At 50.3% G+C, this 57,671-nt stretch carries 41 protein-coding genes and 2 tRNA genes (1 of these 43 running past the window's edge); 17 read left to right on the forward strand and 26 right to left on the reverse strand.

Going from position 1 to position 57,671, the window contains the following annotated elements:
• Positions 1-453 precede the first annotated feature (453 nt).
• The 7 genes from rfbB (at position 454) to SE18_RS18920 (ending at position 7,017) form a co-directional block, all read left to right on the forward strand.
• The gene (gene rfbB / locus SE18_RS18890; protein WP_054536028.1) at positions 454-1,545 is read left to right on the forward strand and encodes a dTDP-glucose 4,6-dehydratase; all 1,092 of its coding nucleotides are present in this window, start codon (positions 454-456) and stop codon (positions 1,543-1,545) included.
• A 173-nt stretch (positions 1,546-1,718) separates the two neighbouring features.
• Positions 1,719-2,348 (forward strand): CDP-alcohol phosphatidyltransferase family protein, encoded by a 630-nt coding sequence (locus tag SE18_RS18895; RefSeq protein WP_054536029.1) that lies wholly within the window; start codon positions 1,719-1,721, stop codon positions 2,346-2,348.
• Positions 2,338-3,042, forward strand: coding sequence for a TVP38/TMEM64 family protein (locus SE18_RS18900; RefSeq protein WP_054536030.1), 705 nt, complete (start codon positions 2,338-2,340; stop codon positions 3,040-3,042). Before SE18_RS18895 ends, SE18_RS18900 begins: the two co-directional genes overlap by 11 nt.
• 18 nt (positions 3,043-3,060) lie before the next feature.
• On the forward strand, positions 3,061-4,344 hold the full coding sequence (locus tag SE18_RS18905; protein ID WP_054536031.1) for an ABC transporter substrate-binding protein: 1,284 nt from the start codon (positions 3,061-3,063) through the stop codon (positions 4,342-4,344).
• A 5-nt stretch (positions 4,345-4,349) separates the two neighbouring features.
• A complete protein-coding gene (locus SE18_RS18910; RefSeq protein ID WP_054536032.1) occupies positions 4,350-5,216 on the forward strand; it encodes an ABC transporter permease in 867 nt (288 codons plus the stop codon).
• Entirely contained in the window at positions 5,213-5,998 is a 786-nt protein-coding gene (locus SE18_RS18915; RefSeq protein WP_054536033.1) for an ABC transporter permease, read from the forward strand. Before SE18_RS18910 ends, SE18_RS18915 begins: the two co-directional genes overlap by 4 nt.
• Entirely contained in the window at positions 5,995-7,017 is a 1,023-nt protein-coding gene (locus SE18_RS18920) for an ABC transporter ATP-binding protein (RefSeq protein ID WP_054536034.1), read from the forward strand. The genes SE18_RS18915 and SE18_RS18920 overlap by 4 nt, the downstream gene beginning before the upstream one ends.
• Before the next feature lie 54 nt (positions 7,018-7,071).
• Here SE18_RS18920 and SE18_RS27245 read toward each other — a convergent pair whose 3' ends face one another.
• The gene (locus SE18_RS27245; RefSeq protein ID WP_160319526.1) at positions 7,072-15,186 is read right to left on the reverse strand and encodes a malectin domain-containing carbohydrate-binding protein; all 8,115 of its coding nucleotides are present in this window, start codon (positions 15,184-15,186) and stop codon (positions 7,072-7,074) included.
• A 371-nt stretch (positions 15,187-15,557) separates the two neighbouring features.
• Positions 15,558-18,707 carry a malectin domain-containing carbohydrate-binding protein gene (locus tag SE18_RS18930; protein ID WP_054536036.1) on the reverse strand — a complete coding sequence of 1,050 codons (3,150 nt, stop codon included), beginning with the start codon at positions 18,705-18,707 and terminating at the stop codon, positions 15,558-15,560.
• Between the two features lie 573 nt (positions 18,708-19,280).
• Between SE18_RS18930 and rocF the strand changes: the two genes are divergently transcribed.
• Positions 19,281-20,207: an arginase gene (gene rocF / locus SE18_RS18935; RefSeq protein ID WP_054536037.1), complete on the forward strand. Its 927-nt coding sequence runs from the start codon at positions 19,281-19,283 to the stop codon at positions 20,205-20,207.
• Positions 20,208-20,270: 63 nt separating this feature from the next.
• On the opposite strand, the gene SE18_RS18940 is transcribed toward rocF, so the two are convergent.
• On the reverse strand, positions 20,271-22,295 hold the full coding sequence (locus SE18_RS18940) for a choice-of-anchor B family protein (protein ID WP_054536038.1): 2,025 nt from the start codon (positions 22,293-22,295) through the stop codon (positions 20,271-20,273).
• Between the two features lie 143 nt (positions 22,296-22,438).
• On the opposite strand from SE18_RS18940, the gene selD reads away from it, so the two are divergent.
• Positions 22,439-23,485 carry a selenide, water dikinase SelD gene (gene selD, locus SE18_RS18945; RefSeq protein WP_083470018.1) on the forward strand — a complete coding sequence of 349 codons (1,047 nt, stop codon included), beginning with the start codon at positions 22,439-22,441 and terminating at the stop codon, positions 23,483-23,485.
• 66 nt (positions 23,486-23,551) lie between these two features.
• Here the strand turns inward: selD and SE18_RS18950 are convergent, their stop codons facing one another.
• From SE18_RS18950 to SE18_RS19005, 13 genes are all read right to left on the reverse strand, one after another.
• Complete coding sequence (locus SE18_RS18950; RefSeq protein WP_054536040.1) at positions 23,552-23,869, reverse strand: hypothetical protein; 318 nt, start codon at positions 23,867-23,869, stop codon at positions 23,552-23,554.
• Positions 23,870-23,937: 68 nt separating this feature from the next.
• On the reverse strand, positions 23,938-25,014 hold the full coding sequence (locus SE18_RS18955; protein WP_054536041.1) for a WXG100 family type VII secretion target: 1,077 nt from the start codon (positions 25,012-25,014) through the stop codon (positions 23,938-23,940).
• A 244-nt stretch (positions 25,015-25,258) separates the two neighbouring features.
• Entirely contained in the window at positions 25,259-27,469 is a 2,211-nt protein-coding gene (locus SE18_RS18960) for an ATP-binding protein (protein ID WP_054536042.1), read from the reverse strand.
• Positions 27,470-28,097: 628 nt separating this feature from the next.
• Positions 28,098-28,832 (reverse strand): hypothetical protein, encoded by a 735-nt coding sequence (locus SE18_RS18965; RefSeq protein WP_152976690.1) that lies wholly within the window; start codon positions 28,830-28,832, stop codon positions 28,098-28,100.
• A gap of 130 nt (positions 28,833-28,962) precedes the next feature.
• On the reverse strand, positions 28,963-30,549 hold the full coding sequence (locus SE18_RS18970; protein WP_054536044.1) for a TROVE domain-containing protein: 1,587 nt from the start codon (positions 30,547-30,549) through the stop codon (positions 28,963-28,965).
• A gap of 148 nt (positions 30,550-30,697) precedes the next feature.
• Positions 30,698-30,804, reverse strand: a tRNA-OTHER gene (locus SE18_RS27250).
• Between the two features lie 527 nt (positions 30,805-31,331).
• Positions 31,332-31,805 (reverse strand): hypothetical protein, encoded by a 474-nt coding sequence (locus SE18_RS18975; RefSeq protein WP_054536045.1) that lies wholly within the window; start codon positions 31,803-31,805, stop codon positions 31,332-31,334.
• 499 nt (positions 31,806-32,304) lie between these two features.
• Entirely contained in the window at positions 32,305-33,120 is an 816-nt protein-coding gene (locus SE18_RS18980; RefSeq protein ID WP_054536046.1) for a Cof-type HAD-IIB family hydrolase, read from the reverse strand.
• 92 nt (positions 33,121-33,212) lie between these two features.
• Entirely contained in the window at positions 33,213-33,833 is a 621-nt protein-coding gene (locus tag SE18_RS18985) for a hypothetical protein (RefSeq protein WP_054536047.1), read from the reverse strand.
• A 21-nt stretch (positions 33,834-33,854) separates the two neighbouring features.
• The gene (locus tag SE18_RS18990) at positions 33,855-34,604 is read right to left on the reverse strand and encodes a VirB3 family type IV secretion system protein (protein ID WP_054536048.1); all 750 of its coding nucleotides are present in this window, start codon (positions 34,602-34,604) and stop codon (positions 33,855-33,857) included.
• A gap of 37 nt (positions 34,605-34,641) precedes the next feature.
• Positions 34,642-35,805, reverse strand: a complete 1,164-nt coding sequence (locus SE18_RS18995; protein WP_054536049.1) for a substrate-binding domain-containing protein — start codon at positions 35,803-35,805, stop codon at positions 34,642-34,644.
• A 203-nt stretch (positions 35,806-36,008) separates the two neighbouring features.
• A complete protein-coding gene (locus SE18_RS19000; RefSeq protein WP_054536050.1) occupies positions 36,009-37,082 on the reverse strand; it encodes a dipeptide epimerase in 1,074 nt (357 codons plus the stop codon).
• Positions 37,083-37,207: 125 nt separating this feature from the next.
• Positions 37,208-37,282, reverse strand: a tRNA-Cys gene (locus tag SE18_RS19005).
• A 139-nt stretch (positions 37,283-37,421) separates the two neighbouring features.
• Here SE18_RS19005 and SE18_RS26905 point away from each other — a divergent pair.
• Both SE18_RS26905 and SE18_RS19015 read left to right on the forward strand, forming a co-directional pair.
• On the forward strand, positions 37,422-37,994 hold the full coding sequence (locus SE18_RS26905) for a PspC domain-containing protein (protein ID WP_083470019.1): 573 nt from the start codon (positions 37,422-37,424) through the stop codon (positions 37,992-37,994).
• Between the two features lie 157 nt (positions 37,995-38,151).
• Complete coding sequence (locus SE18_RS19015) at positions 38,152-38,568, forward strand: hypothetical protein (protein WP_054536051.1); 417 nt, start codon at positions 38,152-38,154, stop codon at positions 38,566-38,568.
• A gap of 162 nt (positions 38,569-38,730) precedes the next feature.
• Here the strand turns inward: SE18_RS19015 and SE18_RS27580 are convergent, their stop codons facing one another.
• The 3 genes from SE18_RS27580 to SE18_RS19025 all read right to left on the reverse strand — a co-directional run bounded on the left by SE18_RS27580 (position 38,731) and on the right by SE18_RS19025 (position 42,029).
• On the reverse strand, positions 38,731-38,877 hold the full coding sequence (locus SE18_RS27580; protein ID WP_160319527.1) for a hypothetical protein: 147 nt from the start codon (positions 38,875-38,877) through the stop codon (positions 38,731-38,733).
• A 73-nt stretch (positions 38,878-38,950) separates the two neighbouring features.
• Entirely contained in the window at positions 38,951-40,738 is a 1,788-nt protein-coding gene (locus SE18_RS19020) for a putative bifunctional diguanylate cyclase/phosphodiesterase (RefSeq protein ID WP_054536052.1), read from the reverse strand.
• Between the two features lie 166 nt (positions 40,739-40,904).
• Complete coding sequence (locus SE18_RS19025; RefSeq protein WP_054536053.1) at positions 40,905-42,029, reverse strand: SPL family radical SAM protein; 1,125 nt, start codon at positions 42,027-42,029, stop codon at positions 40,905-40,907.
• Between the two features lie 234 nt (positions 42,030-42,263).
• Between SE18_RS19025 and SE18_RS19030 the strand changes: the two genes are divergently transcribed.
• From SE18_RS19030 to SE18_RS19050, 5 genes are all read left to right on the forward strand, one after another.
• Positions 42,264-42,734, forward strand: a complete 471-nt coding sequence (locus tag SE18_RS19030) for a hypothetical protein (protein WP_054536054.1) — start codon at positions 42,264-42,266, stop codon at positions 42,732-42,734.
• The gene (locus tag SE18_RS19035; protein WP_054536055.1) at positions 42,715-44,358 is read left to right on the forward strand and encodes a HAMP domain-containing sensor histidine kinase; all 1,644 of its coding nucleotides are present in this window, start codon (positions 42,715-42,717) and stop codon (positions 44,356-44,358) included. The genes SE18_RS19030 and SE18_RS19035 overlap by 20 nt, the downstream gene beginning before the upstream one ends.
• A 19-nt stretch (positions 44,359-44,377) precedes the next feature.
• On the forward strand, positions 44,378-45,037 hold the full coding sequence (locus tag SE18_RS19040) for a response regulator (RefSeq protein WP_054536056.1): 660 nt from the start codon (positions 44,378-44,380) through the stop codon (positions 45,035-45,037).
• A 64-nt stretch (positions 45,038-45,101) separates the two neighbouring features.
• The gene (locus SE18_RS19045) at positions 45,102-46,064 is read left to right on the forward strand and encodes an ABC transporter ATP-binding protein (protein ID WP_054536057.1); all 963 of its coding nucleotides are present in this window, start codon (positions 45,102-45,104) and stop codon (positions 46,062-46,064) included.
• Positions 46,065-46,066: 2 nt separating this feature from the next.
• Positions 46,067-46,906, forward strand: coding sequence for an ABC transporter permease subunit (locus SE18_RS19050; protein ID WP_054536058.1), 840 nt, complete (start codon positions 46,067-46,069; stop codon positions 46,904-46,906).
• Positions 46,907-46,960: 54 nt separating this feature from the next.
• Here SE18_RS19050 and SE18_RS19055 read toward each other — a convergent pair whose 3' ends face one another.
• From SE18_RS19055 to SE18_RS19070, 4 genes are all read right to left on the reverse strand, one after another.
• The gene (locus SE18_RS19055; protein WP_054536059.1) at positions 46,961-47,965 is read right to left on the reverse strand and encodes a homoserine dehydrogenase family protein; all 1,005 of its coding nucleotides are present in this window, start codon (positions 47,963-47,965) and stop codon (positions 46,961-46,963) included.
• A 95-nt stretch (positions 47,966-48,060) separates the two neighbouring features.
• Positions 48,061-48,927 (reverse strand): polyphosphate kinase 2 family protein, encoded by an 867-nt coding sequence (locus tag SE18_RS19060; protein ID WP_054536060.1) that lies wholly within the window; start codon positions 48,925-48,927, stop codon positions 48,061-48,063.
• Between the two features lie 56 nt (positions 48,928-48,983).
• On the reverse strand, positions 48,984-50,063 hold the full coding sequence (locus SE18_RS19065) for an ArsR/SmtB family transcription factor (protein ID WP_054536061.1): 1,080 nt from the start codon (positions 50,061-50,063) through the stop codon (positions 48,984-48,986).
• Between the two features lie 333 nt (positions 50,064-50,396).
• On the reverse strand, positions 50,397-51,941 hold the full coding sequence (locus tag SE18_RS19070) for a CHASE4 domain-containing protein (protein ID WP_054536062.1): 1,545 nt from the start codon (positions 51,939-51,941) through the stop codon (positions 50,397-50,399).
• Positions 51,942-52,180: 239 nt separating this feature from the next.
• Here SE18_RS19070 and SE18_RS19075 point away from each other — a divergent pair, with 239 nt between their 5' ends.
• Positions 52,181-52,576 carry a response regulator gene (locus SE18_RS19075; RefSeq protein WP_054536063.1) on the forward strand — a complete coding sequence of 132 codons (396 nt, stop codon included), beginning with the start codon at positions 52,181-52,183 and terminating at the stop codon, positions 52,574-52,576.
• 233 nt (positions 52,577-52,809) lie between these two features.
• On the opposite strand, the gene SE18_RS28175 is transcribed toward SE18_RS19075, so the two are convergent.
• The 3 genes from SE18_RS28175 to SE18_RS19090 all read right to left on the reverse strand — a co-directional run.
• Complete coding sequence (locus SE18_RS28175; RefSeq protein ID WP_054536064.1) at positions 52,810-54,729, reverse strand: lamin tail domain-containing protein; 1,920 nt, start codon at positions 54,727-54,729, stop codon at positions 52,810-52,812.
• A 235-nt stretch (positions 54,730-54,964) separates the two neighbouring features.
• Positions 54,965-56,569 carry a gamma-glutamyltransferase family protein gene (locus SE18_RS19085; protein WP_054536065.1) on the reverse strand — a complete coding sequence of 535 codons (1,605 nt, stop codon included), beginning with the start codon at positions 56,567-56,569 and terminating at the stop codon, positions 54,965-54,967.
• A 245-nt stretch (positions 56,570-56,814) separates the two neighbouring features.
• Positions 56,815-57,671, reverse strand: partial view of a glycosyltransferase family 39 protein gene (locus SE18_RS19090; protein ID WP_054536066.1) — the 3' end only. The gene runs 1,216 nt beyond the window's last position; the window shows 857 of its 2,073 coding nt (coding positions 1,217-2,073); its start codon lies off the right edge, out of view; the stop codon is at positions 56,815-56,817.

The following is a 57,671-nucleotide window of genomic DNA, read 5'->3' on the forward strand; positions in this document are numbered from 1 at the left end:
GGTCAGGGGTCGGGGTTGGGCTATAGGCTATCGTAAACATAATCCACATACTCTGTGCAATCTGTGGCGAAAATAAGCCTTCGCGGTTTCGGTGCGAGGGGTCGGCGGTCAGGGGCTGGGGATTGGTTACTTGTTCAATTCCCAGCATCTTTGCCAAACTCGTTAATTTCCCGCTAGCCAAACGCCGCTAGCCAATAGCCTTATTCACCCTGCGCCTCTGGGCTAAAACCCTTCTTCGTGCTCTTCGCGCTCTTCGCGGTTCCGTTCTTTGTGCTCTTTGTGGATCAAAAATCGATCCTCAACTCTGCGCCACTGCGCCGAAATCCCGATCCCCAATCTCCGATTCCCAGCCCCCAGTCCCATCAGTTGACAACTCCCCAGCGATCATCCACAATGCAGCGATTATTGACGACAATTCAGGCATTCCAACGATAGAAAGGTTCCAAGGTTTTTATGCGAATTGCAGTAACAGGCGGGGCAGGCTTTATTGGCTCCAACTTTGTGCGCTATTGGATGGATACCAACCCTGCTGATGAGGTTGTGGTAATTGATGCCTTAACCTATGCTGGCCATTTGAGCAATTTGGCGGGCTACCACGAACGCCCCAATTGCCAATTTGTACAGGCTGATATTTGCGATTACCAAACGATGCTCAAGGTCTTGGCGGGAGTTAATTTGGTGGTGCACTTTGCCGCCGAAACTCACGTTGATCGGTCGTTGGGCGCGTTTGAATTGGAGCGCCAATTCTATCGCTCAAATATTGAAGGCACTGCTAGCTTGATTCGGGCTTCACGCGAGGCTGGGGTTGGCCACTTTCACCATGTTTCAACTGATGAAGTGTTTGGCGATTTAGCCTTCGACGACCCGCAAAAATTCCACGAAACCTATCCCTATAATCCCAGCAGCCCATATGCAGTCAGCAAAGCTGCCTCGGATCATGTGGTGCGTGCCTTTGCTCACACCTACAACTACCCGATCACGATTACCAACTGCACTAACAACTATGGCCCATTTCAGACCCCAGAAAAGCTGATTCCACGCTCGATTGCCTTGTTGTTGGCCAACCAAAAAGTCAAGCTCTATACCGATGCGGATGGGATTCCAGGTCGCAACATTCGCGATTGGCTGCATGTGCAAGATCACTGCGAAGCGATTGCCTTGGTGATTAAAAAAGGTCGCATTGGCGAAACCTACGGGATTGGCGGCGAAGCCGAGCTTTCCAACTTTCACCTTGTCGAAACCATGCTCGACATTATGAGCGAATTTCTTGATCGCTCATTGACGATTGAAAATAGCGTTGAATTTGTTGCCGATCGCCCGGGCCACGACCGCCGCTATGCCATGGATCTGAGCAAAATCAAGCGCGAATTGGGCTGGCAACCACGCTATTCGTTTGAACAAGGCTTTTTGGAAACCGTGCAATGGTACACATCACCTGAAGGCCAAGCCTGGCTCGCCAGTTTAAGCGATCGCACCAGCGATGTACGTGCCAACCAAGAGCAAGTGGTTGCCGTGCGCGAAAACTGGCAAGCAGAACATCAATAAGCTACAGTTCAAATCCTCATAACGCTGCACATTAACCCAACCACGTGCTCAAACGCTCCTCGCTTGCACCACGAGCGCGGGGTTGGGCTGAGGAAGAGATCATCAACTGTTAAGAATTTGGCCGCGATGATTAAGCTACGATAACGGCGGTAGTCACTAAGGAGCTAGCGGCGATGGTCGATCAATTTTTACGCCAGCCAAAAGAACGTTTATTAGCTCCGTTAGCCCAACGCTTGCGCCATATTCACCCAACCAGCATTACACTCGCTGCCTTTGGCGTTGGCCTTGCAGCAGCAGTTTGTGCTTGGCAACAGCTGTATTGGGCCAGCTTTGGTTGTTGGCTGCTCAATCGCCTACTCGATGGGCTTGATGGCACGGTTGCACGGCTCAGCAATCAACAAAGCGATCTTGGTGGCTATATCGATATTCTGCTCGATGTGCTGATCTATGCCTTGCTGCCAATTGGTTTGGTTGCAGGCCAGCCAACCCTAGCCAATGGCTTGGCAGCGCTCGGCCTGATCGCCAGCTTTTATGTCAATGCAATTTCTTGGGCCTATTTGGCAGCAATTTTAGAAAAACGCCAGCAAGGGGCCAAAGCCCAAACGGCTATGACCAGCATCGCCATGCCCAGCGGCTTGATCGAGGGTACAGAAACCGTGCTGCTGTTCAGTCTCTTTATTGTGCTGCCCAGCCATTTGAGCCTGCTGTTTCATGGGATGACAGCGTTGGTCGGCATTACAATTGGCCAGCGCGTTCTTTGGGCCAGCCGTTATCTTCGCGAGGAACCACGCCATGACCACTAGCCCACCAACCAGATCGTTTTGGCAACGCCATTGGCAAAAATTGCTCGCCGCAGGGTTTTGGTTGCTGCTGATTGGCGGCTATTTCTGGTATTCATGGCGCAACCAGCTTTCGCCCGCCGCCGCTGTGGGCCAAGTAATCGAGCTGCTCAAAAGCAATTTGGGCATGCTGATTTATATTGGCATCTATCTGCTACGCCCGTTGATTTTCTTTCCTGCCACATTTTTGACGCTTGCTGGTGGCAGCGTTTTTGGGAGTGTGTGGGGCTTGATTTACACCGTGATTGGGGCCAACGGCTCAGCCATGGTGGCGTATATTATTGGGCGTTTTTTTGGTCAGCCAGAGCAACATCAAAACCAAACTGGCGTCATTAATGGCTATATCGAGCGTTTACGCCGCAATAGCTTTGAAACAATTATGTTGATGCGCCTAATCTTCTTGCCCTACGATTTAGTTAATTATCTGGCTGGCATTTTGCGCATCAATTGGAAACAATTTTTGATCGCCACGATTCTTGGCTCGTTTCCTGGCACACTCACCTTTGTGTTGCTCGGCGCATCATTCGAGGGCGATTTTACCAAGGCCGAGTTTTCGTTCAATCCATGGGCCTTTGCTGGCTCAGTCGTCATTTTTATTCTTAGTATTGGGGTTTCACGCTGGCTTAAGCGTCGTGAAGCCGCCAAAGAAGCAGCCTAGCAGAGGTATAGCAGCGGTATGCAAACACGCAAACGAATCTGGAATTTAGCAGTGATGCTTGGCTTGGTAAGCTTAATCATCGCCAGTTGTGGCAGCAATGCGGCTACGCCAACCAGCACGCCAAGCAGCACCAGCCTTGATATCAACAATTGGGCTGGCATCGAGCAAGCAGCCAACGGCCAAACGGTTAATTGGTATATTTGGGGTGGCTCGGATAGCATCAATCGCTTTGTTGATCAATTTTATGGCAAAGCGCTCAAAGAACGCTACAACATTACCCTCAATCGCGTGCCAATGGCCGACACTGTCGATGTGGTTAATCAGTTGCTCAGCGAAAAAGCAGCTGGCAAAACCACTGGCGCTGTCGATTTAATTTGGATCAACGGCGAAAACTTTGCCTCGTTGAAACAAGCTAATTTGCTGCGCGCTGATTGGGGCCAGAGCCTGCCCAACAGCAAATATGTCAACTGGGCCAATCCGGCGGTCAACCTCGATTTTGGCGAGCCAGTGGAGAGCCTCGAAAGCCCATGGTCATCGGCGCAATTTCAATTTATTTACGATTCGGCCAAACTACAAGCAAGCGAGCTGCCACGTTCGTATGCGGCGCTGAAAGAGTATGCCTGCGCTAATCCGGGCAAAGTGACCTACATCGCGCCGGGGCCAGGTGCATTCCAAGGCACGCGCTTTGTCAAACAAGCCTTGTTCGAGGTCAGCGGCGGCGCTGAACAATGGCTCGGCAAGTTCAATCAGCAATTATGGGATCAATGGTCGCCCAAATTGTGGGAATATTTCAACCAACTTGAAGGCTGTTTGTGGCGCGAAGGCAGCACCTATCCCAAAACCGAAAACGAATTACATAGCCTGTTTGCCAATGGCGAAGTCGATTTCTCGATTACCCAAGCGATTGCTGGGGCTGGCTCGTTGATCAAAGATAATTTGGTGCCAGTCAGTGCACGGGCGTTTGTGTTTGATGATAATATGATCGGCGATTTCAACTATGTAGCAATCCCCAGCACCGCACCAAATCCCGCTGCGGCCTTGGTATTGGCGAATTTGATTCTCGACCCTGAATTACAAGCGGCCCAAATTTTGCCAGAAAACGGCTTTGGCCTGGGCTATGGCATCGACCCAACCAAGGTGAGCGATCCTGCTTTGGCAGCCAAACTCAGCAATGCCGCCCAACAACTTGGCGATGCTGCAACTCCAGCCAGCGATTTAGCCAAATCGTTGCGCAGCGATATTGCCGCTGAATATCAAAGCCTCATCGAACAAGGTTGGGAGGCGAATGTATTGCGCAAGTAAACAGCATGGCTAAATGGCGACGCTGGTTGGGTTTAGCACCAGCAAGCATCATTATTATTGGCTTATTTGGCGGCAGCCTTGGCTATGGCATTGCCCAAAGCCTTGGCTGGTTGCCATTTTTAGGCCAACGCCAGCTTAGTTTGGCCGCCTATCGCAATGTCTTGGCAGGCGAACAATTGGGCGGCCAATGGTGGCAGGCGTTGCTGTTTTCGCTCTGGGTTAGCCTTGCAGCAACGCTTGGCTCGGCGCTGATTTGCTTGGGCTTGCTGAGTAGCATCGCCGAACGCCAACAACAGTATCGTGGTTTGAGCACCATCAGCAATTTGCACTTGGCGATTCCGCATAGCGTTTGGGCTATGGCCTTGCTGTTGGTGCTGAGCCAAAGCGGCATTTTCGCACGCATCGGCTTTGGATTAGGCTGGCTCGATCAGCCCAGCGATTTTCCGGTACTGGTGCGTGATCGCTGGGGCATCGGGATTATTATGGCTTATATCACCAAGGAAGTGCCATTTTTGCTGTTGATAGGCTTGGCAACATTACGCCAACAAGGCCGCGAGTATCTTTTGGTGGCCCAAAGCTTGGGAGCTAATCGTTGGCAACGAGTGCGCTTAGTGCTTTGGCCGCTGCTGGCTCCTAGCTTAATCGGTGGCAGCTTATTGGTATTGAGCTTTATTTTTGGAGCCTACGAAGTGCCAGCCTTGGTTGGCGTGCGCTACCCCGAGATGCTGGCAACCATGGCCTTGGAGCTGTTTCTCAACCCCGATCTGCACGCGCGAGCCGAGGGCATGGCCGTCAGCCTGCTGATGAGCTTGATCATTCTAGTGGTGATTGGGCTAGCATGGCGTTGGCGACGGGCGGAGCAGCAGTCATGAGCTATCGCATAATTGTCTGGGTTTTGGCGCTGATTTTGCTTGTGCCAATTGCAGTTTTTTTGATCTACGCCTTTGCCCAAGGCTGGTTTTTTCCAGCGCTCTGGCCTGAACGCTGGGATAGTGGGCTGTTTCTGCGCCAATTGGCTGATCCACAGTTGCGGCGGGCGTTTGGCCAAAGCCTGATCATCGCAACTGGTGTGAGCATTCTGGCGCTCGTGCTTGGCTATCCGGCGGCGCGCGTGCTCGAACTACAAACATTTCGCGGGCGTGGCTTGATCTATGGCCTGTTTTTTCTGCCAACGGTTGTGCCAAGCGTCGCCACCGGTATTGGCTTAAACATCGTCTTTTTGCGGCTGGGCTTGGCTGGCACGTTATTTGGCGTAATGTTAGTACACCTGATTCCGGTTTTGCCCTATGTGGTGCTAACCTTGGGCAGCAGCTTTGCGCGCTATGATCGCAACTACGAACAGCAAGCAGCGGTGTTGGGCGCTAGCCCGTGGTTTGTTTTTTGGCGGGTCAGCGTGCCAATGCTCTTGCCAAGTTTAGTGGTTGCAGGCGTATTGGCATTTTTAATCTCTTGGAGCCAATACGTGCTCAGCTTGCTAATCGGCGGCGGTAAGATTATCACCCTGCCAATGCTCTTATTTGCGGCGGCCAGCGGTGGCAACCAGAGCTTGATCGCCAGCTTGAGCCTAATCTTTATCGCCCCGTTATTAATCTTGCTAGGTTTGGTAGCGCGCTATTTGGGTTCGCCAGCAACAGGAGCAACGCCCCGACCATGAGCTATTTGCAACTTGATCAGTTAACTAAATCGTATGCAAAGCAGACCATTCTTCAAAATATCAATTTACAGCTAAACCAAGGTGAATTTTTGGCCTTGCTTGGGCCATCTGGCTCAGGCAAATCGACAATGCTCAAGCTCTTGGCGGGGATCGAAACACCCGATGCTGGCGAGATTCGCTTGGCTAAGCGGGTGCTGAATCAGGTGCCAGCCCATCAGCGCGAAATTGTCTTGCTCTTTCAGCAGCCCTATTTATTTCCATTTCTCTCGGTGGCCGAAAATATTGGCTTTGGCCTCAAGGCGCGCAAAGTAGCCAGCCAGCAGATTAAGCAAAAAGTGGCCGAATTGTTGGATTTGGTTGAATTGAGCGGGATGCAGCAACGCAAGCCACAGCAACTTTCTGGTGGCCAACAACAGCGTATCGCCTTGGCGCGGGCTTTGGCAGTCCAGCCCAAGGTTTTGTTGCTCGACGAGCCATTAAGCAGCCTTGACCCAGAAATTCGAGTTAGTTTGCAAGGCGTGATTGCGCGGCTGCATCGTGAATTACAGATGACAACCATTATCGTGACCCATGATTTGAGCGAAGCCTTGGCCTTGGCCGAACGCACAGCGCTGTTAATCAATGGCAGTTTGGTTGCCGATTTGCCATCAATTGCGCTGTTTGAGCGGCCACCAAATCGGGCGGCGGCCCAATTTGTGGGGGTTGGCGCAATCATTGCGGGGCACATGCACGGCACCACGTTTGAGAGCCAGCTTGGTCAATTTAACGGCAACTTTGGCCCAAATACGCTTCATGTAGCAATTCGGCCTGAGCATATTCAAATTAATAATGCTGCAAGCCAGCCCAACATTTCAGCCCAGATTATTGAGCGCCGCTACCTTGGCGAGCGCTGGGAATATCGTTTGCAAGCCGCCGAACAGCTAATTATCGTGCGCGAAGTAGGCCAAACGCCACGCGACATTGGCCAAACTGTCGATCTCCATTTTCCCCCACAACAGCTCTTTGCCCTCGCCGATTAAACAAAAAAGCATCCGGCGGAGTGATTAGCTCCACCGGATGCAGACCTTCAGCGCTTAGTTGCCCTTGGCAGTGTATGGCAGGAAGACCACATAGGTTGCCGTGCCAGTCGTTGCGGTTGGCGTAACCGAAACAGTTACCGTTGGGGTCGCTGTTTGGGTTGGCGTTGAAGTAATCGTTGGCGTATGGGTATTGGTTGGCGTAATACCAGGCTCCAAGGTCGCCGTATTGGTTGGCGTATTGCTTGGGGTTGGCGTTTCGGTATTGGTTGGGGTGTTGGTTGGCACCTCGGTTGCTGTCGCCGTATTGGTTGGCGTTTCAGTTGCCGTGGCCGTAGCCGTATTGGTTGGGGTGTTGGTTGGCACATCGGTTGGGGTGTTGGTTGGCGTTTCAGTTGCCAACGCTCCAAACCAATTAATGTCCAAGTAGTTGATCTTGGTGTTTGTGCCACCAACGGGATCAACTGTCAACTTGCCGTCGCTGACCGTCACACGCACGGTGTTGGTTTGATGCAAACTGGCTGAACCATTGGCAGCATTGGCTGGTGGCACAAACTGGTTGATTGCCACAACGCCTTCAATCGTTACATTGTGCGACATTGCCGAGCCACCAGCTTGGGCATCGCCCACAGCCACAGTTACATCATAAACCCCGTTTGGAACTGCTGCTTCCCACTTGCCGCCGCCAGTGGTCAACTGCATATGCATCAAGGTATCCAAGCGGATATCGCTGTTGACGCTACGCCGCCGTGGATCGCTGATCAAGCTCTTGGGCTGGCCAGCACTGTCGATCCAACCATAGCTCAAGCCTGAACCTTGGCCAGGATCTTGGCGCAAACCATAGCCTTGGCCATAATCCTTGACGTAGCCGTTTGGCACAGCGCCAGAATCGTTGGGCTGGAAGTTGACCTTCAAGAAGAAGGTACCTTGTGGCGTTGGCGTAAAGGTGCCAATTGGCGTATTGGTTGGCGATGGCAAGGCAGTTGGGGTGGCAAAGGTCAAGTTTTGGGCCCCAAAGACCTCAATCGCACTTACGGTTGGGCGGCTTGCTTCTGGCGCAAATTGAAGATTCAAAACTCCATCAGTCACGTTGACCGTAAACAAGCGGGTATCGGCAGCTTTCGCGCCAACCGCCAGCGTTGGGTCATAATCGTTGAGCACGCGGTTGCCTTCAATGTTGACATCGAAGACCCGCTTGCCTGTGCCACCAGCAACCCCACTTGTTACCCCAAAGAAGATTTCGGCGAAGTGCAAGCGCACGGTGTATTGGCCGCTGACTGGCACTGGAATCGCATAATCCAAGGTTGCAGTTGCTGCGCCCGAGGCAAAGCGATCGTCGTAGTACAAGGCATCGTTATCGGTGTTAGCCACATCGCCCAAGTTGCCTGGGTTCGAGGTACTGCCGTTTTGCGAGTAGCTATCGGCAGCCCAGCGCACGCCATCGGGAGTAGTTAGGCTGCTGAAAGCGCCTGCATTGAAGCGGGTAAGCAATGGCAAGACCTGCACTTGCAGCGAGGTTGAAACGCTGCTTGAGCCATTGCTGGCCGTGACTGTTACCGTGTAATTGCCCTTGGTTGCAAAGGCATGGCGTACCTTGCCAGTGCTTTCGTTGACCACAGGCGTACCATCGCCAAAGTTCCAAGCAAAGTTGACGTTGCTGCCACAAGCCACCACCGCTTGGAAGCTAATTGCATCGTTTGGCGATGATGGGCCGTTGGATACTGCCACAACTTGCTCGATTGGTTTATTGCCAACCAAGATTGTGACCGTGTCGCTGGTGCTGGCGCCGCCTGCATCGGTTGCGGTAAAGCGGAAGACCAAGCTGGTTGCGCTGGCTGGAGCGGTAAAGCTGCGATTGTTGCCAGTGCCAGTTAGCGTGACGGCAGGGCCTTCAAGCTGGGTCCAAGCGCCAGTTACGGTCGTGTTTTCGAAGTCGCTGCTTGTGCCCGCCAAATTGACGGTCGCACCTAGAGCAACTTGTTGATCAGCCCCAGCATTGGCGGTTGGTGGCACATTGCCATTGACTGTGCTGGCAAAAACTTCGATTGCTGAGATCGAAGCAAAGTCCATTTCTGCATCAAAGGCCAATTGCAACTGACCATCAACCACTGGAATACCGTTGATTGGCACAATTAATGCGGCGCGTGCAGCACCAACCGAGGCGCTAATATCGAAGTTATCGAGAATCGTCTCGCCTTCGGCGCGTACATCGAACACCCGCTTGCCTGGGCCAGCAGCGCCACCACCAGGTGCACCCCAGTAGAGTTCAGCGAAGTGCAAACGAACATCAACGCTTTGTATGGTTGCTGGCACGGTTAAGTTATAGGTAATCGTGCGGGTTGGGTTGCCAACATTGCCACGATAGGTTTGATAGAGCGTATCATCAACCGTGTTTTCGATGGCTGGTGTGCCAGTGCCTTCAGCAACCGCATTGCTTGGCTCGAACAAACCAGTATCAGCTTGCCACACATTGCCAGCGCTATCAGTGAAGCTATTGGCGCTACCAACATCAACCCGAGCCACAACTGGCCGCGCGGCGGTTGGTTCGTCAAGGCTGATTGCAAATGTATCAAAGACAGTTGTAAAGGTCGTGTTGGTTTTGTGGGTGGTTACAATCCCCGCATTGACCTTGCGATCAAAGAAGCGTTGATAGCGGCCACCAGTCAGGGTCACTTGGCCAAGCGTTGTAAAACTTGGGTTTGGATTGGCTGCCGTGATCAGCCGATAGGCTGCGGTTGCCACCCCAGTTTTGGGATCGCCGCTCAAGCGCAATTCGGTTGCCAGCACATTGGCTGGGCTAGCAATCGCTGGGCTAGTTGCCACGGTAGCGCTTGTGCCATTGGTTTCGTTGGTAAAGACGACCACTGGTTGGGTGCTGGCTGAGCTAAGCATCACTTTCAGATAATTGTCTTGCTCCATGCCCCAGAAAATGCCTGCTTGACGATTGGCGCTAGTGAAGCCCGCAACGCTGCCTTCGATCCGCGTGGTAATTGCAAAGCGCGAGGCTTGGGCGTTGAATGGCAGTTGCAAGGCATTGACTTGGGTGTTGGTTGTGCCATCCTGTGTGCCTGCTGGCGAAACCAAGCTCAGCGTGCCAGCCCCAGCAGTGTTCATTGTTAATAAGGTTGGATCATACGATACGCCAATGCTAATTTGCTTGTAATCACTCTTGTTGCGTTGGGTTTGTGAGAAGCCCGTGCCAACATTGGTGTTATCAACCAAGGTATTTGGGTAATTTTGATTGAATTCCAAATTCAGGCTTGGCGTGCCGGGCATTGCGCCAACCGTTGAATCGTCAACCTCAACAAACTCTGGCCGAATATTGTTGACGATATAGACGTTATCGTTATAGTCGTAGTTGATGCCGTTGAAGTCCATCGACAGCACATAGCTATTAGGAACCAAGACCCCGTTGCGATCGCGCAATGGCCAAGCCCGCAAATAGTGCTTGCCAACTGGATTATTGTACTGAGGATCGCCCCAAGCAGTTTGTGAAATGATAAATTGGAAGATCCCGGTTGGGTTCATGTTAATATCAAACACATCGCTGCCATCGTACAAGCGTGGCATATAGGTTTGGCCATCCGATGGATGGTGGGTGCTGGATTCTTGCAAAGTGGTGCTACCTTTAGCAGCCCATGCAATATCGCTAGCTGTGCTGGTGGTACAGCACTGGTGCAAACCAGCCAACTGGACAACCCGTACTGGCTTGCTCGCATCGAAGCGCGTCCAATATGGCGAGATAACTTCCTCGCCAATTTGGGTCAGTGTACCCCCATCGCCAGTCCAGGTTTGGGGTGGATAGACAATCTTCACGTCGTAGCCAAAGAAATCCATAATTTGTTGGATGTTTGGCTCGTCGTCGCCTTCGTTTTGTTTTTGCCACCAGCCACGCAATTGAATAACCTTGTTTGGCTCGCTTGCATCGTTGGTGCGCAACAGCAGCTCACCCGAATAGGCAATCCCTGGTGGATCAGTCCGCGGATCAACTGGTGGCGTGAAATCCAAGCGAATATCACGGAAGGTATTTGGCTGAATGATCGTTGGCAAGCTCAAAGTGCCGCTCAACGTCCAAACCCCAGTAATCGTCATGCTGCTGAGAATCAATGGCCCAGTGCCTGTGTTGCGCACCCGAACAACCCCAGTGTTGCGGAAGTAGTTGCGCGTGCCACTGCGGGCAGCTGGATTTTGAATCTTGCTGAACATCAACCAATCGTTGTAAGGGATGTTGTGTGATTCAACATTTTCGATCTCTAGCTTACCTGCACCGAAACATGCGGCAGCCACAACTTGGGCCGTCATCAGGGTTTTGAGCTGACGCACTGCGCTTTCGATTGCAGAAGTGAAGTTTTCGTCATTAGCTTGACGAGTGCTCACTACACCTTCAATCGCAGGCCGATACATGCCTTTGAGGCCCAAGGTTACGCCGCCAGGGCCGCTGCGAGGCCCGCCCAGAATCACCATCGGAATAAAGACCCGACTGGTTGCTGGTGGCACAGTCACGGTTGGGGTAACGGTGACCGTTGGCGTACCTGGGGTTGGCGTAATCGTGGGCGTAACGGTCGCGGTTGGCGTGCCAGGCGTTACCGTGAGCGTTGGGCTACCAACGGTTGGGCTTGGCGTAAAGGTATTGGTTGGTTGGGTGGTGCCAGGTGTTGTTGGCACAGCAGTCGTTGTGTTGGTTGGCGTATTCGATGGCGTAGCCGTGTTGGTCGCCGTCGAGGTGGCCGTGTTGGTTGGCGTATTCGTCACCGTCGGCGTATTGGTCGACGTTGGCGTGTTGGTTGGCGTTTCGGTTGGCGTGGCGGTTGGTGGCTCCACGTAAGGCGTAATAATCACAAAATTGATTTTGGTGTTAATCCCACCATGAGCATCAATAGTTAAGCGATTATCATTAACTGTTGCCACCACAGTTTGGGTTGCGTGCCTGGTTGGTGCGCCAGTTGCCCCCACCGAGGTGAAGTTGTTAATCGCGTTTACGCCTTCAACATTGATGGTGTGGCGATCAAATTCAGGAGTTTGTTGAACCTGCGGATCACCAGCGGCAACCGTGACCGAGTAAATGCCATTCGGCAGCGCCATTTCCCATGTGCCAGGCGCCTTGACCCCGCCAAAAACTCCAGAAATATCGTTGGCACGCATGTGCATCAACGAATCATAGCGTTTGTCGATATTAGCAACAAAGCGATAGCGCCCGTTGGTATCAAGCACAATCGGCGTAATCGTCTCTGGATTGACCCAGCCATAGTACAACGAGCCATCGCCTTGATCTTTTTCATTGCGATTGCCAAAGGCTTGGCCCCAATCACGCATGTAGCCAGCAGGCACAGCAGTCGAGGCACTTTGGAAGTTGATTTGGACTGGGGTGCTCATGCTTGGCAAGCGCACTGGCCGCACATTACGCACAATAAAGACCAGATCTTGATAGTCTAAGCCCGTGGTCGCTTCTTCAAACACCACCACATAGGTATTCGGTACCGTCGAATCGTTGCTGGTTTTGAGAGGGTAAACCCGCATATGGTGTGGATTCGCCTCATCAAACGTGTTGAGGCTATCTTGGCCATAAACCACCCGATTTGCAAAGGCTGGCCATTGGGTATAGAAATCGAAGAACTCATAGCCTGGTTCAAAGGTCAAATTGCCAGTGATAGCTGGGTTCAGGCGTTGAGCACTGGTATTTGGCACCGAGAAAATACTGGTGCGATTAGCTCCAGCACTCTTAACTGGATACCAACCCAAGGTTGTTGCAGTTCCAGCAGGGCCGGTTGGGCCAAAGGCAGCCAATGGCTCCAAGGTAATTGCCGACGTTGTTGCGCGGGTAAAGAAATCTGCATAGACTTCTTGACCAAGCAGCAACGATGTACCATTGGTGCTATGAATTATCGAAGTTGTTGGGTCATCATCGCCAACGTTCATCGGGAATTCATAGGTATCGATAATCCATTGGAGCGATGGTTCAGTGCCATTGGCATAAACCAAGCCGCGCAAAGCCCCGTCAATCTTGGGATTAATTGGGTCGTTGCTTTGGATTTGGATAATTGCGCCCTTCGTGCCCAAACTGGTTGCTGCATTGGCGCGCATGACCACATTCAAACTAAGCGTCGCGCTTGGAGCCAAGGTGCGGGGGAAGCTTGGCACATTGGTGATCACAAACGAACCAGCTTCAGGCCCAATCAATTGCACGCCAGTCACGCTCAAATTAGCTTGACCAGTATTGCTAATCACAAAGGTTTGGGTTAGCGAATCGACCGAGCCGCTCGTAGGCCGCGCCAAGTTGAACACCCGGCGGGCTGGCTTGATATCGATCCGTGGTTCTGGCTGAATATCAGGCGTCAGCAGGTAAATTTTTTCTGCCAAATAATCGGAAACATACAAATTGCCGTTGGCAGTATTTTCAATCACGTCAAGCGGCCCCGAGAAATCTTTCATCCCAGGCAAGCCACCTTGTTCGCTAATAATCTCTTTGTTGGCACCAAGGGTCAGCACAACCAAATCTTTGCTGCCGCTATAACGGGTAACAATCAATTTGTTTTTGAGTGCGCCATTAAAGGTGTTCGATTTGTATTCAATCGTGCCGTTTGGCGATTTGTGCAAACCAAAATCCCACGAGAAGCCGCGATAGTTGCGGTCTGGTTGGGTCCCAACTGGGTAGCCAACATTGCTGCCACCTGGGGCAACTTCGGCGGGATCAACCGCAGAGCTTGGATTACCGCCGTTCATGACCCATTCACAGCGTTGGGGATTGGGGTGGCCATAGTAGCCGCCCGGCGTAATCCGAAAGAGAAAATCGGATTGATCGGGAATGCGCGTGCTTGAGCTTGATGATAATTTCGGCACATCAGGCCCAACATAGGCTCCATTGGTGCCAACATCAAGCCGATTTTGACAAGGTGCATAATTCGCCAAATTACCAGGCGTTGCTGGGGTATTGCCGCCAGCAGCTGAGCCGTTGGTCGCGGTATACAATTGGCCATTCGAGTGCCAAATCAGGTCATAGGCGTTACGAACGCCAGAGGCATAAATCGTCACTGGGGCATTTGGCGCAAATGGGTCGTAGGTGCCACCATCTTCAGTTTGCACATTCAATGGCAACGTGCCCAGCCCATTTTGATTGATCCGCAGGACTGCTGCGCCCAGTTTGTGCTCTGGCCGCAAGTTCCAACCATTATCCACAAAACCCATGGCGCTGTTGCTACCAACGGTCATATACAATGCGCCGTCAGGGCCAAACACCAAACTATTCGAAAGGTGGTCACGTGATGAACGTGGCATGCCAATCAAATAATCTTGGGCAGTTGTAAGATTCGCGCCGCTCAAGCGCGTCAGCTTGCCGCTCCAATCGGGGCCACCGCTCAAGGCATATGGGCTATGAGTGATCCACAAAATTGGGTTGGCTGCGGTTGAAGCAGGGTCAAACACCAAACCGATGATCATGCGCTCTTGGGTGGTGCCAGTGTAGGTACGCACCGTTTGAATGGCCAAACTATTGGCGGTATTCAACGTACCATCGGCGTTAATCGTATAGCGCACAATTTGGCCTTTGACGGTTGCAGCGTAGAGCTTGCCATCAGGGCCAATTGCCAATGAGGTATAGCCTTCATCGTTTGGCATCGTAATGCCAGTCGCAACCTTGTTAAAGCGAATATTGCCAGTTGCCGAAGGGCCACCAGCACTGCCAGTTGTAAAGACAGATTCATAGGCTTCAAACGGTTCGCCAGCAATATCGCGTAGCAAACTATTGGTTGCAACCCCAACATTCACCCGAAAACGATATTGGGTAAATGGATCAAGATAGTCATTGGGATTGAGAATAATCACATCGCCAGCTGCTGAGGTAGTCAGCCGCGCTACAATTTCAAAATTATCAATCACCCGAATCAATTTGACAGACGCTGCTGTCAAGGTTTGGGGGTCAAGCCCACCATTAGGAATATAGACGTTTGCTGCGATGAAAATATCACGGTTAACCGAGGTCGAGCCATTGAGTGGCAAGGTGTCGGTTACCCGTGGAGCCTCTAGTAGGGCTTTAGCTTGAACTGGCGTAAGTGGTTGGCGATTGCTCGCCGGAACCGCCGCCGCCACCTGCGTTGGCGGTGCGCCCACAAGCCAAAGGTTGCTAAACAAGAATGCTGCGAGCACCCCATGCAACCAACGAACGATAGACCGCTTCATGGTCATGACCCCTCCTGGAACAGCTTGTGACCCGTAGCGAGTTGTGATTTCAAGCGCTTAACGCGCAAAAAATCGAATCAATCACGATCGATCAAAAAAAGTGCGTTTGCTACGGGCCATCGTTATCGATCAGTATATCAGTTGAGATTAACTAAAAGTACGGTATTGTTATATACAATGGTACTAATTTTGTCAATCTTTACAGTGCAAATTTTGGTTTGCTTGGCCAATATTTGCATGAATTTTAATGTTTTTTGGTACTATTTTAATGTTTTTAAAAACATTTTTAAGGAATTCACGTCATGCCTTAGCAACGATCAGTTCAATCGAGCGTGAAGCCATCAACCAGTGACGACTCCACGCAATCGTGCTTAGTTTTTGAGCGTGTATGGTAGCCAAATCCGATACGTCGGTTGGTCAACGGTTGCGGTTACGCTTGGCGTTTCCGTTTGGGTTGGCGTGTTGGTCGGCGTAGTGCTTGGAGTCAACGTCACAGTCGGCGTATTGGTCGGTGTCAGCGTGCCAGTCGCGGTTGGTGACGGCGTATTGGTATTGGTTGGCGTATTGCTGGCCGTCACGGTTGGCGTGTTGGTTGGCGTGTTGGTCACGGTCGGCGATGGCGTATTGGTCGCGGTTGGCGATGGCGTGACCGTTGGCGTAACATTGGCAATGTTGAGAATTGGCCCCCAAACCTCAATCGCCGCAATTTTGCCTTGATCAACATTGCCCGGCTGACCACTTGGCAAACTAATATTCACCGCTCCATCACTAATATTGGTGCTGAAGGTTTTGGTAATCGGGCGGAAGGTTGCGCCAGTTTCGCTGAAAATATCGAAATTGGTCAACACCGTCGTACCTTCAATTTGAACATTGAATTTGCGCTGGTTCGGGCCTGGCCGCCCATTGGTTCCCCAATAGAGTTCGGCAAAGTGCAATCGCACCGCATAGGTTCCAGTGCTGCTGACCGGAATCGTGTATTGAACTGGCGAGCCACTTGTATTGCGCTCGGAACAATACAAACGATCAAAGTCGCGGGTCACATTGTAAATTTGTGGGCACGAAACCCCTGGAATCAAAACATAGGTGCCACCGCCACTTGAGTATGGGCGGCTTGTACTGCTATCAGGACTCCAAACAGCACCGTCGTTGGTCGTCCAATCACGATCGCCGCTGTTAATTCGCGCCACAATATCGCGATAGCTCAAACGGAAGAAATCGAAAATAAATGAGATCGTGTTTGGCGTTCCATGGTTGGTTGCCAAAATCCCAGTTGGGGTTCCCGTATTGAAAAACCACAATGGAACATTGATTGTGCCAATTGCAATCCATGTGTTGCCTGTCGTTTTATAGTAGGCAGTTATGGTCTGCGCAGCAGGATTACCGTCTAAACGCAGGTCGATATTGCTCACACCAGGCAAAACGATGCTTGGATTATTATTTGTTGGATTGATTTGTAGGTTTCCTGCAACTTCCATGGCAAATTGCAACCCAGTGTCGCCACTGGTACCATCGCCATTGAGATTGGCGGTCGCCACCAATTTCACGTAGTTATCTTGGTTGGGCCCAAAGAACAGGCCCGCCGCTTGATTGCCCTCAGGCGTGCGCCCAAGGAACATTTCAGTAATCCGCGTTTCGACTCGGAAATTGCGATGGGGATCAAAGCCAAGTTGTAAGGCATTGGCTTGGGTATTAATCGCACCAGCATTAGTGCCTTCGGTGGTGATGATGTTGGTAAAACCACCAGCAGCGCCAACCGCAATCTTGGCTTCAGCGGTACGGGTTAAGCCGTTGGTAATTTGAACCCCAGTAAAGCCAGTGTTGGCAACTTTGCCCAATGGCGCATCGCCAGGATTCCAATTGAACTCGACTGGCAACTTGGTATTCGTGCCGTTGGCAGCATCGAAATACAACTGATCGTTGACATCGAGAATCCCATCGTTATCATCGTCAGGATCGGTCAAATCGGAGATCATATCGCCATCGAAATCGTTGGGCACGCTAGCACGGCTACATAAGTTGGTGCCATTTTGATCTTCATCAAAATCGGAGTAGCCATCGTTATCGCTATCGAACGCGCTGGAATATGGCGGCGGTGGCGGACAATTGGGCAAATCTTCTGGCTCAAGGATGGTAATTGCATCGCTGCCAAATTCGGCCACGTAAATCACGCCCTTGGCATCGGTTACCACATCAAGCGGTTGATTGAAGTTGGCCAAGCTTTGGATGCTGGTGGGACTACCATTCGCATCGAGTTGGACGCGGCTCACATCTTGATTTTGGCCATAGGTTGCTACAATCAAATTGCCTTGCAACGCGCCGCCAAAAGCATTGCTAATGTAAGCAGTGATCCCGTTGGTTGATGGCCGGAAATCGTAGGTCAAAGCTGGTGGATTGTAGTTTGGCGGCGTTGGCAAACCTTGGGCATTGCCATTGTTGAGCACACATTCGCCGCGGGCTGGGTTGGGATGCCCACCATATGAGCCTTGAGTCACAATTTTGAGCGTATCGGGCAAATAGCGTGGGTTGATTTCAACGCCACCAGGGCATTGGGCTGCGCTCGGCGTATCGCCGTAGCCATCGTTGCCGCCGTTGACATTGGCATACAACTTATTGTTTAGCCAAATAAAATCATAGACATTACGATAGCCAGTTGCAAAAATTTCAAACTGGCCAGCAAACGGTGTTAAAGCAGAGGCACTATTGACGTTTTTAACGTCAATCCCGGCGCTTGGAAAGCCTGCACTGCGCACATTGGCGCGCAAAATTGCCGCCGAAAGATAATATTCGGCCAAATTGCTGAAGTGAGCGCTTGGTGCACCATTATTAGTGTTGCTCGACGACGAAATATACAGCCAGCCATCTGGACCCCAGCCAATGCTGTTGGTGCTATGGTTTTCGCGTGAACGAGGCAAACCTTTGATAATGTCGGTTGAAGTAGCAAAATTATTGGTGCTGAGCAATTTGCTAATCGTGCCAGAACGGGTGTTGATTTTCTGCGAGGTTGTATCGCTGTTGTAGCCATAGCGTGGGTCGCTATGTGAAACATACAAAATCATGTTCGCAGGCGTTGAGGCAGGGTCAAACAAAATCCCAATCAATTGGCGGCCATTAACTCCGGTTGCTGGCGAGCCATCATCATTAGTATTAGGATAATTGTAGATTGTTTCGATAACTTGGACGGCGGTGGCTTGATGGGTAGTTGGATTAAGCGTAATCGCAAAAATCCGGCCATTGAATTGGCTAACATACAAGCGCCCATCGGGGCCAAAAATCATGCCGGTTGGGCTATCGAAGAGCGAAGCACCAGTTAATCCAGAGCTAGAATTGAAAATTGTTTGGCGAAAAAAACTAATGCTGCCAGAATGTACATGTTGGCGCTCAGGATTATAACTATATTGAATCGTCGAGCGCGTTTGAGCGGCGGCATCATGAGTCGCTGGTTGCAGCAACCACCCCCCAGTCAGCAGACTGAAGAGCACTATCATCACAACCACACGGGCATGAAACTGTCGTTTGATCATCACAAATCCTTTCGAGAACATGAGCGAGCGCAGATCAACCTGCTATGCCAAATTCTTGCTGGTGCTACGCCTATGATCGTGCCGAGATCAGCGAGGCATGTCAAGCGACCGATCACGTGGTACGGGAATGTGGTGACATCTTAACAATTGAAGCCATTCAGCAGATGGCATAACGCTCATAACTCGTCCTCTATTTGTGAACTATAGCGCATAGCAGCATGCTTGTCGTGGGAATTATGGCCTATACTCAGGCGCTATTTCTGTGAGGAGCCACGCTCCACCGTATGGGTGAAGCATGGGTGATAAAAGTTAAATCTATTTAACCTTTTTGGCTCATTTCAGCACATCCACACACTCAAGCGCTGTTCAAGCCGATTATGCTCGCCGCATCTGCATATCAAGTGACTCTATTACAGCATATGGTTGGTTTTTTGTGCGCACGGTTTTTTAAGAATTAAGCCTGTGCCGACCCAACCATAGCAGCAATTTAGCCTAAAACTCACGCCATGCGCTAGAATAACAACAGACTTTCATTCAATGCTGCATGAAAGCGACATTCACTAGGAGGTTCTTGTGCTAATCGATCTTATCGGTGTCCCGCTTGATTTGGGTCAAGGGCGGCGTGGCGTGGACATGGGGCCAAGCGCAATTCGTTATGCAGGCTTACGTCCTCAATTAGAGGAGCTTGGTCATACCGTCATTGATCGAGGCAATCTGACGGCCAGTATTGCCGAAACACTTCCAGTCGGCGACCTCACCTTGCGCTATTTCGAGCCAATCCGCGATACCTTAGTGCAATTAGCCAGCGAAGTTGACCAATCGTGTAGCCAAGGCCATGTGCCGGTTGTGCTTGGCGGCGACCATAGCATTGGCTTAGGCTCGGTCAGTGGCGCTGCCCACAATCGCGATATTGGAGTGCTTTGGATCGATGCCCACGGCGATTTTAATATTCCCAGCACCTCGCCATCGGGCAATATTCATGGCATGCCCTTGGCGGCGCTGTGTGGCTATGGCGACGAACGCTTAATCCACTTGAGCGGTCAGCGCTTGGCCAATTCCATGATCAATCCGCATCATGTGGCCTTGGTCGCGGTGCGCGATCTCGACCCTGAGGAACGCCAACTCTTAACTGAAGCTGGCGTGCAGGTCTTTGCAACCGAATATATCGATCGTTATGGCATGTATGAAACCATGGTGCGAGCAATCAGCGTTGCCAATCAAGGCCGCGATGGTTTTTACGTCAGCTTTGATCTTGATGTGCTTGACCCAGCGGTTGCGCCAGGCGTTGGCACACCAGTCCCAGGCGGCATAACCTACCGCGAAGCCCACTTGGCAGCAGAGCTCATTGCCGAATCAGGGTGCATGATTGGGCTGGATATTGTTGAGGTCAACCCAATTCTCGATGATCGCAATCGCACCGCAACGGTTGCGGTTGAAATTGCGCTTTCAGCACTTGGCAAGCGGGTGTGGCATAAACAGCAACCACGCACCGCACTCTAAATCAAACAACAACAAAAGCGGGGCACAAGCCCCGCTTTGTGATCTCCAAAGGTGCAACGAACGTTATTCAGCGCGAATTGCGTAGGGCAACCAAACCCACCACTGCACTTGGGCTGGTGCTTCAACCACGACGGTTGTGCTTGCTGAAAGCGAGTTGGTAGTGTTGCTCGCGCTTACCGTAACCGTGTAGTTGCCAATCGTCGCGTAGGTGTGGCTCACGTTGGTGGTTGAGGTTGTCACAGCAGTTGAACCATCACCAAAATTCCAAACATAACTGACATTGGTTCCAGCAGTAATCGTGGCCTCGAAGTTGGTAGCTTGGCCAACAACCGTTGGGCCATCGTTGCTTACTTCCAAGCCAGCAACTGCTTGGGCTGGAGGTGCCGATTTGCGCACCATAATCAAACCACGCGAAATATCGCTAATCAACAATGTGCCGCTTGGCAAGTATGGATAAACGCCCCAAGCGCCATCAAAATCAGAATCATTGCTGCCTGGATAGGTATCAAAGAAGGCTGCTTCTTGAATCCTATTGGGATTAGTTACATCCAAAATCGTCAAACCACGCAAGTAATTCGACATGTAATAGTCGTTGTCGATTGTATAGCCGTTGTGATCAATCGCTGCAGTTGGGCCATCCCAAACTGCGCTAATGGTTGGATTATCCAAATCGTGAATATCCATCGTGCGCACCCGGGTGTTGTGACCCTGATTTTGCTCATCCAATTCATCTTGGATGAAGAGATACATTTTATCGTCGCTATACCAGCCTGAGTGGGTGTAGCCGCTGCCCGAATAAGGCCGTGAGCTAATGTGGAATGGGTTGGCCGAATCGGTAATATCCCAAATTTCGACCGACGATTCGCTGAAATCAAACAGTATTTCGCACGAGGCTTGGTGGCCAGGCGCACATGCCGAGGTTCGTGAATCGGTGATGATCATGCTGGTATCGTCGTGGGTGTAGCTAACATTTGTATCTGGCACGCCACTATCAATAATTTGCGGCGTAAGTGGATTGCTAATATCAAACGCGCGGAATACGCCAGAACTCAAACGGCTGCCATTTTTGCCCACGCCGTTCATATACAGCGCAGCAGTTTTGCCAGGCAAGGCCACATTGGTGCTGTAATCAACGTTTTTGATATAAACCGTGTGCGATGAGCCAAAATCAGCGGTATAGGTTGCTGCCAAACTGACCGAAGGATTGGGATCGCTCAAGTGGTTGAGATCAACGATCTGCAAGCCTTGGCTGCGATTTTCGGTTGAAAGATAGGCATAGGCATTCCAGCGATTTTGGGTTGTGTTGAAATATTGATAGACCTTCACTTCGCGCCAGATTGAATTATTGCCGGGCACGGTGCCAATTACGACTGGATTGGTTGGATCAGTTACGTCAACTACGCCTGTGCCGTTGTTGACCCCAATAACTGCATATTCGCGATTGGTATTGAGATCGACGTGGCCCCACAGATTGCTGCCATCGGTAGCCCCAACATTATTGACCTTAAAGTTTGAGAGTGGAACACTACCCAAAAAGTCAATTCCTTTACATTCAAAAATCCCTGCCATGCCATTGACACATGGTTGGGCGGCGCTTGGAGTTTCCAATTCGCTTGGAATTTGAATTCGATTAAGTTCAGGTGTATCGCTACCATCGCGATCTTCAACCCGCGCAAAACCAATCGCTGCCAACTTTTCACGGTAGCGCATCGGAATCCCCGCCACATAGGTTGGATTGGCGCTAGGATCTTGCTCGGTAAAATTATCGCGAGCGCTATAGCCACCGCGCACCGGAATTTGGCGGCTCAGCAATAAGCCAACCGAGCGAGCATCAAATTGATAATCGCCAGCAGCAACCCGAATTTCGTCGCCCTTGCCAGTCCCACGATTAATTGCATATTCGATGGTTAAACAGGGCTGCCATATCTTCGAACAATCACCATCATCTCTGCCAAACGGCGCAACATAGATCTTATGATCATGATTGCTATGCGCCGAAATCGAAGCAATTGGCGCTAACACAAACGCTGCCACAACTGCAAAACCGACCGCTAACGAACGCGACCAACGTCCATTGTGTGTGTACATGCCAGAACCTCACTGTAGGACCATCGGAGAAAATAGGGGCCGCCTTTGGAGATGCCCTATTATACGCGATTCTTAATATGTGTATAATATTAATCACTGGCATTTCTAAAATTCTTTAATCCCTGTGGATGATAGGCAAAATCATGGCAGATCGCGAACAAATTCGGCTGACCGAGCTAGCTTCCTGCGCTGGCTGAGCAGCCAAAATGGGGGCAGGTGCTCTCAGCAATTTAATAAGGAGCTTGCGCTTACCAACCAGTCCACAGCTGTTGGTTGGCCTCGATGTCAGCGATGATGCAGCGGTATATCAAATCAATCAGCAGCAAGCCTTAGTCCAAACGGTGGATTTCTTTCCGCCAATTGTTGACGACCCCTATAGTTTTGGGGCGATTGCTGCGGCCAATGCGCTGAGCGATGTCTATGCGATGGGCGGCAAGCCGATTTTGGCCTTGGCCATTGCTGGCTTCCCACGTGATCTGCCGCCAAGTATTATTCAGGCAATTATGCAAGGTGGCGCAGATAAAGTTGCCGAAGCTGGCGCTGTGCTGGCTGGCGGCCATACGATCATCGATAACGAGCCAAAATATGGCCTCTGCGTGACTGGTTTAATCGATCCCGCACTCATTACCCGCAAAGCCCAAGCCCAAGCAGGCAACCAACTCTATTTGACCAAAGCGCTCGGCACAGGCGTAATCAGCACCGCCAGCAAGCGCCAAGTTGGTGATCCAGCAGATCTTAAACTGGCCATCGAGAGCATGCTCAGGTTGAATCGACGGGCAGCGGAACATATCGCAGCGCTTGGCAGCATTCGTAGCGCCACCGATATTACTGGCTTTGGCTTGCTTGGCCATGGCTTGGAATTGGCGCGCAATAGCCAGGTTGGGCTGCGGATCAACAGCCAAGCATTGCCGCTGCTCCAAGGAGCCTATCGCTACGCCCAAGCAGGGATCATGCCTGGTGGCTTGCATACAAATCGCGCTTATGTCGAGCAACAAATTCAGGTCAACTATGCTGAGACAGTCGATCCAGCACTTCAAGCCTTGTTATACGATCCACAAACCTCTGGGGGATTATTGATTGCGGTGGATGCTGAGCATGCGGCTGCGCTCGAACAGCAATTTGCCCAAGCAGGTGACCCACTTTGGCCCATTGGCGAGATTATTGAGCAGCAATGCATCGAGGTTGTTTAAACGAGCACCATCGATAAAGCTCCACAGCACATCGTGGGCAAACAGCATTAATTCAAAGCATCAATATTATGGTTGGGGATGCGAATCGATTTCAAGCCAGCCAAGCCCATTTTGTGGAGCCTGAAGCGCCAAAACGGTATATTGCTGTTGATTAATTGTCACCGCATCACCAACTTTAACCTGCTGTTGAACCCCGGCCTGCGTGCGCTCAGTGCGAATTTCAACAGTCATCAGATCAGTCGCTTCATCATAACTTTTAATTCGCACCCAATGCTGCGCAAACTCTAAATGAGGAACACCATAGGGCAAGATAACACTATCGGGCTTGGTTTGGGGATAAACAATTGGTTCAGGGTTAGTACTAGGAATTGCTGGATCGGACATTCCACATGCTCCTACTAAAATTAATATGCTTGTAAGCACAATAATTGAAACAACCATACGCATAAAAATCAGTCCTTTTCGTTAATCGAAACCTGCTGATAATGCTTTTTAAATTCATCGAAACTAATTGTTGGATGCTCATAGCCCCAAGGATTATACATGGTCACAGTTTGCTTATTCAGATCAATGCTTTGAATAACATAGGCATGCCGAGCATCAACATCACTTGGAGGGTTTGAAAGCGACTTGTATGTACCAGCAGTAATGGCATCACCACTATCTAAGCGCTGCTTAAGTTGGGTAAAATCAACTTTTGACCCATTGATTTGTGAGGAATCCTTGCCAGTCAAGAGCGCCATAAATTCACCAGGATCTCCATAGGCAATCGCCGCAAAACTACCTTTATGTTGAGCATACGCCTTTTCAATTAACATAGGCCAAATTTCTGAATCATTACTAAGTTGTGCATAGGCTGGAGTTTTACCATCTTTTGCATAAACAAAATCATTTGTAACCGTTACCTCAACTTTTGAGCGTTTACCGAAAAAGCCCAAAAATCCTTGCTCAGGATAAAAAGTTACAGTATATGTCCCATCACCATTGTCCCGAATAGCATTCCGAATTACATCAGGATTTGTTTTGGCAATCGCTGCTAATCCAGCCATTAAATAACAATCAGCAATCAATCCCTGATTAACATCATCGAACGCAATAGCATCACTATCACCAGAACCTTTGGCAAAGGCTGGTTTATCTACTTTTCGATATTCAGGGTTACGCACTTCTGTACTTTTTGCTGCCGGATTGCCATACATACCAATGGTTGGCAGATTAATCCCGTCAAAGGTTTGTTTAAAGAGGCTTGCAGCCTCAATTTCAGCCTCACGGAGCAGACCATTAACATTTAATGTAACTTGTTGCGCGGTGATTAAGACGGCTTTGAGTCGGCCCAAGGCTGGAAAAACATTCGTTTGCATTTCATTGAAAAAATGGTTGGCAGAGTCACCTTGCCAATCACGCAGCAATTGCTGATACAACTGGTTTAATTGTTGATCCAATTGAAGCACTACATCGGCTTGGCGTTGGAAACGGTGGCTCAGTTCGCGCATGCATTCATACTCAATCAAGACAATCGGAGCTGGCATAGATGGACTCCTTGCTGAGGATTGAGAAACAATCAAGATTGTATGCAGAAAAGGGGCAACAAGCTGTTCAATCAATTACATAGTAATATAACAAAAGCTTCAAACAATTGTCAATAATATAGCACTATAATTCAAGATAAACTGCGATAATTGATGCTAATGCTAGTTGGGCAAAAAACCCGTTTCCATCAGATGGAAACGGGTTTGAGGGGGAAACAAGACTTGTTTAGATCAACAGTAGGTTCTAGCCCAACACCCGTGGATCAACTGTTTGATCGACTAGATCAAGAAATTCACTAATTGTTGGCAAATGTGCTGGCGGGGTTGGTTCACCAGCAAACATGCCAATGCGCTCGGCAATCCGTTCAAACTCGCGCAACGAAGCAGGATCAGGTTGATGCTCCTGATTGTAAGGGTCTTGCATGTGTTCAGCAAACCTCAGGGCTTGGTTTGCCAAGGTAGGATACTGCTCAGCCAGAATCGCGGCCAGGGTCAACATCTCATCGCCAGATTGCTCCAAATTTTGGATTTGGGCCTGAAGATCGAAGACTGGTCGTAACAGCTGAAAAGCTCGTTGAAGTTGCCCAGATTTATACCAAACCCGTGCTAACGAGCCTTGCACCCCAGGAATCAAATTGCGGGCATCGTTGTGCAAAGCCAAATTCAGGGCTTCATCCAGCACTTGTTCGGCCAATTGTACATTGTCAATTGCACATGCCAACCATCCACGCGAACTTTGGCAGAGAATAATCCCAACTTGGTTGCCAATCGTGCGGTTAATCTGCAAACTTTGCTGATAGCAGCGTTCAGCATCATCAAAACGACCCAAACCTGTGTAGGAACTGGCCAAATTGCTAAGCGCAGCTGCCTCGCCCGAACTATCATTAATCGCCCGCCAACGAGCTACAACATCTTCGCCAAGCACAACTGCTTGTTGATAATAGCGTTGTTGATAGGCCAATGATGCGAGATTGTGTAAGGCGCGGATTTCGCCAAAGCTATCGCCAACTTGCTTAAACAAGGCTTGACCGCGCTCATACCAAAGCGTGGCATCGGCGTGATCGGCAAAATATTGGGCACAAATGCCTGCGGCAATCGCGGCTTTGGCGCGAACCGCTGGCTCAACTTCGTGCTCGCGCAGCCATGCTTGGAGAATCCACGTGCGGGCTTCTTGGGCATAACCTTTGGTAAACCAAAACAACCAGAGCGAGCCAGCAATCCGCAAGGCTGTGGCAGGATGCTGCTCAACTGCCCAATCGAGCACCGAACGCAAGTTGTAAATATCGCTTTGCAAGCGCGCCATCCACAGCGGTTGTTCTGCTCCAAGCAATGGTTTTTCGGCGCTTTCGGCCAAGTGGGTAAAATAGGCGCTATACAAGCGTTGCAGATGGTTGGCTTCACGCCGTCGTTGCAATCGCCCTTCAGCATACGAATGTACAGCATCGAGCATCAGATAGCGCTGCTCGCCATTGGGCAAGGTTTCGAGCTGCACCAACGATTTATCGACCAACGTTTGCAAGCCTTCGACCACATTAATTGGCACATCAGGAATTCCAGCGCAAATCGCCTCAGCCGATTCCAGCGTCCAGCTGCCACGAAAAATCCCCAAGCGAATAAACAAAACTTGCAGCGTCGGTGAAAGCAGCCGATAGCACCAATCGAGCACCGGCCACAAAATTTCTTTGCGTTGCATGGTGCTATTTTTATCAATCATGGCAGCGCCTAAGCGCAAATGATGGCGCACCATCCGCACTAAATCCGAGGGTGGCAAACTGCGGCTATGGCTCGCCACCAATTCCACCGCCAAGGGCAAGCCTTGCACCAAACGGCACATTTCGCCAATCGCTTGGGCTTGGGTTTGGTCGAATTTAAGCATCGGCTGCAAACGGCGCAAGCGTTCGCTAAATAATTGCACCGCGCCATATTGCATAATTTCGTCAGCACTCAAATGGGCATCTGCCGCCGGAACACTCAATAATGGCACGCGATAGATCGTTTCAGCAGCCACATTCAAGGCTACTTGGCTCGTTACCAAGACCGTTAATTGCGGCACAGCTGCCACCAAGGCTTGCACATCAGAGGCAGCTTCAATCACATGATCGATATTATCGAGAATTAAGAGGCTTGGTTGGGGTGCAAAAGAATGAGCAATCGTGTTAATTAATGGCTGATTGCTGGTTGGAGCAATGCCTAGGCTCTCGGCAATTGTGGCCAATACCAAACCAGCCGCCCGAATCGGCACCAGCGAAACAAAAAAACTGCCGCCAGCAAAGTGGTCTGTATATAAACGGGCACAATCGACGGCCAAGCGCGTTTTGCCTGCACCGCTTGCACCAACTAAACTAATCAAACGCTGGCCTTGGGTCAGCAGTGCCCCAATTTCAGCAGTTTCAGCATCACGCCCAATGAGCGCAGTGGTATACCGTGGAAGGAGATCGGAATGTTCTGTCTGCATATACCCACCAATTGGTTTCTGCTAAAGCTATCAACATTGATAGCAGCCATGCGGCATTGCATCGTCAGTTGTTGTGCATAGCCCGATTGCTGAGCTGTTGCATTGGTTAATCATACACGAAAATGTGGCTTAAATGCACTAGTATCGCTAGGATTGTTAAGGTTGGGGGTCGGGGATCGGTTGTTGGGGTCTAGGGGTCAGGGGCTAGGATATGGGCTTTGGGCTATCGGAAGATAATCAAATCAATCTGTGGAAATCTGTGGCAAAAATCGTTCTTCGTGCTCTTCGCGTTCTTCGTGGTTTCAGTCCTTCGTGCCCTTCGTGCTCTTCGTGGATCAGATTTTAGCGCAGAGGTGCAGAGAGAAGGATGAAGGATGAATTATGAGGGATGAAATATTAAAAGTCTGAATAGTTACGCAAAAACCATAGCACAAAAAGGCAAAGGAGTTAGGCTATTGCTTTGGATTGCTGAAACAATAATCCAGCCAATCTGTGGGAATCTGTGGCAAAAATCGTTCTTCGTGTTCTTCACGTTCTTCGTGGTTTCGGTTATTCATGGTTTTGCTACGCTCAGTACACAGCAATCCCCGTAGAAATACTCCACGGGGATTGCAGCTGATTAATCAGTTTAGCGCTTGTCAGCAAGCCATGTGCGGGCGGCGTTGGTGGTAAATGGTGCAAGCAACAGATTCGCTTCTGGCGTTGCATACGACACGCCAACCAAACCATAATCGACTTCGCGCTCAATCGCGTTGGCTGGTGCATAAACCTTGATGCTGCTATCGAAATCATATGATCGTTGGACGACTTCGAGCGACAACGCACCAAAATCAGGGTCGTTACTATACATACCTAATTGCATTTGATGCAGATAGTTGGCTTCCACCCCAACCCACAAATCAAATTTGAGGTAGCTTGTGCCAGCAGCATCGCTATTGAGCCAAATTTGATATTGATCGGTTGGCGCACCAGCAATCGGCATTGCCCCCATGTGGGTTACTGGCACATCGCCAGTTGGCGTTTCGGGCAAATCTTCAATGGGCATAGCTTCGGGCAAGCCAGTTGCTTCAATATACCATTGGGTGTCAATCCCAGTGCGGCTATAAAGCGTTCCGTCATACAACACCATTTCAACCAAGTCGGTATCAGACAATAAACCAACTGGGCGAATAACCATATAGGCCCGATTGGGGTTTTCTTGCTCGACCTTGGCTACCATCAATGGCTCGCTATTGATTTGCATCAATAATTCACTACGCCCACTTGATTGGGCTTTAACTGCTGGCAAGCTATCAACTCGTTCAGCAGCGGCAGCTGATAAACTCGTCACCATCACCAATAATGCCACGAGAGCAATACGCATACGTTTCAACATAGCCGATTAGTCCCTTTCACTCAACACAACAGGGCGTTGTGCTCGTGATAGTGTACGCTAGCAAGAGTCCTAGGTTACAACAACACAGGTACTATATTTCAATAGCACCTGTGTCACCTCAAAGAGTGATTTGCTCGATTGTGCTTAACTGATTGGCTATGCCGAGCAAGCTTTGAGCAATATAGGCGGGCACATGCTCGGCCCAACCGAAAATAAAGCTTACATTTGGCTCAGCGGGCGGAGCAACCGCGTGCGGATACGGCGCAATTGTGATCAAAAATGCTTGGGCATTGGGGTTGACCTCGGCCAAATACTTGCGCCAAACACTCACAAAACTTTTGCCACCATGGCTATCCTGTGCCCATTCCTCGTTGTCGGTAAGCGCAATTACCACATCAACGACCTCACGCCGAGCGTACAAATAGGAAATGGGCGCTGAAACCGCCGTACCACCGCCAATCTTGATCGAAATTTGCTGGGTAATGTGCAGCAAACTGGGCTGCTGCATAAGCTTTATCTCGACAACCTTCGTATCAAAGGGCAGCAGTTGCGCCGTAGGATTGCTGCGATAGAGCGAGCCAGCGAAAATGCCAGCAATATCGACATAGCGAACGTGTGATTTGGGGTTGAGCCTACCGCGCATCGAGCCAGAAACATCCGGTGCAATCACCACCCGGCCAGGAATTACTGGCATATTCTCAAAGGCCAGTTCGAGCATCTGCGCAAGGGTTTGGCGAATCACGCCTTCTTGCTCATTCATTGGCAGGAAGGCCATCCAAGCAGCATGCAGCCGAAAGGGCAAAATTTTGGCTCGGCGCAAGGCTTCAAGGTCGCTCAAACGGCCAACTACATAGTCAATCATCGCAGGATCGTGAAACACGCCAGCGCGTTGCAACGCTGCCAAATGGCGCAGCAAGGCAAAGTAGGGCATTTGCGTCATCAATACGTGCCACAATTCACGATCTGGCTTAATGGCACCAGTCACAATTTCGTAGGGCAAACGTCCAGTTTCAACCAAGGCTCGCTGTTCGTTTGGGTCGCTCGTGCGCTTCAATTGCTCCAACGCAGCAATTTGCGGCAAGAGCGTGGGCGCTTGCTCGGCCCATGTTTCACGCCAGCATTCGCGATCGATGAGATAACTGAACAAGGCATTGGTGCGATCATCGACTGGTTGCGGGCGGGTGAGCCGCAGCACATCGCGCAAGCTCATGCTGCCAGCGTTCGTGCCACCATATTTAATTGCGTGATATTCGCTCAGGTTTAGCAACCAAGCATTGATCGTTTGCTTGATCGCGCGACCCATGCCGGGCCGAATCTGGCGCGAACGCACAATTTGCACAAAATCTTGCAAGTCGCCAGGTGTAAGAATAATGCGCTTGAAAATTTGGCGAAACAAAGCCAAATCGACAGTTGATAGCACAACCAAGCCAATAATTGGTTGAAGGCGCATGGTTGCTTGTTCACGGGCATAGACCAAGGCTTGCGCAGCAAAAAGTGGGTTCTGGGCCACCATTGCTTTGTACAACCCCAGCGTCAAGGCATAATTGGTGCCTTTCGAGGCATAAAATGTCGAGCCAAGTGTATTGGTCAACAACATTTGCACATAACGTTCAGCCAAACTGCGTTGATAGGTTGGCAAGCCATGATAATTAAGCCCGTTAGCATCGGCAGGGGCGGGTGCAAACAGGCCGCGAACAACGTTCATGACCACCTCCAAATTATAAGCAAGGAAACACCACTTCTCTCGAAAAAAACCATGGCCGAAGCCGAATCACGCTTGCGAATCAAACGCTGTGAATTGGGTTGGGCAACTACATCACATCGATTCGACTTGGCCATGGGGCCACAATAGGGGAGCCTAGCAGGACTCGAACCTGCGCCCGAAGCAATTCCTACTATCACCTCGCGAACGAGGAAGTTGCCGTAGAAGTCTTTGCTCTACCAACTGAGCTATAGGCTCCGTATTAAGGATGAAGGATGAGGGATGAAGGATGAAATCAAACCCACCATTGTTGCACAACCCACCAATTGTTCCGCTCGCCCATAGCCTCATTTCCTCTGCGCCTCTGCGTTAAAACCCTACCTCGCGCTCTTCGCAGTTTCGGCCTTCGTGGATCATCTCAGGTGATACTAACTCATGGTCACAATGGTTCTAAGAAGCGGCTGATTAAAGCCCGCATTCGCCACGTTAACATTGCACGGTTCCTCAGGTAGCTGCATACGACTCCTTCAAACGGTATGCTGAACGCAAGGCTGCTGAGGAAAAGGCGTGGAACTTCGGAATGAGCGAAGTATGTCCCACAAACACCTCAGCAAACTCTCACTTGTCTCCCACAAGCAGGCGAGGAAGTAAACTAGATTGAAAATACCCCACCTCGCCAGCTCGTTGATTCTCTCCCACAAGCGCTACGCCATTAATTTTGTAATCAAACATTGGCCAGCGATTCCTTGGACTAAAGTCAATGCCTGCTCCGCTCGTTCTCTCCCTCAAGCGGTTTTTTTGGCTTTGCCGCGCCATGGCAAGCGCCACGAGGTTGTTGGTTCGGGCGCTGTCTCAATCTGCGCCAATTCCAACACTTTGCGCACATAACTGCGCACTTCGCCGTGGCAAGTATCCAAGTGCTTGGCAACCTTGGCGGCATCTTCCACCACCACCGGCACACGCAAACTTTGGTCAAACCACGAAACAATTCCGGTTACGTCGCGCATAAGTTTGGTTGGCGGCGTTAAGCACACCACCCGAACCAACACATCAGTGCGTTTAATTTTTGGATGCTGTACCGTAAACATGGGGCTGGCAATATAATTTGCGTAGATCAACACTTTGGCAATCAGCAAGCGATAGCGAAGGCTGTCATCACTGATTGAACCAGTGTCTACGACCCATAAATCCAACCCAGGCCGGGCGGGGTCGAGCGAACCCGCAACAATATCAATGCGGGTGGGATCTTCGAGCGTCATGAGCAAACCTCGCGCTAAAACAAAATAGTCGCCACTGCTGTGACGACCTTAGCATTAGCGTGTGTCAGTACGCGTCACACTAGCGGTCGCCATCCATCCTTCGTCCAACTCAGCTCGCCTGCAAAACCGTAGCCTAAATCTACATTACGCAATGAGCCACAATTGTGGGCTAGCGGTGCATAATGGGTGATAGGCTGGTGTTTCGGTTGTGAATTGGTGAGTAGCCGTCGCATGGTGCTCGTTCCTTTCCGATTCGATCTACCAATTTCGGTGATAGGCTCACTATAAACGCTCTACCGCAGCCCGTCATCAGCCATCAGGCGGAAATTCCTAGGCAATTAGGCTGAGAGCAGAACAGAGAACAGAGAAGTTTTGCGGTTGCTTTAACCACGAAGAGCACGAAGAACACGAATGTTAAATTTCTTGGCTACGTAGCAAATACCTAGAACAACAAAACCAACCTTTGTGCTATTCGTGTCCTTCGTGGTTAAATAAAGGTCTATTCTTCGCCCAAAACAAAGCGTCGAATACCATAGGCAGCGCCATCTTCGGCCAGCGTTGGCAGCACATGATTTGCCGCAGCTAAGGCAAAACGATCAGCATTGCCCATCGCCATGCCAAACCCAGCCCAAGCCAACATCGAAGCATCGTTCTCGCGGTCGCCAATGGCGGCAACTTCTGCTTGCGCAATGCCAAGATGTTCAGCTAAAACTGCTAAACCAACGCCTTTGGAACTACCAATCGCCGAAGCCTCGCCAAAATGGTCGTGCGAGCGAAAAATCTCCAAGCGGCCTTGCCAACGTGCGCCCCATTCTTGCATCGTGCGCTCCAATTCGGTTGGGTTGGTAATCCAAACCAGCTTGGTAACAGGCTTTTGGCGCACAATTTCCACCAAATTTGGCACAACGTTCACCGGAATATCAACCAGCGAAAAGCCCAAATATTCTTCAACTTCTGGGCTGCGCTCGACAATCCACAATTGATCGTCAATATAGGCCTGAATATACAAGCCCTCTGCTAAAGCCAATTCAACAACTTCGGCGGCCAAATCGGGCGGCAACGGGTTATCGTAGAGCACCGTACCATCGGCAGTTTGCACATGTGCACCTTGGTAGGTAATTAATGGCGTGGTGATGTTGAGCATATCAGCAAATGGCTGAGCAGTGCGAATCATCCGACCAGTTGCAATCGTGACATGCACGCCAGCAGCTTGGGCAGCAGCAATCGCTGCTTTAGTGGCGGCGCTTGGCTCCAAGCTTGCATCAAGCAAGGTTCCATCAAGATCAAGCGCTAATAAACGATAGTTGGGCGACATCAAAAATCCTCTAAAACGCAACAACGACGTGCAGCTAGTATACCGCAGCGTCGTTGAGTCGATATCCTTGAATGCTTGCTAGTATAACACCCTCAGCGCTCCTGATCCTTGGGTGGATCAAGATAGATCATTGGTTGCTGACTAAGGTCGGCATAGACAATCGGTTGACCTTGAAATAATGGCTCGGTTTCAACCGGCACTGGTTTTATTACGCGGTCTAAACGCCCAATTAATAAAGCATTGCCAATGTAAATTGTGATTGCCAGCAAAACCAAATAGCTGACAATTAACAACATATCGAGCCATGGATTAAAATCTTTCGCTAGCAGATTCCGCACCATAAGCAGATAAAGCCAACGCCCAAGCACCATCAAACCTGCTTGCCAAGCAACCTTGCGCACAACTGCTTGCTCATCGAAGAGTAACAAGCATGGCAGCAAGCCAATCACGACCGAAACAACTGGTAGCAGGGTTTGCAATAGAGCATTCGTGTTTACCAAATGATAGTGATCAACGCTGATGAGGTTCTCGCGCCAGACCCACCTTAAGAGCACCGGATAAACCAGCAACAGCATAATGATCGTTACAACTGGCTCAATCACGACAATACCCAACAAATATTTCATGCGTTCGATTGAGCTTTTTTTGCGCTTCGCCAACCAAATGCCAAGCGCAATCGCTAGCCAAAGCACAAGGTAGATGCCTATAACCATACAATTCTCCCAAATAGATGTTTAGGCAACGCCACTTTGCGACATTGCACCTTCCAAAACATGTTGAAACGCATCCATATCAGCGTTCAAATTGCTCAGCCGCTCAGCAACTTCTTGCGAGGTTTGGCTTGCGCTCGAAGCCTCGGAGGCGCGCAAACGCACAGTTTCAGCCAACACATTATCAAGGTTGGCAGCAATATTTTGCAATTGCGCCGTAATTCGATCATAGTAGGTCGCCAAGGCTTGGGCATTTTGCTGCCGATCGATCAAGGCGGCACGAGTTTCTTTCAATTGATCAACGGTATAGCTGTCTTTGGTCATGGCAATTCGCTGATCAAGATTATCGATTTGCGGTTGCAAGCCATGTGGTGGCGAAGTATACAAATATTGCTCGATCAGTTGGCCTTTATCAGCTAAGCCATGGGCCTGTTGATACAATTCATTAGCCTGCTCGGCAATTGGCTGCAACAGGCGTTGCAACGGCCCAGCAGTTACATTGGTCGAGCGCGTAATCTCGCGGCGAGTATGATCAATCGTATCCAAATGTGATTGAAAGGTGCGGCTGGTAATTTTGGCCAATTTTGGCGCTTCGGGCTTTTGCGCCAAAATATTGGGGTCGCTGGCCAACGCCCAGAGCATCAACCCATAGGCAATAATTGCAACCACAATCAACCAAGGATATATCGTCAGCGACATAACAATCCCAACTGCCAAGACAACTAAGGGCAGGGGCTTGGTAGCCGCAACGCGTAAAGGGTGCCGTGAATTCATAAGGCTACATCCAATCTCTAGAAAAATTGCTTGCTGGTTAACGTTTAACACTTGGTTCGATCGAATTCCACAAATCCAGCACCGCTTTAATGGTGGCAGCATCTGGCTCGGCTGCTAAGTTCGCAATGCTCATTTGCACACCAGCACTTTGGTATTTTACAAATGGCGAATCGGCTGCGTCAATTGCTACATCGGGGTCGACTGGGCGAAAGCCTTGCTGCACCGCCGTCGTTTGTTGGTCTTTTTCCAAGAGAAATTCACGCAATAAGCCAGCAGCTTCGCGTTGATCGACGCTGCTCCACGAGGCATCCAAAATTGCCAAGGGATGGTCGCTATATAAATTTTGGGGTGGATACAGTAAGAGCAATTTGCCAAAACGGCCCTGCGATTTAGGCAAATATTCTAAGGCTGTGCTTTCGTAGACGACGGCAGCGCCATAGGTGCTTGGGCCAACTTGCACCATTTTGAGCATCAACGAGCCAGTGCTTTCGGCAAATTGTTCGACATTTTTGGCATAGCCTTGCAGCCATTCCACAAACTTGGGATCGCTAATATCAGCAGCGGTTAAGCCATTAGCTTTATTATGATAGGCATAGGCCATCAAAACCCAGGCTTGAAACCCACTATTCGAGGTTGTTGGGCTAGTTTGGCTCATGAGAATTTTCTGGTTGCGCATAGGCAGCAATACCCCATCGTGCAAAGCTTGCCAAAATTGCGCATCTTGCGATTTAACCAGCTTCGATGCAGGCGAGCCTTCGTAGGACACCAGCACCAGCGGCGAAATCAGCAACGGCTGAGCATCAGCAGCCAAATTCGTTTTGCCATCAATTTGGGCCGCATTAATTTGGGTAATTTGCAGGCTACTTGCTGGGCTAATTGCGGTTGGGCGTAAATTCCCAGCCTCCAGTTGGCTCACAATCTCCTGCGAACCGCGCGCAATCAATTCGACCTGAATTGGCTTGCCATCGACCGTGGGCTTGGTCGCGAGCCATGTATTAACCGTTTGCTTGAGCCAAATATCTTTTTCACTGCTATAGACGATTTGGAGCTTAATTGCCTGACTTGGGTCGGGCGTGCTCGGCATTCTGGTTGGTAAAATTGCCAACGGCGCTGATGAATCCAGCCAACCGTTACTGACCGCCCCAACGACAAATGCACAAATCAGAAAAAATCCTACTGCAACCACCCATGCCTTACGCATAACAACTCCGTTCTATCCAAAGATCAAGAATGCTCTAATGTTATGGTTTTATTAAGCAAAAATAGCATTTCAGCCCATTAGAATGAGCAATTTATCTACGCCATTTACGTGGTTTCCTTACAGCAAGTCTAGTGCAACGAAGCTTAAAAAGCTAGCCCAAAATGCCCAAAATCCTGAGCATTGGGTAGTTGCAGAGGGCTGAGTTAGGCCAAATCGACGCCATGGCCAGCGACAGCGGGTAAGGTTAAGCGTCCGCCAGCTTGTTCAAAGCCCCCAACAAACGGGTGCTCAGCAATAAACAGCGGCGTATCCAAATCGACAAACTGGAAATTGCCATTGCCAGCTGCCAAATTGGCCGAGAAGCTCATGGCCAAAATGCTTTCGACCATCCCGCCAATCATCAAGCCTAAACCTGCGGCCTCAGCAATCGCAATCATGTTCAAGGCTTCGGCCACGCCAGCCTTCATCAATTTAATATTAATCACCGTGGCAGTGCCTTCGCGAGCAATTCGCAGCACGTCGCTGGCAGAGCGCGCCGATTCGTCGGCGGCGATTGCAATGCCCGCCTGAGCGCTAAGCTTGGCCATTCCAGCCCAATCCTCACGCGGCAACGGTTGCTCAAAAAGAGTCAGCGGAATCGTCTCGGCCTTGCAGGCAGCACAAAAAGCTAAGGCTCGCTCCAGATTGTAGCCGCAATTGCCATCAACAATTAATGGTGCATGTGGCGCAGCTTGGTGAATTGCCCGCACTCGCGCCAAATCGTAGCCAACATGCTCGCCAGCAGTTTTAACCTTAATCACGTTAATTCCACGAGCAACAATCGCTTTGGCCGAAGCTGCTGCATGGGCTTCATCGCCAGCAGTAATTGTCATATCAGTTTCGAGCTGCTGGCTCATACCGCCAAAAAAGATGTGCAGCGGCACCTTGTAATGGCGGGTTAAGGCATCAAGCATGGCCATTTCGAGGCCACAACGGGCCGCAGCCGCCTCGTGATCGAGCTGATTGAGCATTAACGCCAACTTTCGCCATGCCCGTACATCTGCACCAAGCAAGCTTGCTTGCAAGGCTTGCACAGCAATAAGGGTGCTCGCTTGAGTTTCGCCGCTGACCGCCGGAAAAGGAGCTGCCTCGCCTAAGCCAAGCGTGCCATCGGCTAATTCGATTTTGATTAAGACATTGGCAGCAACTGCTTGGCTGCCGCTGGCAATAGCAAAAGGCTCGGTCAAGGGCAAATTAATCGCTTCAGCGCTGATCGTGCGAATCGTCGTTGCTAGCATAGCGGTGCTCCTATCCTACAAGTTTATTGCTTGTATTATAGCGGCGCTTCGCCCGCAAACCGAACTATTTAAAGCAACTAAAACACCAAACGCTGGTTGATGTATTCAACCAGCGTTTGATCGTTTGGAGGCGACAATGGGATTCGAACCCATGGATCGCGGTTTTGCAGACCACTGCCTTACCACTTGGCTATGTCGCCAACAGGCGGGATTATACCACAGCATCAGCTTCACTGCAAGAATGATGAAACTGGTTGGAATCTCGCTGCAACAATTCAAAATAGCCCAGCGTCCTAGCTACCAGATAATCAAACAATTGCTTTTGAAGGAGCTACACCAATGACTACGCAAGTTTCCAACCGTTTGACCCGCAGCGCTACCGACCGCCGTTTTGCTGGCGTTTGTGGTGGGATTGCAGAATATTTGGCCATCGATTCAATCTGGGTTCGTTTAGCTTTCGTCTTCTTAGTTTGGACTGGGATTAGCATTTTGCTCTACCCATTGTTGTGGTTCATTATGCCTCGCGGCGCAGTGAGCTACTTGGCTCAATCAGGCCAAGTTATCCAACAACCAATCAACTATCAAGTTGCCCAAAGCGTTGGGGTTCAACCAAGCGTCAATGCTCGCTTCGACCCAATGACTGGCCAAGCAATCAAAGCTGAACCATATCGCTTCGACCCAGTGACTGGTCAACCAGTTGGTCAAAGCATTCCAGTTAGCAACCTTTCAACTCCAGTTGCCACGGTTAGCCCAGATGTGATCAAAGCTCGCCGCAACTTGTGGCTCAAGAGCGCCTTGGTTATCGGTGGCGCCTTGTTCCTGAGCAGCATCTTGGTCGACATCGCTCCAGTGCTGATTCCAGTTGGCTTGGTCGTTGCAGGCGTGTGGTTGATTCGCAACAACAAAATCTAATTCAAACACCCTAACCGCCCTTGGTGCTTCGCACTGAGGGCGGTTTTTTGTTGTTCATACATGGCAACGATTGAATGCTTGACGCAGCTAGGCTATGCTATGATAGCATTCAGCACAGTGCTTTCGACTTTCTTGTGTTTTGGAGGATCACCGACTCATGTCCAGTTTTCTGCTAAACGCTCACTCTGGTTGGCGTTGGATTGTTATGTTGGCGATTGTGGTTGCCGTTGGCTATGGTTTGTGGGGTTGGCTCACCAAACAATCATGGAACGACACCGCGCGCAAAATTATGTTGTTCACCACAATTGCAATTGATATTCAGTTGCTGCTTGGCTTAGCCTTGTATGTTGTCAACAAATCGTGGAGCCAACTCAATCCTGCGACGGTGCGCTTTGAACACCCAACAGTGATGGTACTGGCCTTGGGATTGGCCCATGTGGTTAATACCAAAGTCAAACGCGGCGAAATTCCAGCCGCCCGCTATCGCTTGATGGCGCTCGGCACAATTGCAGTTTTGGTGTTAATTGTGGTTGGGATTATGCGCTTGCCAGGCAATCGTTTGTTCGGCATGTAGTAATCCACAAAGAACCATTAAAACCAATGCCCTGCCGAGTGTGCCAACTCAGCAGGGCTTTTTTGTACGTTTAGCTAATTTATCAAATGCAATACGGCAAAAATCATACTCATCGCAAGTGAAGCCTACGCTAATTTTTTATACAGCGCAGAACCGTCATAGCTAGCTTGCAAGCCTAATAGAACAAAAAAGCCACCCAAAACCTGCTTGTAACCAGCCATCTTCAGCACTAAATGCAGCCATCAAACTAATAATCCAGTTAAGCCCACCAGCAACGACCGCGAGTATGCGTGTTTCATTGGTTTGCATAAAGCATCGCTCATTCACCAAAGTATATTCAAATCCAATCAATTCTATGCTACGAGCCACATTGCCGCATGGTTCAGAGGCTCAGGGGGTGGCTGTGCAGCCACGAGCTAATGTCTGGCGCAGTCAGCGGGCGGCTAAAATGATAGCCTTGGCCATAATCACAGCCCAAATCGCGCAAAGTTGCCGCTTCTTCGATAGTTTCGATGCCTTCGGCAATCACATTCATGGCCAATTGCTGCGAAAGCATGATAATTGCGCGCACAATTTCGACGTTGCGACTGCCACCGCTCATAGCATTGATAAATGAGCGATCAACTTTGAGCGTATCTAAGGGGAAATGGTGTAAATAGCTCAATGACGAATAGCCAGTACCAAAATCATCAATCGCCAGCTTTACACCTAAATCTTTGATTGCATCCAATTGCGCCCGCGCCGATTCCAAGCCATGAATCACCATGCTTTCGGTAATTTCCAACTCCAATTGGGCTGGGGCAATCCCCGTGCGTTGAATAATCTCGCCAAGGGTTTGAATCAGCATGGGGCTGGCCAATTGACGCGCCGACAAATTGACCGAAAGCACTTGTAAGCCAGAGCGTGAATGATCAGCTTGCCAAGCCAAAAATTGCCGACACGCAGTTTCGAGCGCCCAAAAGCCAATCGGCACAATTAAGCCGCTTTCCTCGGCCAAAGGAATAAAGTCGTTGGGCAAAATCATGCCACGCTGAGGGTGATGCCAACGCAACAAAGCTTCAACGCCAACCATCTGGCCAGTTGGCAAGGCCGTAATTGGCTGATAATGCAAAATCAATTCGTGGCGCTCCAAGGCTCCACGCAAATCAATTTCCAGTTGCCAACGCTCGGTTAGCGCCGCATGCAAAGCCCGATCAAACAAAAAGATTTGGCCAATGCCAGCAGTTTTGGCCTGATACATCGCCGTATCTGCTTCGCGCAAGAGAGTTTCGGCCTGGGCTTGACCATCGCCAAGGGTTACCCCAATGCCGAGCGAGGTATAAATTGGTTTATCGGCCAACAGCATGGGCTGGCTAAATTGCTCTTGAATACGTTGAGCATGCTCCAGCGCTTGCTGGGCATGCTGAACCTGAGCCAGCACCACGACAAATTCATCGCCGCCCAAACGAGCAGCCAAATCTGCTGGGCCAAGCGTTGCTTGCAGGCGTTGGGCAATCGTTTGCAGCGCCTGATCGCCCACATCGTAGCCCAAGGCATCATTGACCGCGCTAAATCGATCGACCTCGACGAACAACACCGCAAACTGCTGTTGATCAAGCTGGCGCTGAGCAATGAGGCGTTGTAGTTGAACGACCAAGCTGTGGCGATTGGGCAAGCCAGTCAGCCAATCGATTGTTGGTGGCGTTCGATCAAGCGCAACTGCGTTAAGCTCGCGGCAACTGATAATCCAATAGCGCCCAACTTGATGCCAGCACGATTCTAAAGGTTGCCATGAGCCATCGGCATGGCGATAGCGCAAGGGTTGCCATTGAATATGGCTGGTTGGCTGATGCAGGGCTTGCTGAAAATGGTGGTATGAATCGGGATGCAAAAGTTGGGCGAATGCTGTGCCATTGAGTGATAAATCGGAGTAGCCAAGCTGTTGGTTCAGGGTTGGGCTGATTGAAACAAGCCTGGAATGCTGATCGATGATCAGGGTTTGTTGACTCTGCGGCCAGTGCCATAAGCTCAATTGGCTGCTAATTTGCAGCGCAGTGCGCCGACGCAGCCAACGCCAGCAAACCCAAACCCCCAACCAGCATACGAGGCCGATCAAGATCAATTCGGTTGGCAAGAAGGCCGCTTGGACAGTCGAATCGGGCAATCGGATGGTGGGTGTTTGAACACTCATGACACCTGCGTGAATCAGCCTAAACCTGCGGTCAGGGCAAATTTAGACATTGGGAACTCAGAGAATTACATCCTACCTGAGTTCGTAGCTTTGTCGAGTAGGAGTTTTCCAACTTCTACAGGCGGTTTTTTGCTCACCGTATGCACTCTAATTGCCCCTTCATGGTTCACTCGTTACTGGGAGGAACAGGGGAATCAGGGCTACGAACTTTGTCGAGAATTTGGTCGAGCCGTTCGCGGCTATCGCTAATTTTCAGCACTTCGCGGAGCATTGGCCACAACGGGCTAACCGCGAGCGCTGGTTCATCGGCCTTGCCATTAAACACCGCTTCGGCCAAATTGGAATGGCGGCTGGCCAACAATTCACGGCCTTTGATTTGATCGATAAAGGCTTGGTGTTTGAGCATCAAAGCTGCAACATTATTCGGTGATAAATGGTCGCGATACAGCGCTAATGGCGCCCGTGGGTTCAGATCCATTTCTTCAAAACGACCCAAAATATCGCGGTGCATTTCGCGGCGATACTCAAGGCTGGGCTGCATCTCTTTGCCATACAATTCGCGATAATAGGAAGCGGGATAATTGCCCAAGCGCGAAAGCAGGTCGGCCATGCGTTGGCGATGGCGTTCGTTTGGCTGCCACAAATATTCCCAAAGCACAAAATCTGGCTGCACATTGGCAATCGCATTCAAGGTCATTGGCAATTGGCGATCAGTATCAGTCAAATAGGGAATGACTGGCAACATTGCCACGCCGGTGGGAATTCCTGCCCGTTTGAGCGTATTCAGCGCTTCTAAACGAGCAGAAGGCGGGGCCACTTTGCCCTCTAATTTTTCTGAAAGCAAGGGATCGATGGTGGGAATGCTCATCACCACAATCGCCAAGCCCTGCTCATTCATGCGTTGCAAAAGAGTCAAATCATCCATCACAGCCAAACTTTTGGTCAAAATCAAGACTGGTTGTTTGGCAACCTGGCACGCCTGCAACATCTGGCGGGTCAGGCGATAGGTTTTTTCTGCAGGTTGATAGGCATCGCCAAGGCTAAATGCCACAAGATCACCGCGCGAAATTGTGCTCAATTGCTCTGCAAAGCGGTCGGGCAAATCCACATTAGCGCGGATAACCTCGTTGAATGGCCGCTGACTGAACGACCAGCCATCGCAATAGGCACACCCAAATTCGCAGCCCACATATGGACCAACTTGATAGGTCGAGAGAAAAAATTCATTAATTGTAGGGCGACGAGGTGCAAGCGCTGGCCCACCAGGCCGCTCTTCAACATAATAGGCCATTAGTCGACTCCATGGTGTAGTTATTCTTGCGCATTATACCCAAACTTTGGCCATGTGAATTGCAGTTGCTCGGGCCAGCAACTCGTGGAGCGTAACCTGCTCATGGCGTGGCTCGTACTAAAGGACGAGGGCACGTTGCAGATTTTACAGCTCAAGTTCGCCCCTGATTCGGATGTACAATCCAAATCACTGATTTATAGTAGATATTAGGCAGTATGCTGATTGGAGAATCCAATGCTTCAAGCGCGATATAGTTCTTGGACTGGGCGAAAACTTGAAATTCATAGCCCTTATCACGCCCCATTCGAGGTTGAATTTAGGGGTTGGCGCAACACTGTCCAATGGCAAATTGGCGCGAATTTCTATAGTCTTGAAAATCCAAAAGGCAAGGGCTATCCCATTACGATCACAATCAATGGGCAAGAATTAATGCGAATTGAGCGCTTTGGGTTTTGGAAACCAATTCTCGAAGGCCACTATGCAAACCAACCGTTACGCTTTGAACGGCCATCGGCCTGGAAAAGTACCTATCAGGTGTATTTGAATTATCAGATTGTTGGCGAAGTTAAAACCGAAGGTTTTTGGAATCGGGCTATGATTGCTAATTTTCATGATTCACAGCCTTTTGATTTGCAACTTGGCTGTTTATTATTTGCAATAACGACCTGGCGACGTGAGGCGGCGAGTGCAGCAGCAGCATCGTAAATTAAGCTTACGCCAACGCTTGCGCCAACGGTTTGGCACGCTACGCTGGAAACTCACATGGTCATATGTGTGGATCAGCGTAGCGCTGACCTTGTTGATCAATACCTTAGCGTTTCTTGTTGTCATGGGCGCTGCACCCCCGCTCAATGCACCTACCCTCCTCAGCGCAGCCCAAAATCATGCTGCCGAATTTAGCACGTTGCTGCAAGAGCCAACCGATTCGCGCACAATTCAACAAATCTTGCGCTATCGTTTTGGTTCGTTACGTGGTCAGTTTTTGCAAAATAATCTGGAATTGGCAATTAGCAATACGGTTAATAATACGCCCAGCGATCTTGCGCAAGAGCTTATTTTGATGCCTGCCGAGGCCTTTACCCCAGAGGCAACCAATGATTTCAGCCAAAGTTATCATTTGCTGCTGCTCGATGCCAAGGGCACGGTGCTTGGCGGCACGTTTCCCAGCTATAGCCCTGCTAGCCAACCATGGAACGATTCGGTAGTTGGTAATGATCGGCGGGTTGTGCAGGCAGCACTGGCTGGCAGCGACGAGATTGATCAACTGACTTGGACGTATGACAAATATTTAGTGATTGCAACGCCAATCCGCGACCAAGCCAACCAGGTTATTGGCGCATTGTATGTTCGTTCGCGGTCCCTTAGCCAAAATCAAGCGATTGTTGCCTTGCTGATGGTTATTATTTTTATGATTAGTTCGGTTGTTTCGCTGATTGCCAATGCACTGATTGGGATGGTCTATGGCTGGTTTGTGGCGCGTAATTTTGTGCGCCGCTTGGTGCAGCTTACCAAAGCCACCGATAGTTTGGCCACTGGCAACTTGAGTGTACGGGTCAACGACACGGCGAGTGATGAAATTGGCCAATTAGCCCGCCGCTTTGATAGCATGGCCCAAGAGCTTGAATCGAATGTCAAAATGTTACGCCAACTTGCCGATCGTAATGCGGCCTTGGTGGAGCAAGCAGGCCAATTAGCAATTGTCGAGGAGCGCAATCGGCTTGCCCGCGATTTGCACGATAGCGTCAGCCAAGAGCTATTTAGCGTAACGATGTTGGCGGCGGCAGCGCGCAATTTATTGCCAGCCCAGCCAGATAAAGCCCGCAGCCAAGTTGAACAACTCAGCCAAATGGCCCAACGGGCCTTGCACGAAACCAGAGGCTTGATCTTCGCCCTGCGGCCAGCAGCGCTTGGCGATCAAGGGTTAGTTCCAGCCTTACGGCAACTCGTCGAAGAGGCTGCTCGACGCCAAGGGCTGCAAATTCAGCTCAACATCAACGGCGAACGGCGCATTCCCTTAGATCACGAGCAAGCGTTATACCGAATCTGTCAAGAAGCGTTGGCTAACATTACCAAGCATAGCGGGGTTAATAGCGCCAGCGTTAACCTCGAATACGAGGCCCAGCACACCATTTTAGAAGTGAGCGACCGTGGCCGTGGCTTTGATGTGCAGCAGCCACGCAACTCGCACTCGCTTGGCTTAATTAGCATTCAGGAGCGTGCCAATGCAGTTGGCGGCACAGTCGAAGTAACCGCCGCTCCGGGCCAAGGTACAAGCCTGCGCATCGTTGTACCACGCAGCCAAACCGGGCTTCTGGTGGAGCCACGTTAATAGCACGAAGGGACGGAGCATGCACGAGCAAATACGGGTTGTTTTAGTTGATGATCATGTGGTGGTACGGGTTGGCTTGCGCGCCTTCTTGGATACCCAGCCCGACATTGAGATTGTGGGCGAGGCCGCTTCTGGCGAGGAAGGCGTTCAGGTTGTCAGCCACGTTTTGCCCGACGTGGTGTTGATGGATTTGCTGATGCCTGGTATCGACGGCGTGGAAGCAACCCGCCAAGTGCGTGGCGCCTCGCCATCGACCCAAGTAATTGTGCTCACATCGTATAGCGAAGATGAGCGGATTTTTCCGGCAATCAAGGCAGGGGCGCTCTCGTATTTGCTCAAAGATGTTGGGCCTGATGCCTTGGTCGCGGCCATTCGGGCAGCGCGACGCGGAGAAGCGACCTTGCATCCAATGGTTGCCTCGCGCTTAATGACCGAACTCACCAGCTCGCGACGCTCGCCATTGGATACCCTAACCGAACGCGAACGCGAGGTATTGACGTGCATTGCCCGTGGCATGAGCAATGCTGAAATTGCCGATCATTTGGTCATTGGCGAGCGTACGGTTAAAACTCACGTCAGCAATATTTTATCCAAGTTACATTTGCAAGATCGGACTCAAGCGGCAATCATGGCCTTGCGTGAACGCCTTGTTCCGCTTGATGATGAACAAAATAAATAATAACTGCAACATTTAGCCCAATGTTAACGTTATACTAACATCGCAGCCTATAGAGGAGCATTCTATGAGTGGAATCGCAATTACCGCTGAAGGATTGACGAAAGTCTATAAAAATGTCCCAGCAGTTAATAATTTAAGTTTATATATTCCAGAAGGTACGATTTATGGTTTCTTAGGCCCTAATGGTGCAGGTAAAACCACCACTATCCGTATGTTATTGGGGCTCATCCGACCAACAGCGGGCAAAGCAACAGTTTTCGGTCATGATATTTTACATGCTCGCCAAAACATTGCACCATATGTTGGAGCAATTGTTGAATCGCCAGCATTTTATACATTTATGTCGGGTTTAGAAAATTTACGTCTTTTAGCCCGCTCTGGTGGTCATGATTTACCCCAAGCCCGCTTTGATGAATTAATTGAATTTGTGGGTTTGCGTGGCCGCGAAAAAGATAAAGTTAAAACCTATTCGTTGGGGATGAAGCAACGGCTTGGCGTGGCAGCAACTCTGCTCAACGACCCCAAACTGGTGTTTCTCGATGAGCCAACCAACGGGCTTGACCCTGCTGGAACGGTCGAAATGCGCAATTTGATTTTGCGCATGGGCCAAGAAGGCCGTACGGTTTTCCTTTCGAGCCACTTGTTGTTTGAAGTAGAACAAGTTTGCTCGAATGTGGCAATTATTCAAAAAGGTGTAACGATCAAACAAGGTCGGGTACGCGATTTGCTGGCTGCTGAAGGCGGCCCAGGCTATGCAATCGAGGCTGCGCCATTTGAAAAAGCCATGGCGATTTTGCAAGAAATTCCCGAATTAAAAGCCACCAGCTTTGACCAACACTGGATTAATATCAACGCCGAACCGCAGGATGTGCCACAAGTGATGCGCAAATTGGTGCAAGCTGATGTTGATGTGTTCCAAGTGGTGGTGCGCCAACGCTCGCTCGAATCGTTGTTCTTGGAAATTACTGGTAACGGTGGCGCAGCTGCGCAACAACCGTTGGCTGAAGTTGTGGTAGGGGGTCGCTAATAATGTGGAATTTATTTCGCGCTGAATGGACGAAAACCTATAAACGTCCAGCCAATATTGGCTTGTTTCTCGTTACCTTAGGTATTATTTTGCTCGGTTTTTTGGGCATGGTTGGGATATCCTTGTACGAAGGTATGGATAGCCAATTTGCTGAACAAATTCGTCAACTAACCTTGTTTCCCACGAGCTTACAAGTACCATTAATTGTGCTGAGCCAACTTGGCTCGATTTTAGCAATTGTCTTTATGAGCAACAGCATTGGCGCTGAATACACCAATGATACGTGGAAAGTGCTGCTGCCACGCCGCGCGCGCCGCAGTGATTTCATCATTATCAAAGTTGTGATCTGTTTGTTGTTTATGACCTTATTGATTGCCATTTCGCTGATTTTTGCTGCACTCTTAGGGGTGCTTGTTAATTTGATCGTTGGTGGTGATATCAGCAATCTGGAGCAATTTTCAGCTTCAGAGCTGTTCAAATCGCTGGTGCCAATTTTTATGCAGTTGATCGTCTTTTCATCAATTACCCTCTTGGTAACCATGGCCAGCCGCTCAACGATTATGGGGATTGTGTTTGGGATTGTTGGGAATACTATATTTAGTGTTGCCGCAAGTCTTTCCAAATTAGCTGCCAAAATTCTCCCTAATTTACACATTAGCAATCTTGAAGCCAATTGGTTATATGATGGTGAGCAAAAAACTGAAGTCATTAAAAGAATCGATATGGCTTTTGGCACCCCGATTTCGCTAACAACCAGCCTTATCGTAGTGGGAGCCTATATCTTTGGCTCAATTATTATCGGCTTAGTGCTGTTTCAACGGCGGGATATGGCGGGGCAATAGCTTGTAGCTCTCAAGAGGGTTTGGGCCGTGGTCTTCATTGACCACGGTCTTTTTTTAGCACAAGGCCAAGAGGTCGAACAACACTGCCGAGGCGGTTACTTCAACTCCAGCGCCAGGTCCGCGTACCACGAGCGGTCGCTCTTGATAACGCTTGGTCGTCCACGCCACCAGATTATCGGGGCCTTTGAGCGAGCCAAGTGGACTATCGTTGGCGACTGCTTGCAAACCAATGCGCGCGCCATCAGGCGTAATCGAGGCCACATAGCGCAAGGTTTGGCCTTGGGCTACGGCCTCTGCTTGACGTTGGGCATAGCCAGCATCAAGTTGCTCAAGCTGGGCCATAAATTCAGCAATGCTTAAATCTGCAAACTCAGCAGGGTACAATGGCTCAATCGCAATATCGCTCAAGTTCCATTGATAGCCCAACGTTCGCGCCAAAATCAAGGCTTTGCGTGCAACATCAACTCCGCCCAAATCATCACGCGGATCTGGTTCAGTCCATCCCAAGGCTTTGGCCTCGCGCACGGCGCTTGAATAGGGCTTGCCTTGTTCAATCGACGAGAGCAAAAAACCCAAGGTGCCACTCAAACAACCTTCGATCCGTTGCACCTGATCGCCACTATCACGCAGTAAATTGGTGGTGACGACAATTGGCAATCCTGCGCCAACCGTGGCTTCATAGCGGGTGCGGCGCTCGCCAACCAAGGCTTGAAACAGGTTTAAGTCGTCGCACAACGGTTTTTTGTTGGCCAAGGCTAAGCGCTGGCCTTGGGCTACTAATTCAACCAATTGGGCGGCGTTGGCTTCAGCGGTGGTATCGGCCACCAAACAGCCAGCAGGCAAGGCGGCTCGCCAATCGCCGCTGGTTCCTTCTGGCAAGCTGGCCAAAGTTGTGCCTTGAGCTTTGGCAGCGGCCACCGCCAACCAACGTTCGTTGCTCAACGGCCCTACGACATAGCCAGAACGATCAGCCACCAAGGCAAGCGTAAAATGGGGCAATGCTTGGGCTAGCACCGCCCGCCCGACTCCACCAAAGCCATAAATTGCTAAATTGTGCATTGTTAGCGTCCTTATCTGATGTGTCGGGCTGTATTGTACGGGCTAGCTAACGATTTCGGCAACATTTTGGATCAAGCTTGACGCAAATCCGCTTGTTAGTCGGCTTTACGCTGCTTTTTGAGCAATTTACGCACTTTTTCTTCTTCAGCAATCACTGCTTCAACTGCTTTGCTTGCAAGTTTGCCTGCATCGACCAAGGCATAGGCTCCCGACCGATCGAGCACCAACACATTGTCGTCGTCGAACTCGAAGGGCATATCGGCAACCAGCATTTCAACCACAGCCTTGAGAATCGCAATCCGTGCCCAACGTTTGTCGTTGGCGGCAATCACCTGCCATGGCGCGGTTTCGCTTGAGGTGCGGGCCAACATTTCGTCGGTGGCAATTGCATATTCTGGCCATTTCTCGCGATTGCGCCAATCTTCTTCGGTTAATTTCCAGGTTTTAAGTGGATCTTGTTCGCGGTCGCGAAAGCGTTTTTCTTGCTCCTCGCTAGAAATATGCAGGAAAAATTTCAAAATTGAGGTTCGATCGTTATGTAAAATCCGTTCAAAATCGTTGATTTCGCCATAGGCTTGGCTCCACTCGCGCATGGTCGCAAAGCCCTCAACCCGCTCAACGAGTACACGACCATACCACGAACGATCAAACAGCACCATCTGGCCATCGCGGGGCATGCGGTTCCAGAAGCGCCAAAGATAGTTGTGGGCGCGTTCTTCGGGCGTGGGGGCAGCAATTGGATGCACCACAAAACCGCGTGGATCGAGCGCTTCGGTCAGGCGTTTGATTGCGCCGCCTTTGCCGCTAGCATCCCACCCTTCAAAGACTAACACCATCCGATGGCCAATCTGGGTTACGGCGCGTTGCAAGCGCAACATTTTAAATTGTAATTCTTCAAGCTGGCGCTCGTAGGATTTTTTGCCCAAATGCAGCGATAAATCAACTTGGTCAAGCATTGACATGAAACGCTCCTTTAAATGCAAAACGCCCCGCAACTACGGAGCGTTGGCACAAATGCTTAGACAAATTCACGTAAGCGAGCTGAAATTTCTTCAATCCGTTGGCGATTGATTGAATAATATTTTGCGCCTTTATCGCGCCGCACATTCAGCACCCCAGAAGTTTCCATCAGCTTCAAATGGCGAGAAACCGCCGATTGGTGAATATCAAGCAAGTTGACAATTTCTTGGGCATATAATTCACGGCCATGCAACAAGGTCATAATTTGCAGGCGTGTTTTATCGGCCAAAGCGGCTAATGGCTGATAGAGGCTTTGAGTACGCTCAGTTTGCTCATCGCCTTCAGCAGGCGTCGTACTGCTATTATAAAACACAGTGAGTAATGAATTATTGAATAAAAATGATAAATATGGCCCGATGTATTGCGATGGAACAAAACGCACAGTGCTAATGGTGCCAAGCCGTTCATGAATATGGTCTGGCAAGCGCCGACCAGTTACACCAGCAAACAAATCGCGGAAGTTAACACTATATTGATGAGTACGATGATAATGAGCATTACGTTCACGGCGAGCTTGTTGCAGTTCATATTGCTCACGATAAATTCGATCCCAAAAACGTTGAATTGTTGAGACCAATAAATCGCGCCATTCGGTTGGCTGTTGCAATAATTCGATTAATTCGTCGGTATCTACTGGAAACTGCATTTTAGCTAATAAGTCTTCTAATTGTTCTTGATCGGCAATAATTTCTGCTGGCGTATGCACTAATTCAATATCTGCATTGACAGCAGTACGCTGCACAATTTTATGCACAATTGCAGCACATTCTTGCGCAGACAACGCTTTGAGATCGTCGATCAAGCCATTAAAATCGTCGTGACCAGCAGCACCGGGGGCTAAAACTTCGCCAGCCACTGTTTCAACCACAACATACGGATATACACCCAAGCGCATTGCCAGTTGAATATCGTGGCGTAAGCGTGGTGGCACACTCGCAGCAGCTTCAACCAGCCAAGCATCTAAGCCCTCAAAATCGTGAACAATTCCAATCAGACCCATTGTCGAAAGCAGATCCAACCCAAGCGATGGGACAAAATCAACTTTAAATGCCGGTTGAGCGCGAACGAGTTCAGTCATAGCCATCGACTCCTACTTTTAAGATGCGGTCCCACCATTTGGGGTGATAGAGCTAGCGGATACATCCCTGCACGAGGGACAACAGACGCCCCCGCATTCGACAACGCTCTGAAGGATGGGTTATGCAGGCTTGTACATTTTAGCATATTCTGGCTAACTTCGGCTAACAGTGGCCAAAGCTTAGCCAAACGCTGCTATTTGGGTGCGCAGGCTTGCGATAGATTCCTCAGATCCAACCCTATTATTGACCCAAATCATGGCACAATCGGCATGACCGCTCGTTCTTGGGAAAACGCACGCTTGGAGACAGAAGTTTGATTAACCAAAATCGATTTAGCGCAGGGCTGCTTGCATGCCAGCGGCCAACGTTTGATAAATTGCGATCTGGCCAAAATCGATATTGGCAGCCACAATTTCTTCGGCAATCGCTGGATTGGCACCTGTTAGCAACAAGCGTGCACCCAATAATTGCACTGCTTGGGCGGTTTGGCCAAGCGCGATTGCAGCCTGTTGGTCGAGCTGCGAAACGCCAGTTACATCGAGGATGACGCTCCGAGCGCGATGGGTTTCAATGCCTTGTAAAATCGTAGTTTGCAAGCGCTCAGCCCGAGCCAAGTCTATTTGACCAATTAATGGCATGGCTAAGACCTCGCGTGAAACCGGAATTAGCGGCAAGGCTTGTTCGGCCAAGGTTTGCTCTTGGAGTTCGAGCAATGTTGCTTGGGTTTGCAATTGGCTTTGTTGATTGGCGAGCATCTCTGCTTGCAAGGCACTGCGCTTGGCTTCGGCGGCCAATTGTTCACGTTGCGCCACAGCTAACGAATCAAGCGCTTGATTAACAGTTTTGGCCAATAAACCTAGTTCATCGGGGCTGGCAAAGTTAATCTGTTGCTGATTGGGCTGGCTGGGATCGATCTGACGTAAATCGCCAACAATTGAGCTTAGTGGCTGGAAAATAAAGCGCCGTAATGCCCAAAATAAGCTAAGCAAGCCGAGACAGCCAGCAATCCCCACTACGCTAGCAATCAGCCAAAAGGTGCGTTGGCCTTGAATATAAATCGTGCGTGGTAAGGCCAAGGTTGCAACCAACAGCGGCTGATTATCGATCGAAGGAAAGACCACAAAGCCTTCGAGCGTATTCTCGTTGAAGGCCCGCGAAACCAAGCGCTGATCGTTGGCTAGCTCGCTCACCACTTGCTGACGATTGGTTGATAAAAAACGATAATCACTTAATTCTACTGGCAAGAGCGTTTGATAATTAATTCGATCAGTCACGTCTTGATCGACTAAACGGCCATAAATTAATGTGCCGCGAGCTGGGCCTTGACCCTCATTGGTGATGATTGGGCGGGCAGCCAAAAGCCAGAGTTTAGTGCCAGCCCGCACGACACTGGTATTGCCTTGATCAAGACGGGGATGTTGGAGCAGTTGAGGATAGAAATTATTAATATCAAAAAACTCAAATGGCACAGCAACAGGTTTGGCTTGCTTGGGATCGTAGGTTTTGGCAAAGACGATGGTGCCATTTTGATCGGTGTAGAGCATTGCTTGAATGTTATACAGCTCAAAAACATCATCATTGGTATTTTCGGCGATATAACTTGGCGTGCGTTGATTGATAAAATTATATGATTCGTCCCACGTTGCCATCGACAAGACTAAAGCGTCGATCTGGGTTAGCTCAGCATTAATTGCGCGCCGAACCCGTTCGAGGTGGTTTTGCATTTCCTGTTGTTCAGCGAAGAGGCTCGAACTATTGACAATATAACGGAGCGGAATCAACAAAATCAGCACCACAAGCAGCATAATGCCTAATAAAGCAAGGCTAATTTTGCCACGTACACTTTTATGCACATACTGTTGATAGGTTGATTTCATCGTTGAATGTCCTTAAATACCAGCACTGGTTGCTAACCTGAAACGAAAAAGCTGCACTACGCAGCAGATGGAGCCTGATCCAACCAACTATCCAACTGCTTAAAGCCACCGTTGTGGTGAGCAATATCACCCGAAAGTAGCTATTTACAGCTAGGACTTTATGGTATACAACAAGATCAGAGTATCAATCACTGGGAGCGCGTTTTTTGAAGGCGCTTGATTGATGGTAGGAGCAAGCTATGCACATTTTAATTGTCGATGACGACCAAGACAACCGCACCATCCTCACAACCCGCTTGCAACGACGGGGTTTTAAGATTAGCACGGCAAAAACGGGCATTGAAGGCTTGATGTTGGCCTTGCAATTAAAGCCTGATTTGATTTTGATGGATATGTCGATGCCCGAACTGCATGGGTGGGGTGCGACCGCCCAACTCAAAGCCTCACCCCAAACCCGCGCGATTCCGGTTATTGCAATTACTGCCTACAACTTAGCTGGTGATCGTCAACGCTGCTTGGCGGTTGGCTGCGATGCCTATGTTGAAAAACCGATTGATTTTGCCTATTTGCTCTCAACGATTCAGCTTGTAGCTGATCGGCATAAGCTTGCCTTTGAGATCAAGCTTGGTGGATAAAGCACTCGTGTTCAAATAACCGATACCAAATAGGCAGCAAACAATAATAAGCGCCTACCTACCGCTTAATCTACGTTACGCAGATTATACACCGTTCTAGCCTCGTTTTTGCTTCGCTCTTCTAGTTTCACATGCATAATTTGTTTTTCTTGCTGGCTCCCACTTTAGCGAGCAAGCGGCGCTTTGATTGCCGCTTGCTTGCATATTTGGAATCCCCGTTGATTAACCGAGCATTATTTGCCAGTCCAAGGCAAATAGACTTTGTATTGGGTTGGAATCGCGGTATTGGTTGCCGTTGGAACCAAGGTCGCGGTTGGCGTTTGGGTTGCAGTGCTCGTTGGCGTATTGGTCGCAGTTATGGTTGGCGAACCAGGCGTCACCGTCACCGTCACCGTGATTGTTGGCGTTGCGGTTTGGGTTGGGGTGGCAGTTGGCGAACCAGGTGTAACCGTTACTGTCACCGTGATTGTTGGCGTTGCCGTCTGAGTGGCAGTTGGTTCAACGGTTGCCGTTGGTGCTACCGTTGCAGTGGCAGTTGGTTCAACGGTTGCCGTTGGTGCTACGGTTGCAGTGGCAGTTGGTTCATCGGTTGAGGTTGGCGCTACGGTTGCGGTCGCAGTTGGTTCATCAGTTGCAGTTGGCGCTACGGTTGCGGTCGCAGTTGGTTCATCGGTTGCAGTTGGTGCGACGGTTGCAGTATTGGTTGGGCTAGCCGTTTCGGTTGGGGTTTCGGTTGGCGTGGTCGTCTCGGTTGGCGTGTTAGTTGGGGTAGCCGTTGGATTTGCGGCTACAACCGTATAGCTATAATCCTCGGGATCGTCGTTAAAGCCACGAACGTGCTGGCCAAGTGGGTTCACATATTGGCCATTTGTTTGCTTCATATAGGCCGTTGAGCCGCCATCTTGCACAATCACCCGATAGAAAATGGTTGTGCCCACTGCTTGGGCTGGAATGCTGGCCTGCCATAAGTCGTAGCTATGGCTTGCTTGGTTGCGAAAACTTGCAGTCAACGATTTGCTGCGGGTCATCGGAATGGTGGTTGAAGTAGCGCCATCCCAGTAGCGCAGGCTGGCGTTTTGCACATCCAGCGCATCGGTTAATGCAGAAATCGTTACAGCAGTCGTTTCGTTGATTGTGCCCGTGGCGCTATGCAAGAAGCTATAGCTTTCGCCGGGCACAAACTCGGTTTGGGGATTTGCGCTCGTTGCACTGTGATAGAGATAATCCCACAAAATATTATTATCGCCACCAAGCACTGGAGTGCTGGTTGGGGCTGGAGTTTCTGTCGCCGTCGCAGTATTGGTCGGGGTGTTGGTTGCAGTATTCGTTGGCGTGTTGGTCGGAGTATTCGTTGGCGTATTCGTTGGCGTGTTGGTTGCAGTATTCGTTGGCGTATTGGTCGCTGTGTTGGTTGGAGTGTTGGTTGCGGTATTCGTTGGGGTATTGGTTGCTGCTGAACACGTCAGAGTTGGGCTGGCACTGTTGCGTGGGTTTGGCGTAACTGCAGTAAATTCGCCAGCATTGTCATCTGCATCAACACATGGATTTGTGCGAATGACGCTGGTGGTATTGCTTGGAGCTGGGGCTGGGCCGTTGCCTTCAAAGTAATTTGCAGTTCCATAACCAACCAGATCGACAATTTGCGCTTGTTGGGCGGCACTACATGATGTTGAACCACCATTACAAGCTAACCCAGTTGTAGTATTGGCAACAATAACTTTACCTGTTGTACCAGACATTGTAGCAGTTCCAGTAGCATCAGGGGATGGCAATGCAGCACCAGTTGCCCCGCCAGACATACGTACAAGATAGTATTGACCAGGAGCCATTGAAACATTAGGCAATGTGGTAACACTACCACTAAAATTTCCCGTACCAGTACCTGCTGCATATTGAATCGACAAACCATTAAGCGAAACTGCTACTGAGCTCCGATTAAATAATTCAACAAAATCATTGGTATAGGTAGAGCCTGTATTTCCTCCGCCCCCATAAACCTGGCTAATGACTACGCCATTGGAGGCGGCGAAGGTTGGCCGTGCACCTGCCTGCGGCAGCATCCACGCCATCAAGCCGACCAAGAAAACACTTAACAACGAGCCAATTCGGGCACGATCCACAGTCAATAACGACCGCAACGAGCGCAATTGCATACCAATACTCCTCAGCAAGAAACACATGTGGCGAGAACAGAAGGGTCACAAGCGATCTTGCCACGCAGTCTAGCTCCACGTCAATGCTATTTAGTCCTATCCATGGCCTAGTTCTGGGTGCAATTGGAGTGATGTTTTAGTTGGCGAAATTGCTTCGGTGGCGCTGCTGGAGAGGGATAGAGGGGAGTTGTGGCTCCCCTGCCATCTCATGCTTAATTTGGAGTGAACGTGCCAATCAAAAACCCAAGGCACAGCCATCGGCGCGCATATCGCTGCCGCCCATTAATGAGCCATTTGGTAAGCGCCAGATAATTTGGCCACGCCCAAACATGCCACCTTCGGCATGAATTTCGACCTCGTGGCCCAGCGCGCGCAGGCCTTCGGCAATAAATTGGGGCACGCCATATTCAAGAAATACTTTGCGCCCAGCGCCAACTTGCCAGCGCGGCGCATCAAGGCTGGCCTGCGGGTTGAGTTGCCAATCAACTCGATTAAGAATCATTTGGGCATGGCCTTGAGGTTGCATCGCGCCGCCCATCACCCCAAACGGCCCAACCGCCTCGCCATCACGGGTTAAAAACGAGGGAATAATCGTGTGGAATGGACGTTTATTGGGCGCTAAAACGTTGGGATGCTGGGGATCAAGCGAAAAATTGGCCCCGCGATTTTGCAGCGCAATCCCAGTTTCGGGCACAACCACGCCGGAGCCAAAGCCCATATAGTTGGATTGAATGAAGCTGACCATCATGCCATCGCCATCAACCGCACACAGATAGACCGTGCCACCTTGGGGTAATTCACCATGCTGCGGCTCGATTGCATAATCGCCAATCAGGCTGCGGCGGCTGGCGGCGTAGCGTTTGGAAAGCAAGGCTTTAGTTGGCACCTCAACATGCATGGGGTCGGCAATGTAGCGGTGGGCATCAGCAAAGGCTAATTTCATGGCCTCGATTTGCAAATGATACGATTGAATTGTGTCGCGGGTGTTATGGCTCAAATCAAAGCCTTCCAGAATATTCAAGGCTATTAGCGCCGCCAAACCTTGACCATTTGGCGGAATCTCCCAAACTTGATAGCCGCGATAGCTGGTGCTAATTGGCTCGACCCATGTGCTGGTGTGCTGGGCTAAATCGGCGGCGCTGATAAAACCACCTGTTTTCTGTGCCCACTCAACAATCTGCGCCGCCAATTCGCCCTGATAAAAATCATCGGCACCGGTTTGGGCGATGCGGCGCAAAGTGCGGGCTTGACGGCGCGAACGCCACATATCGCCAGTGCTCGGCGCCCGCCCACGATACGAAAAGGTGTTGAGCCAAGCGCTAGTTGCTGGGTCGGTTATGGCTTCGTAGCGACGCAAAGCAAGGTTCCAATAATGCGCAACGATCGGTGTAACCGCAAACCCATCTTCAGCAGCGCTAATTGCTGGCATCAACACTTCTTCAAAATCCAAGCGCCCAAAGCGTTGATGCAGGTCGCGCCATGCTCGCGGTGCACCAGGCACGGTCACGCTGGGCCAACCATAGGCTGGCATTGTTTCATGACCAGCTTGGAGCATGGTTTCAAGGCTAATGGCTTGCGGCGCACGCCCAGAACCATTCAGCCCATGCAAGCTCCGCCCATCCCATACCAATGCAAAGGCATCGCTCCCAATGCCGTTCGAGGTTGGTTCGACGACGGTGAGCATTGCGGCGGCAGCAATCGCTGCATCAACTGCGTTGCCACCTCGTTCCAGCATCGATAAGCCTGCCAAAACCGCCTGCGGTTGACTGGTCGCCACCATCGAGCGCCGCGCAATTGCTGGCATGCGCCGTGAGCTATAGGGTAAATCAATCAACTTCATTGGAATGTTGCCCTCAGCTGCTAAATCAATACGTTCCCTCGCCCTTCCTTGCAAGGTTCGGTTTTTAACAATCGGTTTGTTCTCCACCCTTCCGTCCCGCCAGCGGGAAACGCAGGGGGCTTTAATCCCCCTGCACCGCTAAAACACGGCCATCGTCAAGTTAGTATCTGTATACTTAAATCAAATTTTTGCAAATGAAGAAGCATTGATAGCGACTATAGCAGAATCTTGGCCAATTCAAAAGCCTATTCCAGCCGAATCCAATCGACTCGCAAGCCCAAATCGCGCCCATCGGGATTGGTTGGCTCAAGATCATGCGGCACGAAGGTGCTACTGCTGCGTAATTCTAGCTCTAATGGTATGTTACGCAAACTATTTGGTAAAGCAATCTCATGCACCGTCCAGCTAGAATCGATCGCAAGCTCCGCCAGCAATTGGCCATTCGCCCACAAGCTTAATATGGGCGCTGCAAGGCTAACCGGGCGTTGGCTGGCAATCCGCAAGCGGAGCATTGTGGCATCAACTGGGGCGTGCAACCAAACTGTGGCCTGCTCGCCAAACCAACGGCTATCTTCCTCGGCAGTATACCAATTGGCAATCAAGCCCAAATCGAGGCCAGAACCCAAATCGAGCGTGTTGGTGATGGGCAGAAACTGCATGCGTTGGCGTGACCACGCTTGCAAATCCTCAGTCGAACTCGTTTCATAGGCCAATTCGTTGCGGGCTGCGCTCAAATTGCCTTGCTGGCGCAAATAATCGCCAAGCAATAAATGGGCATAAGCATGGGCTGGCAACGCAGCGATTGCAGCCCGCAACTGTTGCTCGCCCGTCGCAGGTTGATCGCTGATAAAGGCGATTCGCGCCAACAACACGCGCGCCAAGGCCGATTCTGGGTCAAAACGCAAGGCATTGCTGGCCGCCGCTTGGGCCTCAAACACTGCCACGCCCGAGCTTGCTTGTTCATTCATGGTTGCAGGCAACGTGTTGGCAGCGGCTAAATAGCGTTCGGCCTGCCACAAATACCAATGTTTTTGGCCTAAACGCCAAGCTTCTTGTGGATAATTGGCATAGCTCAAGCTCAAGGCCAGCACGCTTACCCCCG

It is taken from the genome of Herpetosiphon geysericola (genome assembly GCF_001306135.1).
Lineage (GTDB): Bacteria > Chloroflexota > Chloroflexia > Chloroflexales > Herpetosiphonaceae > Herpetosiphon > Herpetosiphon geysericola.

Excerpts from the sequence above, each read along its gene's own strand:
- rfbB (WP_054536028.1), top strand. The coding sequence starts at position 454 with ATGCGAATTGCAGTAACAGGCGGGGCAGGCTTTATTGGCTCCAACTTT.
- SE18_RS18895 (WP_054536029.1), top strand. The coding sequence starts at position 1,719 with ATGGTCGATCAATTTTTACGCCAGCCAAAAGAACGTTTATTAGCTCCG.
- SE18_RS18900 (WP_054536030.1), top strand. The coding sequence starts at position 2,338 with ATGACCACTAGCCCACCAACCAGATCGTTTTGGCAACGCCATTGGCAA.
- SE18_RS18905 (WP_054536031.1), top strand. The coding sequence starts at position 3,061 with ATGCAAACACGCAAACGAATCTGGAATTTAGCAGTGATGCTTGGCTTG.
- SE18_RS18910 (WP_054536032.1), top strand. The coding sequence starts at position 4,350 with ATGGCTAAATGGCGACGCTGGTTGGGTTTAGCACCAGCAAGCATCATT.
- SE18_RS18915 (WP_054536033.1), top strand. The coding sequence starts at position 5,213 with ATGAGCTATCGCATAATTGTCTGGGTTTTGGCGCTGATTTTGCTTGTG.
- SE18_RS18920 (WP_054536034.1), top strand. The coding sequence starts at position 5,995 with ATGAGCTATTTGCAACTTGATCAGTTAACTAAATCGTATGCAAAGCAG.
- SE18_RS27245 (WP_160319526.1), bottom strand. The coding sequence starts at position 15,186 with ATGAAGCGGTCTATCGTTCGTTGGTTGCATGGGGTGCTCGCAGCATTC.
- SE18_RS18930 (WP_054536036.1), bottom strand. The coding sequence starts at position 18,707 with ATGATCAAACGACAGTTTCATGCCCGTGTGGTTGTGATGATAGTGCTC.
- SE18_RS18940 (WP_054536038.1), bottom strand. The coding sequence starts at position 22,295 with ATGTACACACACAATGGACGTTGGTCGCGTTCGTTAGCGGTCGGTTTT.
- SE18_RS18950 (WP_054536040.1), bottom strand. The coding sequence starts at position 23,869 with ATGTCCGATCCAGCAATTCCTAGTACTAACCCTGAACCAATTGTTTAT.
- SE18_RS18955 (WP_054536041.1), bottom strand. The coding sequence starts at position 25,014 with ATGCCAGCTCCGATTGTCTTGATTGAGTATGAATGCATGCGCGAACTG.
- SE18_RS18960 (WP_054536042.1), bottom strand. The coding sequence starts at position 27,469 with ATGCAGACAGAACATTCCGATCTCCTTCCACGGTATACCACTGCGCTC.
- SE18_RS18965 (WP_152976690.1), bottom strand. The coding sequence starts at position 28,832 with ATGCGTATTGCTCTCGTGGCATTATTGGTGATGGTGACGAGTTTATCA.
- SE18_RS18970 (WP_054536044.1), bottom strand. The coding sequence starts at position 30,549 with ATGAACGTTGTTCGCGGCCTGTTTGCACCCGCCCCTGCCGATGCTAAC.
- SE18_RS18975 (WP_054536045.1), bottom strand. The coding sequence starts at position 31,805 with ATGACGCTCGAAGATCCCACCCGCATTGATATTGTTGCGGGTTCGCTC.
- SE18_RS18980 (WP_054536046.1), bottom strand. The coding sequence starts at position 33,120 with ATGTCGCCCAACTATCGTTTATTAGCGCTTGATCTTGATGGAACCTTG.
- SE18_RS18985 (WP_054536047.1), bottom strand. The coding sequence starts at position 33,833 with ATGGTTATAGGCATCTACCTTGTGCTTTGGCTAGCGATTGCGCTTGGC.
- SE18_RS18990 (WP_054536048.1), bottom strand. The coding sequence starts at position 34,604 with ATGAATTCACGGCACCCTTTACGCGTTGCGGCTACCAAGCCCCTGCCC.
- SE18_RS18995 (WP_054536049.1), bottom strand. The coding sequence starts at position 35,805 with ATGCGTAAGGCATGGGTGGTTGCAGTAGGATTTTTTCTGATTTGTGCA.
- SE18_RS19000 (WP_054536050.1), bottom strand. The coding sequence starts at position 37,082 with ATGCTAGCAACGACGATTCGCACGATCAGCGCTGAAGCGATTAATTTG.
- SE18_RS26905 (WP_083470019.1), top strand. The coding sequence starts at position 37,422 with ATGACTACGCAAGTTTCCAACCGTTTGACCCGCAGCGCTACCGACCGC.
- SE18_RS19015 (WP_054536051.1), top strand. The coding sequence starts at position 38,152 with ATGTCCAGTTTTCTGCTAAACGCTCACTCTGGTTGGCGTTGGATTGTT.
- SE18_RS27580 (WP_160319527.1), bottom strand. The coding sequence starts at position 38,877 with ATGCAAACCAATGAAACACGCATACTCGCGGTCGTTGCTGGTGGGCTT.
- SE18_RS19020 (WP_054536052.1), bottom strand. The coding sequence starts at position 40,738 with ATGAGTGTTCAAACACCCACCATCCGATTGCCCGATTCGACTGTCCAA.
- SE18_RS19025 (WP_054536053.1), bottom strand. The coding sequence starts at position 42,029 with ATGGCCTATTATGTTGAAGAGCGGCCTGGTGGGCCAGCGCTTGCACCT.
- SE18_RS19030 (WP_054536054.1), top strand. The coding sequence starts at position 42,264 with ATGCTTCAAGCGCGATATAGTTCTTGGACTGGGCGAAAACTTGAAATT.
- SE18_RS19040 (WP_054536056.1), top strand. The coding sequence starts at position 44,378 with ATGCACGAGCAAATACGGGTTGTTTTAGTTGATGATCATGTGGTGGTA.
- SE18_RS19045 (WP_054536057.1), top strand. The coding sequence starts at position 45,102 with ATGAGTGGAATCGCAATTACCGCTGAAGGATTGACGAAAGTCTATAAA.
- SE18_RS19050 (WP_054536058.1), top strand. The coding sequence starts at position 46,067 with ATGTGGAATTTATTTCGCGCTGAATGGACGAAAACCTATAAACGTCCA.
- SE18_RS19055 (WP_054536059.1), bottom strand. The coding sequence starts at position 47,965 with ATGCACAATTTAGCAATTTATGGCTTTGGTGGAGTCGGGCGGGCGGTG.
- SE18_RS19060 (WP_054536060.1), bottom strand. The coding sequence starts at position 48,927 with ATGTCAATGCTTGACCAAGTTGATTTATCGCTGCATTTGGGCAAAAAA.
- SE18_RS19065 (WP_054536061.1), bottom strand. The coding sequence starts at position 50,063 with ATGACTGAACTCGTTCGCGCTCAACCGGCATTTAAAGTTGATTTTGTC.
- SE18_RS19070 (WP_054536062.1), bottom strand. The coding sequence starts at position 51,941 with ATGAAATCAACCTATCAACAGTATGTGCATAAAAGTGTACGTGGCAAA.
- SE18_RS19075 (WP_054536063.1), top strand. The coding sequence starts at position 52,181 with ATGCACATTTTAATTGTCGATGACGACCAAGACAACCGCACCATCCTC.
- SE18_RS28175 (WP_054536064.1), bottom strand. The coding sequence starts at position 54,729 with ATGCAATTGCGCTCGTTGCGGTCGTTATTGACTGTGGATCGTGCCCGA.
- SE18_RS19085 (WP_054536065.1), bottom strand. The coding sequence starts at position 56,569 with ATGAAGTTGATTGATTTACCCTATAGCTCACGGCGCATGCCAGCAATT.